57 protein-coding genes and 2 tRNA genes (1 of these 59 running past the window's edge) are annotated in these 54,797 nt (G+C 69.2%); 34 read left to right on the plus strand and 25 right to left on the minus strand.

The features are described from left to right. Together UYS_RS0208800 and UYS_RS0208805 are read right to left on the minus strand one after the other, a co-directional pair. Window positions 1-174, minus strand: partial view of a Bug family tripartite tricarboxylate transporter substrate binding protein gene (locus UYS_RS0208800; protein WP_016855142.1) — the 5' portion only. Its footprint begins 834 nt before the window's first position; 174 of the gene's 1,008 nt are visible here — the first part of the coding sequence; the start codon lies at window positions 172-174; its stop codon lies beyond the left edge, outside the window. 48 nt (window positions 175-222) lie between these two features. After that, entirely contained in the window at window positions 223-969 is a 747-nt protein-coding gene (locus UYS_RS0208805) for a ribonuclease activity regulator RraA (RefSeq protein WP_016855143.1), read from the minus strand. A gap of 165 nt (window positions 970-1,134) precedes the next feature. On the opposite strand from UYS_RS0208805, the gene UYS_RS18475 reads away from it, so the two are divergent. Continuing rightward, a complete protein-coding gene (locus UYS_RS18475; RefSeq protein ID WP_156821583.1) occupies window positions 1,135-1,515 on the plus strand; it encodes a hypothetical protein in 381 nt (126 codons plus the stop codon). A 273-nt stretch (window positions 1,516-1,788) separates the two neighbouring features. On the opposite strand, the gene UYS_RS18480 is transcribed toward UYS_RS18475, so the two are convergent. The 4 genes from UYS_RS18480 to UYS_RS0208835 form a co-directional block, all read right to left on the minus strand. After that, a tRNA-Tyr gene (locus UYS_RS18480) sits at window positions 1,789-1,866 on the minus strand. 467 nt (window positions 1,867-2,333) lie between these two features. After that, window positions 2,334-2,864: an IS66 family transposase gene (locus UYS_RS18820; protein ID WP_237738439.1), complete on the minus strand. Its 531-nt coding sequence runs from the start codon at window positions 2,862-2,864 to the stop codon at window positions 2,334-2,336. Between the two features lie 190 nt (window positions 2,865-3,054). Continuing rightward, entirely contained in the window at window positions 3,055-5,361 is a 2,307-nt protein-coding gene (locus UYS_RS0208820) for a choice-of-anchor F family protein (RefSeq protein WP_192813926.1), read from the minus strand. Between the two features lie 862 nt (window positions 5,362-6,223). Beyond that, window positions 6,224-6,769: a YqaJ viral recombinase family protein gene (locus UYS_RS0208835; RefSeq protein ID WP_016855147.1), complete on the minus strand. Its 546-nt coding sequence runs from the start codon at window positions 6,767-6,769 to the stop codon at window positions 6,224-6,226. Window positions 6,770-6,776: 7 nt separating this feature from the next. On the opposite strand from UYS_RS0208835, the gene UYS_RS17735 reads away from it, so the two are divergent. Beyond that, the gene (locus tag UYS_RS17735) at window positions 6,777-7,103 is read left to right on the plus strand and encodes a tyrosine-type recombinase/integrase (protein WP_016855148.1); all 327 of its coding nucleotides are present in this window, start codon (window positions 6,777-6,779) and stop codon (window positions 7,101-7,103) included. A gap of 52 nt (window positions 7,104-7,155) precedes the next feature. Here UYS_RS17735 and UYS_RS0208845 read toward each other — a convergent pair. Next, window positions 7,156-7,242, minus strand: a tRNA-Leu gene (locus UYS_RS0208845). 140 nt (window positions 7,243-7,382) lie between these two features. Between UYS_RS0208845 and queA the strand changes: the two genes are divergently transcribed. The 5 genes from queA to secF all read left to right on the plus strand — a co-directional run bounded on the left by queA (window position 7,383) and on the right by secF (window position 12,958). Continuing rightward, on the plus strand, window positions 7,383-8,420 hold the full coding sequence (queA, locus tag UYS_RS0208850) for a tRNA preQ1(34) S-adenosylmethionine ribosyltransferase-isomerase QueA (protein WP_016855149.1): 1,038 nt from the start codon (window positions 7,383-7,385) through the stop codon (window positions 8,418-8,420). Window positions 8,421-8,494: 74 nt separating this feature from the next. Continuing rightward, window positions 8,495-9,613 carry a tRNA guanosine(34) transglycosylase Tgt gene (gene tgt / locus UYS_RS0208855; RefSeq protein WP_156821590.1) on the plus strand — a complete coding sequence of 373 codons (1,119 nt, stop codon included), beginning with the start codon at window positions 8,495-8,497 and terminating at the stop codon, window positions 9,611-9,613. 81 nt (window positions 9,614-9,694) lie between these two features. After that, complete coding sequence (yajC, locus tag UYS_RS0208860; protein ID WP_016855151.1) at window positions 9,695-10,033, plus strand: preprotein translocase subunit YajC; 339 nt, start codon at window positions 9,695-9,697, stop codon at window positions 10,031-10,033. A 144-nt stretch (window positions 10,034-10,177) separates the two neighbouring features. Next, window positions 10,178-12,025 (plus strand): protein translocase subunit SecD, encoded by a 1,848-nt coding sequence (secD, locus tag UYS_RS0208865; RefSeq protein ID WP_016855152.1) that lies wholly within the window; start codon window positions 10,178-10,180, stop codon window positions 12,023-12,025. Window positions 12,026-12,034: 9 nt separating this feature from the next. Beyond that, window positions 12,035-12,958, plus strand: coding sequence for a protein translocase subunit SecF (gene secF, locus UYS_RS0208870; protein WP_016855153.1), 924 nt, complete (start codon window positions 12,035-12,037; stop codon window positions 12,956-12,958). A gap of 84 nt (window positions 12,959-13,042) precedes the next feature. On the opposite strand, the gene trpA is transcribed toward secF, so the two are convergent. Together trpA and trpB are read right to left on the minus strand one after the other, a co-directional pair. Next, a complete protein-coding gene (gene trpA / locus UYS_RS0208875; RefSeq protein ID WP_016855154.1) occupies window positions 13,043-13,876 on the minus strand; it encodes a tryptophan synthase subunit alpha in 834 nt (277 codons plus the stop codon). A gap of 11 nt (window positions 13,877-13,887) precedes the next feature. Beyond that, entirely contained in the window at window positions 13,888-15,123 is a 1,236-nt protein-coding gene (gene trpB, locus UYS_RS0208880; RefSeq protein ID WP_016855155.1) for a tryptophan synthase subunit beta, read from the minus strand. A gap of 118 nt (window positions 15,124-15,241) precedes the next feature. On the opposite strand from trpB, the gene UYS_RS0208885 reads away from it, so the two are divergent. Continuing rightward, window positions 15,242-16,141, plus strand: coding sequence for a LysR family transcriptional regulator (locus tag UYS_RS0208885; RefSeq protein ID WP_016855156.1), 900 nt, complete (start codon window positions 15,242-15,244; stop codon window positions 16,139-16,141). Window positions 16,142-16,247: 106 nt separating this feature from the next. Here the strand turns inward: UYS_RS0208885 and UYS_RS0208890 are convergent, their stop codons facing one another. Further along, a complete protein-coding gene (locus UYS_RS0208890; protein WP_237738440.1) occupies window positions 16,248-16,604 on the minus strand; it encodes a hypothetical protein in 357 nt (118 codons plus the stop codon). Window positions 16,605-16,892: 288 nt separating this feature from the next. Then, window positions 16,893-17,687, minus strand: coding sequence for an inositol monophosphatase family protein (locus UYS_RS0208895; RefSeq protein WP_016855158.1), 795 nt, complete (start codon window positions 17,685-17,687; stop codon window positions 16,893-16,895). Between the two features lie 145 nt (window positions 17,688-17,832). Between UYS_RS0208895 and trmJ the strand changes: the two genes are divergently transcribed. The 14 genes from trmJ to der all read left to right on the plus strand — a co-directional run bounded on the left by trmJ (window position 17,833) and on the right by der (window position 31,133). Then, entirely contained in the window at window positions 17,833-18,615 is a 783-nt protein-coding gene (trmJ, locus tag UYS_RS17200) for a tRNA (cytosine(32)/uridine(32)-2'-O)-methyltransferase TrmJ (protein WP_016855159.1), read from the plus strand. Between the two features lie 126 nt (window positions 18,616-18,741). Beyond that, window positions 18,742-19,626, plus strand: a complete 885-nt coding sequence (cysE, locus tag UYS_RS0208905) for a serine O-acetyltransferase (RefSeq protein ID WP_016855160.1) — start codon at window positions 18,742-18,744, stop codon at window positions 19,624-19,626. 106 nt (window positions 19,627-19,732) lie between these two features. Continuing rightward, entirely contained in the window at window positions 19,733-20,203 is a 471-nt protein-coding gene (locus UYS_RS0208910; protein ID WP_016855161.1) for an Rrf2 family transcriptional regulator, read from the plus strand. A gap of 21 nt (window positions 20,204-20,224) precedes the next feature. Beyond that, window positions 20,225-21,373, plus strand: a complete 1,149-nt coding sequence (locus UYS_RS0208915; RefSeq protein WP_016855162.1) for an aminotransferase class V-fold PLP-dependent enzyme — start codon at window positions 20,225-20,227, stop codon at window positions 21,371-21,373. Between the two features lie 61 nt (window positions 21,374-21,434). Then, on the plus strand, window positions 21,435-21,761 hold the full coding sequence (locus tag UYS_RS0208920; RefSeq protein ID WP_016855163.1) for a HesB/IscA family protein: 327 nt from the start codon (window positions 21,435-21,437) through the stop codon (window positions 21,759-21,761). A 166-nt stretch (window positions 21,762-21,927) separates the two neighbouring features. Then, window positions 21,928-22,353, plus strand: a complete 426-nt coding sequence (gene ndk / locus UYS_RS0208925; protein WP_016855164.1) for a nucleoside-diphosphate kinase — start codon at window positions 21,928-21,930, stop codon at window positions 22,351-22,353. Window positions 22,354-22,522: 169 nt separating this feature from the next. After that, window positions 22,523-23,650 (plus strand): dual-specificity RNA methyltransferase RlmN, encoded by a 1,128-nt coding sequence (gene rlmN / locus UYS_RS0208930; protein ID WP_016855165.1) that lies wholly within the window; start codon window positions 22,523-22,525, stop codon window positions 23,648-23,650. Window positions 23,651-23,751: 101 nt separating this feature from the next. Beyond that, the gene (gene pilW / locus UYS_RS0208935; protein ID WP_016855166.1) at window positions 23,752-24,471 is read left to right on the plus strand and encodes a type IV pilus biogenesis/stability protein PilW; all 720 of its coding nucleotides are present in this window, start codon (window positions 23,752-23,754) and stop codon (window positions 24,469-24,471) included. 29 nt (window positions 24,472-24,500) lie between these two features. After that, a complete protein-coding gene (locus UYS_RS0208940) occupies window positions 24,501-25,466 on the plus strand; it encodes a RodZ domain-containing protein (protein ID WP_016855167.1) in 966 nt (321 codons plus the stop codon). Between the two features lie 8 nt (window positions 25,467-25,474). Further along, entirely contained in the window at window positions 25,475-26,590 is a 1,116-nt protein-coding gene (gene ispG / locus UYS_RS0208945) for a flavodoxin-dependent (E)-4-hydroxy-3-methylbut-2-enyl-diphosphate synthase (protein ID WP_016855168.1), read from the plus strand. A gap of 23 nt (window positions 26,591-26,613) precedes the next feature. After that, the gene (gene hisS, locus UYS_RS0208950; protein WP_016855169.1) at window positions 26,614-27,903 is read left to right on the plus strand and encodes a histidine--tRNA ligase; all 1,290 of its coding nucleotides are present in this window, start codon (window positions 26,614-26,616) and stop codon (window positions 27,901-27,903) included. 28 nt (window positions 27,904-27,931) lie between these two features. Further along, window positions 27,932-28,588 (plus strand): YfgM family protein, encoded by a 657-nt coding sequence (locus tag UYS_RS0208955; protein ID WP_016855170.1) that lies wholly within the window; start codon window positions 27,932-27,934, stop codon window positions 28,586-28,588. After that, complete coding sequence (bamB, locus tag UYS_RS0208960) at window positions 28,585-29,733, plus strand: outer membrane protein assembly factor BamB (protein WP_016855171.1); 1,149 nt, start codon at window positions 28,585-28,587, stop codon at window positions 29,731-29,733. The genes UYS_RS0208955 and bamB overlap by 4 nt, the downstream gene beginning before the upstream one ends. Then, window positions 29,730-31,133 (plus strand): ribosome biogenesis GTPase Der, encoded by a 1,404-nt coding sequence (gene der / locus UYS_RS0208965; protein WP_016855172.1) that lies wholly within the window; start codon window positions 29,730-29,732, stop codon window positions 31,131-31,133. The genes bamB and der overlap by 4 nt, the downstream gene beginning before the upstream one ends. Window positions 31,134-31,353: 220 nt before the next feature. Here der and UYS_RS0208970 read toward each other — a convergent pair whose 3' ends face one another. Beyond that, entirely contained in the window at window positions 31,354-32,238 is an 885-nt protein-coding gene (locus UYS_RS0208970; RefSeq protein WP_016855173.1) for an ATP-binding protein, read from the minus strand. Between the two features lie 118 nt (window positions 32,239-32,356). Between UYS_RS0208970 and UYS_RS0208975 the strand changes: the two genes are divergently transcribed. Beyond that, window positions 32,357-33,148 carry a M48 family metallopeptidase gene (locus tag UYS_RS0208975; protein WP_016855174.1) on the plus strand — a complete coding sequence of 264 codons (792 nt, stop codon included), beginning with the start codon at window positions 32,357-32,359 and terminating at the stop codon, window positions 33,146-33,148. 119 nt (window positions 33,149-33,267) lie between these two features. Here UYS_RS0208975 and aroE read toward each other — a convergent pair whose 3' ends face one another. The 5 genes from aroE to UYS_RS17205 form a co-directional block, all read right to left on the minus strand. Beyond that, window positions 33,268-34,080, minus strand: coding sequence for a shikimate dehydrogenase (aroE, locus tag UYS_RS0208980; protein ID WP_016855175.1), 813 nt, complete (start codon window positions 34,078-34,080; stop codon window positions 33,268-33,270). Continuing rightward, window positions 34,077-35,012, minus strand: a complete 936-nt coding sequence (gene hemF, locus UYS_RS0208985; protein ID WP_016855176.1) for an oxygen-dependent coproporphyrinogen oxidase — start codon at window positions 35,010-35,012, stop codon at window positions 34,077-34,079. The genes aroE and hemF overlap by 4 nt, the downstream gene beginning before the upstream one ends. A 171-nt stretch (window positions 35,013-35,183) precedes the next feature. Continuing rightward, window positions 35,184-35,753, minus strand: coding sequence for an L-threonylcarbamoyladenylate synthase type 1 TsaC (gene tsaC, locus UYS_RS0208990; RefSeq protein ID WP_026068440.1), 570 nt, complete (start codon window positions 35,751-35,753; stop codon window positions 35,184-35,186). Window positions 35,754-35,791: 38 nt separating this feature from the next. Continuing rightward, entirely contained in the window at window positions 35,792-36,898 is a 1,107-nt protein-coding gene (gene dprA, locus UYS_RS0208995) for a DNA-processing protein DprA (RefSeq protein ID WP_016855178.1), read from the minus strand. A gap of 9 nt (window positions 36,899-36,907) precedes the next feature. Then, window positions 36,908-37,996 carry a LysM peptidoglycan-binding domain-containing protein gene (locus UYS_RS17205; protein ID WP_016855179.1) on the minus strand — a complete coding sequence of 363 codons (1,089 nt, stop codon included), beginning with the start codon at window positions 37,994-37,996 and terminating at the stop codon, window positions 36,908-36,910. 164 nt (window positions 37,997-38,160) lie between these two features. On the opposite strand from UYS_RS17205, the gene def reads away from it, so the two are divergent. The 7 genes from def to UYS_RS0209035 all read left to right on the plus strand — a co-directional run bounded on the left by def (window position 38,161) and on the right by UYS_RS0209035 (window position 45,784). Further along, window positions 38,161-38,673: a peptide deformylase gene (gene def / locus UYS_RS0209005; RefSeq protein ID WP_016855180.1), complete on the plus strand. Its 513-nt coding sequence runs from the start codon at window positions 38,161-38,163 to the stop codon at window positions 38,671-38,673. A 117-nt stretch (window positions 38,674-38,790) separates the two neighbouring features. Then, window positions 38,791-39,777, plus strand: coding sequence for a methionyl-tRNA formyltransferase (fmt, locus tag UYS_RS0209010; protein ID WP_016855181.1), 987 nt, complete (start codon window positions 38,791-38,793; stop codon window positions 39,775-39,777). After that, window positions 39,774-41,114 carry a 16S rRNA (cytosine(967)-C(5))-methyltransferase RsmB gene (gene rsmB, locus UYS_RS0209015; RefSeq protein WP_016855182.1) on the plus strand — a complete coding sequence of 447 codons (1,341 nt, stop codon included), beginning with the start codon at window positions 39,774-39,776 and terminating at the stop codon, window positions 41,112-41,114. The genes fmt and rsmB overlap by 4 nt, the downstream gene beginning before the upstream one ends. Window positions 41,115-41,187: 73 nt before the next feature. Then, the gene (locus tag UYS_RS0209020) at window positions 41,188-41,391 is read left to right on the plus strand and encodes a dodecin (protein ID WP_026068441.1); all 204 of its coding nucleotides are present in this window, start codon (window positions 41,188-41,190) and stop codon (window positions 41,389-41,391) included. 107 nt (window positions 41,392-41,498) lie between these two features. Next, window positions 41,499-42,872, plus strand: a complete 1,374-nt coding sequence (trkA, locus tag UYS_RS0209025) for a Trk system potassium transporter TrkA (RefSeq protein WP_016855184.1) — start codon at window positions 41,499-41,501, stop codon at window positions 42,870-42,872. A gap of 106 nt (window positions 42,873-42,978) precedes the next feature. After that, the gene (locus UYS_RS0209030; protein ID WP_237738444.1) at window positions 42,979-44,457 is read left to right on the plus strand and encodes a TrkH family potassium uptake protein; all 1,479 of its coding nucleotides are present in this window, start codon (window positions 42,979-42,981) and stop codon (window positions 44,455-44,457) included. A gap of 88 nt (window positions 44,458-44,545) precedes the next feature. After that, complete coding sequence (locus UYS_RS0209035; protein ID WP_016855186.1) at window positions 44,546-45,784, plus strand: TraB/GumN family protein; 1,239 nt, start codon at window positions 44,546-44,548, stop codon at window positions 45,782-45,784. Window positions 45,785-45,917: 133 nt separating this feature from the next. Here the strand turns inward: UYS_RS0209035 and UYS_RS0209040 are convergent, their stop codons facing one another. Next, the gene (locus tag UYS_RS0209040; RefSeq protein WP_016855187.1) at window positions 45,918-46,865 is read right to left on the minus strand and encodes a bile acid:sodium symporter family protein; all 948 of its coding nucleotides are present in this window, start codon (window positions 46,863-46,865) and stop codon (window positions 45,918-45,920) included. Between the two features lie 216 nt (window positions 46,866-47,081). Here UYS_RS0209040 and UYS_RS0209045 point away from each other — a divergent pair, with 216 nt between their 5' ends. Further along, window positions 47,082-47,552, plus strand: a complete 471-nt coding sequence (locus UYS_RS0209045) for a MarR family winged helix-turn-helix transcriptional regulator (RefSeq protein WP_016855188.1) — start codon at window positions 47,082-47,084, stop codon at window positions 47,550-47,552. 3 nt (window positions 47,553-47,555) lie between these two features. On the opposite strand, the gene UYS_RS0209050 is transcribed toward UYS_RS0209045, so the two are convergent. Next, entirely contained in the window at window positions 47,556-48,314 is a 759-nt protein-coding gene (locus UYS_RS0209050; RefSeq protein WP_016855189.1) for a tRNA-uridine aminocarboxypropyltransferase, read from the minus strand. 85 nt (window positions 48,315-48,399) lie between these two features. Then, complete coding sequence (locus UYS_RS0209055) at window positions 48,400-49,125, minus strand: SIR2 family NAD-dependent protein deacylase (protein WP_016855190.1); 726 nt, start codon at window positions 49,123-49,125, stop codon at window positions 48,400-48,402. 130 nt (window positions 49,126-49,255) lie between these two features. Between UYS_RS0209055 and UYS_RS0209060 the strand changes: the two genes are divergently transcribed. From UYS_RS0209060 to UYS_RS0209070, 3 genes are read left to right on the plus strand one after another with little or no spacing between them, the layout of a single operon-like run. Beyond that, window positions 49,256-50,020 carry a pseudouridine synthase gene (locus UYS_RS0209060; RefSeq protein ID WP_016855191.1) on the plus strand — a complete coding sequence of 255 codons (765 nt, stop codon included), beginning with the start codon at window positions 49,256-49,258 and terminating at the stop codon, window positions 50,018-50,020. Then, complete coding sequence (tcdA, locus tag UYS_RS0209065; protein ID WP_016855192.1) at window positions 50,017-50,841, plus strand: tRNA cyclic N6-threonylcarbamoyladenosine(37) synthase TcdA; 825 nt, start codon at window positions 50,017-50,019, stop codon at window positions 50,839-50,841. Before UYS_RS0209060 ends, tcdA begins: the two co-directional genes overlap by 4 nt. Before the next feature lie 17 nt (window positions 50,842-50,858). Beyond that, complete coding sequence (locus UYS_RS0209070) at window positions 50,859-51,086, plus strand: DUF1653 domain-containing protein (RefSeq protein WP_016855193.1); 228 nt, start codon at window positions 50,859-50,861, stop codon at window positions 51,084-51,086. Window positions 51,087-51,168: 82 nt separating this feature from the next. On the opposite strand, the gene bfr is transcribed toward UYS_RS0209070, so the two are convergent. The 5 genes from bfr to lptF form a co-directional block, all read right to left on the minus strand. Then, window positions 51,169-51,645: a bacterioferritin gene (gene bfr, locus UYS_RS0209075; RefSeq protein WP_016855194.1), complete on the minus strand. Its 477-nt coding sequence runs from the start codon at window positions 51,643-51,645 to the stop codon at window positions 51,169-51,171. A 152-nt stretch (window positions 51,646-51,797) separates the two neighbouring features. Further along, a complete protein-coding gene (locus tag UYS_RS0209080; protein WP_016855195.1) occupies window positions 51,798-52,004 on the minus strand; it encodes a (2Fe-2S)-binding protein in 207 nt (68 codons plus the stop codon). A gap of 100 nt (window positions 52,005-52,104) precedes the next feature. Next, complete coding sequence (locus UYS_RS0209085) at window positions 52,105-52,578, minus strand: RDD family protein (protein WP_016855196.1); 474 nt, start codon at window positions 52,576-52,578, stop codon at window positions 52,105-52,107. A gap of 12 nt (window positions 52,579-52,590) precedes the next feature. Then, window positions 52,591-53,655: an LPS export ABC transporter permease LptG gene (gene lptG, locus UYS_RS0209090; RefSeq protein WP_016855197.1), complete on the minus strand. Its 1,065-nt coding sequence runs from the start codon at window positions 53,653-53,655 to the stop codon at window positions 52,591-52,593. After that, entirely contained in the window at window positions 53,652-54,734 is a 1,083-nt protein-coding gene (gene lptF, locus UYS_RS0209095; RefSeq protein WP_016855198.1) for an LPS export ABC transporter permease LptF, read from the minus strand. The genes lptG and lptF overlap by 4 nt, the downstream gene beginning before the upstream one ends. Window positions 54,735-54,797: the final 63 nt, after the last annotated feature.

A 54,797-nucleotide genomic window follows, 5' to 3' on the forward strand; every position in this document is an offset into this window, starting at 1 on the left:
ACCGCCACCGGCCGGCCAGGGCACGATCATGCGGATATCGCGCTGCGGAAAATCGGCCTGGGCAACGGGCACGCTGGCCACGGCGGCCAGCGCCGCGGTGGCCAGGGTCGCGCCCGCCACTCCCTTGGCGAGGCGTTGACAAAGGGATGAGTCGAGAGAGTTGAAAGCGAACATGGCGGCTCCTGATGGTTGTGATTGTCGTTGGATCGAAATCGCCCGCGGTCAGCCGCGGGTTTCCTGCCGGCGCAGGTAAGCCTGGTACTCCTCCTGGGCCTGCTCATTCGGCGGATAGAGACCGATGACGGCGGCGCCGGCGTTGACCTTGTCCAGCACATAGTCCTCGAAGGCTTCCATGCCGACGGCCTCCTCGGCGACTTCATCGGCGAGCTCCAGCGGCACCACGATGACGCCGTCGCCGTCGCCGACCAGCACATCGCCGGGATAGACCGGTACGCCACCGCACCCGACGGGCTGCTGGATATCCACCGCATGGTGCTTGGTCAGGTTGGTCGGCGCGCTGGGCTTGGTGCAGAACACCGGCATGGACATGCTCTCGGCATACTCGGAGTCACGCACCCCGGCATCCGACACGAAGCCCGCGCATTCGCGCACCTGGAGCCGGGTCAGCAGGATGCTCCCGGCGCTGGCGGCGCTGGCGTCCTGGCGACAGTCGGACACCAGCACGCGCCCCGGCGGTACGCTTTCCACCGCCAGGCGCTGGGGGTGCTCCGGGTCGCGGAAGGCCGCAACCACATCCAGGTCTTCCCGGGCCGGGATGTAGCGCAGGGTATAGGCCTGCCCCACCATCTTGACCTGGCTGTCGTTCATGCGGCCCACGCCCTGGATGTAGGTGTTCTTCAGGCCTCGCTTGTGCAGCAGGGTATGGAGTGACGCCGTCGACGCCGTCATCAGGCGTTCACGGGTCAGGTTGGACAGCTCTGCGTGAGGATAATCGTTGATGATGTTCATGATTCCGCCGAGTGGCTCTGTGGATGGCAGGATCACTATAGGAAGGGGAGGCATGCTTTTCAAACAACTTTTTACAAATAAGGCCGAGGCAAGGATGTCGAGCGCGAGATCAAACGAGAGAGAAGAATCGATCATTAGATAAAATATTGTTTCTATTGAGATTTAATGACATTCTTCACTCGACAGCTACCCAGAGCCTCATCATTAGACATAGGTCTAAAAAGGCAATATTTGTATTTATTGATCCCTTTCTTCAGCAGGGTTACCGGTGCGAGCGCCTGCGGGACGGCACGGCTCGACCGCTCGTCCCCTGACCGACGGACACAAAAAAGCGGCCCGACAGGGCCGCTGGAAGCGGGTCTGGTCACGCCGTTTGAGCGTCGATGCGGCTATCTGCTGGCGGCAGGACCGCCCGGGATCTCGGCCGAGCTGACGCAAGTGGCCATGATTCTCCTGCTGAAGCCGCACCGGGGCGCGGTCCACACCATCAAGCGGCACAACATGGTCATGACGCCGAATGAGCGCCCTCGAAAGCGGCTCGACTAGCGAACACCGGCACAGGTGTTTCTGGAGCAAGACTCGGGAGGACTGGATACCGCAGGTGTGCGCTGGTGGCTTGCATCCAGGGCCGCAATCATCACGGAAGTCATGGGGAATGACGATCCGGGTATACCAGTTCGTGTGGTGACGGCTGCGCGTCAGGCAGGTTCCGCAAGGCAGGCAAGAACTCGAGAGTGGATCACCGAAGTGTCGCGCCTCTGGGTCCTATCCAGGCTATAACCCTGTGAAACCGGATGGTTCCTGGGCTCTCAGGCAGGATGGTACCGGTGGTCGGACTCGAACCGACACGCCTGTTACAGCGACGGATTTTGCAACCGTTTTTCACTCAACCACGGCCTCTCTTGCTATGGACCTCCACTGGAAAATCAGCCGCTTGTAGCCTTCCACCCATCACACCTGCCATCGTGGTCAAACCTGATCTGCGACCACATTGCGCAATGCCACTGCAGCGGACGAGCGTCTGCTGCGCGATTCCGAATCACAACTCAGGGCTAGGCAGGACGCATACCCTCAAAATGCCCGCAAGGGCGGGAGCTACGGCTATCGCCGCCACAAGCGTCGAGCAACGAGCTATAAGCCTTCGGCGATCACCACAAACTATCCTTCCCAGGTAGAAGTCAGCCCTGAGCTACGCGGATGTCAGTTGTTGCTTCAGGGAAGGCGGCCTCCTGGAATCGACAAGATCACACGACGTGGAAGGACTCCGGGTTCCGTTCGGGCTCAAGGACGGCCGCCTCTACCCGCCCAGTCAGGTCGAAAACGGCCTATTCTGTGGCTGCAAATGCCCCGGGTGCGATGCTCAACTAATCGCCAATCATCCCAAGAGCGGCACGAAGCGGTCCTACTTCTCCCACTACCGCGCCTCGCTCTGTCCCGGCAGCTACGAAACCGCCATTCACTGGATAGCCAAACAAATCAGTGAGGAAGACGGCTGGGTAACCCTGCCGGCGAAGACGGTCCATGTCAGTGTCGAGCTTCCCTGTGGCGCGCCGATACTGCGCCGGCATCGGTGCCTGGGTCAGCGTCTCGCAGTGAACGCTCGCCGGCTCATGGTGGATCTCGGTGCGTGGCAGATCCTTGGGTAACGAAGCCCGCTTGGGTGTCTTTTTCGCCGCCGGCGCGGCAGGGGTAGTGTTCAGCGCCTCCAGCTCGGCTTCGATGGCGGCGATGTCAGCATCCATCACCTCCTCCAGCAGACTGATCTGCAGGACGTTGAGATGCTCGCTGCGCTTGCCGAAGGCGTGACGCTTGAGCAGCGCCAGTTCGTAGGTGAGCTTCTGATTGACCTCCTCGCTGTGACGCAGGGCCTTCTCCTTTTCCTCGGCCTGCGACATCAGGATCGCCGCCAAGTGGCGGAGCTGATCGGGGGAGAGTTGAGACAGATCGGAAGGCGCGCGCCGTATCGCCACACATCGACGAAAGCGCCGAAGATACTTGCCAGCACCTGATGGAATGACGGCCCGGGAACGAAAGAGGCGGCCCCGTGGGGCCGCCAAGGACGTGCTCCGGAAGGCTACGCTGGCATCAGAAGCGCACGTCGACTCCCAGGGTGGCGCGGTGGTCCTCGTAGTCGTCATTGTCGAAGGTGCCATCGTAGTTCAGCGATACGGTGGTCGGCATGCCGCCGGTCTCGAAGCTGCCATCGAACCCGATGCCGGCGCGAATATAGTCGCTGTCGCGGCCATCGATAGGCGTGACGAAGGGCACGGCGCCACCGGTGAAACTGGTGTCGACGCTGGTCCCGTCATCCTCGAACTCCTTCACCCAGTGCACGTGGGCGGTGGGGCGCAGGAAGCTGTCGTCGCGCACTATGGGCATGGAGACCTCACCGCCGAGCCAGAGAGTGCTGGACTCGAAGTCCATGTCGTCCACGGACATGGAGAGTACCCCGGCACCGCTCTCCTCGTAGCCGTCGACCTCCAGGTCAAGGTACTGGTAGCGGGCGCTGGGACCGGCGACCACCGAGCCGAGCACGAAGTTGTAGCCGCTGCGCAGGGCAAGGCTCATCTGCTCGCCGTCGGTGCTGCTCTCGGCCCGTTCATTGACGGTGTCGCCGATGACAATTTTGCGCTCGTTGTCGTAGTCGAGCCAGGAGTAACCGAGCACCGCATCGCCGTAGAGGCCGGTGGCACCGCCGTAGCTGCCGAAGACCATCAGGCTGGTGCCGTCCACGTCGAGCGAGCCGCGCCCGTCCTCGATCTCGGCGTCGCTCTCGCCGTAGGCCACGGCCGCCCCGGTCCTCAGCAAATCGGTGAAGCTATAGTCCGCGCCGACGGTCAGCGAGTAGCCGTTGTAGTCGGCTCCGGCGCCGTTCTCGGTGCGGTCGAGGTCACCGGTGCTGGCCGAACCGGAGATGAAGACGGTGGAGCGCTCGCTCGCCGCGAAGGTGGCGTCGCCGTTCTCGTCCAGCGCCATGGCCACGTCGGTCGCCGAGTCGGTGGCCGCCATCATGGAATAGTCGGCCTGGCCGCGGATGTTGGCCTGAGTGCCGGTGACCTGGGTCACGCCCAGGGCCGGGTCGCGGACGGCGTCCAGGTGCTGCATGATCCCTTCCATCTTGTCGCGACCGATCAGCATGCCCTGGGTACCGAAGTTGCGCAGGTAACTGGTACCGGCACGTTCCAGCGCCTGCTGCTGTGCGCCAACCGTCTCCAGGCCCTCGATGGCGCCAATGATCGTCTGATACTGCTGATATTCAGCCGATTCCTCTGCCGTTGGCACTTCCCCGACGGCCGTCGCCGGGTCGAAGAACCGGAAGGGAATCTCGGTGGAGTCTAGCGAGCCGGCGACCGCGAACTGATAGTCGGTGGCGGCGGCGGTGACGATGGGTGAGAACATCGGCACGAAGCGCACGGTGAACCCGTCGATATCGCCGATATCGAAGGAGTAGTTCAGGTTGACGTTGGAGAGGTCTTCGATGATATCGACATAGGTATCATCCTGGGCCAGCAACGCATCGATCTCGGCTTGGTCCTGAACGACCCCGCTACCGTCGAGCCAGAGGTCGCCGGCCTTCCAGTAGCGCAGGATAGCCTCCCCGTCGGGATCCTCCGGATCGATCTGGAACAGCGCCTCGGGCACCTGGGTGCGGTCCAGCAGGCCAGAGCCGAAGAAATTGATGTAGCCAAACGTGGAGAAGAGTTCGGTAGCTTCCAGGGTATCGGTCCCATCTGGCACAAAGAAGAAGCCAACTCTATCCGCGTCGGTACCCTCGGGGGTGAAATAGCCGAACTCACCTTCCTGCCCCCCGCTACCGAAGAGGCCGCCGGGGAAGAAGGCGCGCTGCAGCGGGTTCTGGCCTTCCGTGAGACCGTCTGCGCCAGGGTACTCTTGTGCACGTTCAGACAGCGCGACCAGATTATCCATCGTCAGCTGTGCGGCCTCGGAGGAGAGGTCGGCACGGGTAAAGTCCTCGCCGGTGCCGGTGCCCAAAACAATCTTGAAGCCCGTCATCCGGGCACCGGTCTGGTTGGTCACCTTGCCGTAGTTGAAGTACTCCGTGGTGCCGCCGCTGGATCGGACATTATAGACGGTATCGAAGGCGCCCATGCCGGTCAGGTTGTTCTTGACCCGCTTGCCCGACCCGGGCGGGCTGTCACAGACCGCAGGGCTGCTGGCCATAAGGCAATTCTGTACACCTTGTGGCGAGAAGCCGTTACCGGAAGTGAAGTCGTCATTATTCAAGTCGTTGGTGACGGCCTTGACACCTGGTTCGACGACGTCCTCCGCCTCATCGATCAGGATAAAGCCGTCTCCCGTTGCCAGCTGAAGATCAAGTACCTCACCGGCGTGGGCGGTGCCCATCAGGCCGGCACAGGCGATGGCCAGCACCAGCGGTGACCTGGCGAAGCGAATGCGATTGGATTGCATGATGATCGTCCCCTTGAGAAATGCGAAAGCCCTTGCGTACTTTCCAATGTGGAGAGCCAGACTCCCCGCTCTCCTTGATGGCAGGCTCACCATGCCCCTACACAGCTCATCTGCCACCTTCCTGCCTGGTGACGGGTCATGCCTCCCGAACGTGCCCCATCATTGTTTCCTACCACAGCCCAGGTGACGCCTGTATGACGGGCCACGGCTCAGCCGCGCCCTCCGCCATCGCCCTGGCCACGCGGGCTGCGCTGTTACCGAAGGATCTGCTGGCGATGCTCCTGGCGGATGCGCTGGCGACCCTCGAAGGAGTCTGCGTCACGTAACCGCTGCTGGAACCGGTCGCGCTACTGCTGGGCGAGCACCGGGCCACCATAGAACCGCTCCTCATCTGCGACGTTCTGGGCCTGAGCGTGGCCGATGGAGAGACACAGCGCCGCCAACGGCAGGAGTCGTAGATCACGCGTGATGAGGATAATCGATCTCATGCCCACCACCCTTGCTGACGAATCAGCAAGAAACATCATGGAATAAGCACTGTATGGATGAGTTATAGCAAGTCTTACTTGGTGCCTCCAAGGTTTTGAGCTTCAAACGGAGGAATGAGTCGCCTCCTTTGACATGCGTCAAACAGAAAGGCAGAGCGAATCCAGGGACCCGGACCGACCAATGAGGTAACCCTGCAAAGCCTTGCACCCATATGCCCTCGGCCAAGTCTGTTGGGCCCCGGTCTTCCCCCCTCAGCGATTAACTCCGGCGGTGATCTGATAGGTGCCGGGCACTTCGCCGGCCACCAGTTTGCGATGGTGCATGGTGTTGCTCCTCAGGCCGCCATGACCATGGCCATGCGGCGCTCCAGTTCCTCGTGGAAAGCCTCGACGCGCTCGGCGATGGTGCGGATCAGCACCTCGTCCCGATAGGCGCGCTTCACGAACAGCGGCATCCCCGGCCAGTAGCTGACGAAGTTGATCCACTCCCGCTCGCTGACCCACAGCCCACCTTGGCACTGCGCCACGTGTTCCTGGGGCAGCTCGTCGGCTAGTAGTAGCTCGAGCTGGTACTTGGGCAGCTTGGTCTTGATCTCGACCAGGCCATTGCTGGCCACCAGGCAATCTGGCGAATAGCCCACCCCGTGGTTGAGGATGATGCCAATCTGCTCCAGTTGGGGCAGGCCGACGGCCTCGTGGTAGAGCTCCCGGGCCACCGGTTCCAGCTCATGGCCACGCCGGGTATGAGCATTGCCCTGGAAGGTATCGGAGGGCTCACCGGTGATGCGCTCGCCGGGCTGCGTCAGGGCGAGCTGCTCAGCCTCGACGCCTCGAACGTCCACGGTGGTCGCATCCTGCTGCGACCAGACGAAGAGCGGCAAGGCACGAGTGGTCCCGGTACCGGAAGACGCGCGGCCGTGGCTGGAGGAGCTGCCGTTCGCCACGACCTACTCGCGACTGCGACACGCCTGGGAGACCGCCCGGGCAGCCGTCGGCCGCAAGGACCTGCGCTTCCATGACCTGCGCCACAGCTATGCGAGCATGCTGGCCCAGGCTGGCGAGAGCATGACCACGGTGCGGGATCTGCTGGGGCACTCGAGCCTAATTGTGACCAGTCGGTACAGCCACATGTTCGACGCTGGACTCGACGATATTGGCGCGCGGCTGCCGAGCTTGAGCGTGGCCATCTGCGACCAAACTGCGACCAAGCACTGAGGAGGGGTGCTGCGAAGAAGGGGAAAATGCTGCTAAGCATTTGATTCTGAGATGGTACCGGTGGTCGGACTCGAACCGACAAGGGCTTGCACCCGGCGGATTTTGAATCCGCTGCGTCTACCAATTCCGCCACACCGGCAACGGCGCCGCATTATACGTGGGCCGGGCGGGAGGTCAATCGCGACCCCTGACTTCGCGGCGGCGACAGGGTATCCTAGGCGGCTTGCCAAGGCTCGGCCGAGCCGCCCTTCTCATCCCACCATCCGGACGTTTCACTCCATGCAGCGCGCCGATTTCCACTACGAGCTCCCCGAGGCGCTGATCGCCCGCTATCCCTCCGAGCAACGCAGCGACTGCCGGCTGCTGTGCGTCGACGGCGAGAGCGGATCGCTCGCGCACCGCCGCTTCCCCGACCTGCTCGAGACGCTCGATCCGGGCGATCTGCTGGTGTTCAACGACACCCGGGTGATCCCGGCGCGGCTGCACGGCCACAAGGCCAGCGGCGGGCGCGTCGAGATGCTGCTGGAGCGTCCGCTGGACGCCCATCGCGGCCTGGCCCACCTGCGCTCGAGCAAGTCGCCGAAGCCCGGCACCGAGATCGCGTTCGAGGGCGGCATCCGCGCCGTGGTCGAGGGTCGCCGCGAGGCGCTGTTCGAGCTGCGATTCCTCGGCGAGACGCCGCTGGTGGAGCTGCTGGAGCGGCACGGCCACATGCCGCTGCCGCCTTATATCACCCGCGAGGACGAGCTCTCCGACCGCGAGCGCTACCAGACCGTCTACGCCCGTCGCGAAGGCGCGGTGGCGGCCCCCACCGCGGGGCTGCACTTCGATGAGCCGCTGCTCGAGGCCCTGGCCGAGAAGGGCGTGGAAAGCGCCTTCGTCACCCTGCACGTGGGCGCCGGCACCTTCCAGCCGGTGCGCGCCGACGACATCCGCGACCACGAGATGCACAGCGAGTGGATCGAGGTCTCCGAGGCGGCCTACGAGCAGGTGCGCGCCGCCCGCGCCCGGGGCAACCGCGTCATCGCGGTGGGCACCACCAGCGTCCGCTGCCTGGAGTCGGCCTGCCTGCAGAGCGACGACGGCGAGATCGCGCCCTACAGCGGCGAGACCGACATCTTCATCTATCCCGGCTACGACTGGCGGGTGGTCGACGCCCTGATCACCAACTTCCACCTGCCCGAATCGACCCTGCTGATGCTGGTGTCCTCCTTCGCCGGCTATGACACCGTGATGCACGCCTACCGCGAGGCGGTGCGCGAAGAGTACGCCTTCTTCAGCTACGGCGACGCGATGCTGCTGACGCGCGCCCGCTGAACCGAGCCGCTCGGCCGTGCGCCGGCCGACCGCTTCGACGAATTTCGAGAGACCCCATGCGAGACGAATGCTTCATGAACTTCGAGCACCTGGCCAGTGATGGCCGGGCGCGCCGCGGCCGCCTGACCTTCCCCCGCGGAACGGTCGAGACGCCCGCCTTCATGCCGGTCGGCACCTACGGCACCGTCAAGGGCATGACGCCCGAGTCGGTGAAGGAGATCGGCGCCGAGATCATCCTCGGCAACACCTTTCACCTGTGGCTGCGCCCGGGCACCGAGGTCATCGAGGAGCACGGCGACCTGCACGACTTCGCCCAGTGGGACAAGCCGATCCTCACCGACTCCGGCGGCTTCCAGGTCTTCTCGCTCGGCGAGATGCGCAAGATCACCGAGCAGGGCGTGCACTTCCGCTCGCCGGTGGACGGCTCCAAGGTGTTCATGGGCCCCGAGGAATCGATGGCCGTGCAGCGCTCGCTGGGCTCGGACATCGTGATGATCTTCGACGAGTGCACGCCCTACCCGGCCACCGTGGAGGAAGCCAGGAAATCGATGGAGATGTCGCTGCGCTGGGCCCAGCGTTCCCGCGACGCCCACGGCGACTCGCCCTCGGCGCTGTTCGGCATCATCCAGGGCGGCATGTATCCCGAGCTGCGCGAGAAGTCTCTCGAGGGCCTCGAGAAGATCGGCTTCGACGGCTACGCCATCGGCGGCCTGTCGGTGGGCGAGCCCAAGGAAGAGATGATCAAGGTGCTCGACTACCTGCCCGAGTGGATGCCGGCCGACAAGCCGCGCTACCTGATGGGCGTGGGCAAGCCGGAGGACCTGGTGGAAGGCGTGCGCCGCGGCGTCGACATGTTCGACTGCGTGATGCCGACCCGCAACGCCCGCAACGGCCACCTGTTCACCGATGAAGGCACGGTCAAGATCCGCAACGCCAAGCACCGCCACGACACCCGTCCGCTGGACGAGGCGTGCGACTGCTACACCTGCCAGAACTTCTCCCGCGCCTACCTGCATCACCTCGACCGCTGCGGCGAGATGCTCGGCTCGATGCTCAATACCATCCACAATCTGCGCCATTACCAGCGCCTGATGGCTGGTTTGCGCGGTGCTATCGAAGCGGGTACATTGGCGAACTTCGTGGAAGGGTTCTACGCGCAGCGCGGTCTGCCGGTTCCCCCCGCTCCGAATTGATCGACGGCCGGCCCGGGTGGCCGGCCGTCGAGCGCCGCTGGAAGGCGTCTTGTTTCCCCGCGACTCAGGAGATCGTCGTACATGCTGGACTTCCTCATTTCCCCGGCCATGGCCCAGGACGCTGGCGCCGCTCCGGGCGGTGGCATCGCCCAGATCGTGATGCTGGTCGGCTTCGTGCTGATCTTCTACTTCCTGCTGTGGCGCCCCCAGGCCAAGCGGGCCAAGCAGCACAAGCAGCTGATCGCCGGCCTGTCCAAGGGTGACGAGATCGTCATCGGCGGCGGCATCATGGGCCGCATCACCAAGGTCAGCGACGACAGCGAGTTCCTGGCCATGGAAATCGCCGAAGGCACCGAGGTCAGCGTCCAGAAGACCGCCGTGGCGTCCGTTCTGCCCAAGGGCACACTCAAGTCCATCTGATCGGATGCCCCGCGCCCGCACGACCACCCGGCCGTGCGGGCTGCCCTGCGACCACCGAGGCGGGGCCCGGCCGACCGGCTCCGCCCGGTGCTCGTGATGGCGCAGCGTCCGTCCCATCATCAGCAACCTGAGGGCAGGGCCCCCATGCTCAATCGTTATCCCCTGTGGAAGTATCTGCTGATACTCCTCGTGCTCTCCGTCGGCCTGATCTACTCCCTCCCCAACCTCTTCCCCGAGGATCCGGCGGTACAGATCAGCAGTGACGGGGGCGACTTCACTCTCGACGAGCGCCAGCTCGAGCGCCTCGAGGGCTCCCTGACCGACGCCGACATCGACATCCGCTCCGTCGAACGCGACGCCGGCAGCGTCCTAATCCGCCTCGACAACGCCGACGAACAGATCCAGGCTCGCGACATGCTCAGCGAGGCCCTGGGCGACGACTACGTCGTGGCGCTGAACCTGGCCGAGTCCACGCCGAGCTGGCTGGAATCGCTGGCCGCCTCCCCCATGACCCTGGGCCTGGACCTGCGCGGCGGCGTGCACTTCCTACTCGAGGTCGACATGGAAGCGGCGCTGACCCAGCGTCTCGAGGTCAACGCCAGCGCCATGCGCGAGACCCTGCGCGACGAGCGGATCCGCTACCGCAACACCGAGGTCGAGGAACGCTCGATCGCCATGGACTTCATGAACGAGGAAGACCGCGACGAGGCCCGCAGCCTGATCAGCCGCGACTTCCCCGAGTTCGAGTACAGCGACCTCGAGCGCGACCGCGGCGCCGGCCTGGCCATGACGCTGACCGATACCGCCGTGCAGGAAATCCAGGACTACGCGGTCAACCAGAACCTGACCACGCTGCGCAATCGCGTCAACGAGCTGGGCGTGGCCGAGCCGCTGGTGCAGCGCCAGGGGCCGGCGCGCATCGTCGTCGAGCTGCCCGGCGTGCAGGACACCGCCGCCGCCAAGCGCATCGTCGGCGCCACCGCCAACCTGGAGTTCCGCCTCGAGGCGCGCCCGGACACCCCGGAGGCCGAGACCGAGAGCTACGAATTCCGCAACGAAGCGCGTACCGCCAGCCTGATGCGTGACGTCATCATCACCGGCGACAGCGTCTCGAATGCCAACCGCAGCTTCGACGAGAACGGTCGCCCCCAGGTGAACATCAACCTGGACGGCACCGGCGGCACCCTGATGAACCGCGCCACCCGCACCAACATCGGGCGCAACATGGCGGTGCTGTTCATCGAGCACAAGACCCGCGAACGCACGGTGATGGAGGACGGCGAGGAGACCGTCGTTCGCTCGCCCTACACCGAGCGCAGCATCATCAGCCTGGCCACCATCCAGAGCGCGCTGGGCAACAGCTTCCGCATCACCGGGCTCGACTCGCCCACCGAGGCGGCCGACCTGGCGCTGCTGCTGCGCTCGGGCTCCCTGGCCGCACCGATCTACTTCGCCCAGGAACGCACCATCGGGCCGAGCCTCGGCGAGAAGAACATCGAGCGCGGCATCCTCTCGGTGCAGATCGGCCTGCTGCTGGTCGTGGCCTTCATGCTGATCCGCTACAAGGCGTTCGGGGTGATCGCCAACATCGCGCTGGCCTTCAACCTGGTGCTGCTGGTGGCGGCCATGTCGCTGCTCGGCGCCACGCTGACGCTGCCCGGCATCGCCGGTATCGTGCTGACCCTGGGCATGGCGGTGGACGCCAACGTGCTGATCTTCGAGCGCATACGCGAGGAGATGCGCGGCGGACTCTCGGCCCAGCAGGCCATCCACGCCGGCTACGAGCGCGCCTTCACCTCGATCGTGGACGCCAACATCACCACCCTGCTGGTGGCGCTGATCCTGTTCTCGATCGGCACCGGCCCGGTCAAGGGCTTCGCCGTGACGCTGTCGCTGGGCATCCTGACCTCGCTGTTCACCTCGCTGATGGTGACCCGCGCCATGGTCAACCTGTGGTACGGCCGCAAGCCCATGAAGAAGCTCTGGATTTAGGAGAAGGCCATGCAATCGTTCATCAATCGACAGCTCGACTTCATGGGCAAACGCCGGCTGGCCTTCATTGCCTCCGGGCTGATGCTGCTGGCGTCGATCGTCGCCCTGCTGATCAACGGGCTCAACCTGGGCCTGGACTTCACCGGCGGCACCCTGATCGAGGTCCGCTACGCCACCGCGCCGGCGCTGGCCAGCGTGCGTGAGGCCCTGGAGGCCGCCGGCTTCCAGGACGTGGCGGTGCAGACCTTCGGCGCCTCCACCGAGGTGCTGATCCGCCTGCAGCAGGCCTTCGACGCCGGCGTCGGCGACCAGGTGGTCGACCTGCTGAAGCAGGGCGGCGCCAGCGTCGACCTGGTGCGCGCCGAGTTCGTCGGCGCCCAGGTCGGCGACCAGCTCCGCGACCAGAGCGGCATGGGCATGCTGGTGGCGCTGGGCATCGTGATGCTCTACGTCGCCTTCCGCTTCCAGTACAAGTTCGCCCTCGGCGCCCTGCTGGCCCTGATCCACGACGTGGTGATCGTGATCGGCGCCTTCGCCCTGTTCGGCTTCGAGTTCGACCTCACGGTGCTGGCGGCGGTGCTGGCGGTGATCGGCTACTCGCTCAACGACACCATCGTGGTCTACGACCGCATCCGCGAGAACATCCGCAAGTCGCGCATCGACGACATGCCGGCGATCTTCAACGAGGCGATCAACCAGACCCTGTCGCGGACCCTGGCCACCTCCGGCACCACCCTGCTGGTGCTGCTGGCGCTGGTGACCCTGGGCGGCGACATGATCCACAACTTCGCCGTGGCGCTGATCATCGGCATCGGTGTCGGTACCTTCTCGTCGATCTACGTGGCCGCGGCCCTGCTGCTGCCGCTGAAGCTCAGCCGCGAGGATCTGATCCCGACCAAGAAGGAAGACCCGGAGGCCGAGGAGCTGCCCTGACGGCCGGCCGCCTCGCGCCCACCAAAAAGCCACCCCTCGGGGTGGCTTTTTTCGTTGTAGCGGTGGGCCAGGCGGAGACGAGGCTCAGGCCTCGGCCGTCTCCCGGGCGCGGCGCACCGCGCCGGCCAGCGAGCGGGTCAGCTCGAGCACGCCGCGCGAGGCCTCGGCGGGGCTCTCGGCCGCGGCCACGGTGTCGGTCAGCGCCGAGCCGACCACCACGGCATCGGCGAAGCGGGCGATGCGCTCGGCCTGCTCGGGGGTGCGGATGCCGAAGCCGACGCCGATCGGCAGCGCGGAGTGCGCGCGGATGGCCTCGACCTCCTGCGCCAAGCGCTCGGCGGACGGCGCGGCGGCGCCGGTCACGCCGGTGCTGGAGACGTAGTAGAGGAAGCCCGAGGTGTTCTCGAGCACCAGCGGCAGGCGCTTGGCATCGGTGGTCGGGGTCGCCAGGCGGATGAAGTCGAGGCCGTGGGCCTTTGCCGGCAGGCACAGCTCGGCATCGTGCTCCGGCGGCAGGTCGACCACGATCAGTCCGTCCACGCCGGCCTCGGCGGCCTCGGCGAGGAAGGCCTCGACGCCCCGGCAGTAGATGGGGTTGTAGTAGCCCATCAGCACCACCGGCGTGGCGTCGTCGCGCTCACGCAGGGCGCGCACCATGTCCAGGGTCTTGGCCATGGTCTGCCCGCCCTCCAGGGCGCGCAGCGTGGAGGCCTGGATGGAGGGGCCGTCCGCCATCGGGTCGGTGAACGGCATGCCCAGCTCGATCACGTCGGCGCCCGCCTCGGGCAGCTCTAGCAGGGTCTCGAGGCTGGTGGCGTAGTCGGGATCGCCGGCGCTGATGAAGGTGACGAGGCCGGCGCGGTCGGCGGCCTTGAGCGCGTCGAAGCGGCGCGCGATGCGGTCGTGGCGTTGGGTCATCGTCTCTCTCCTCATTCTGCCGGTGCGTCGTCTGCCAGCTCGTCGGCCAGGCGTTCGGTGACGGTGGTCATGTCCTTGTCGCCGCGCCCGCTCAGGTTCAGCACCATCACGTGGTCCTCGGGCAGCGTCGGCGCCAGCTTGATCGCGTGGGCGATGGCGTGGGACGACTCCAGCGCGGGGATGATGCCTTCCAGGCGGCACAGGGTCTTGAAGGCGTCCAGCGCCTGGTCGTCGGTCACGGCGACGTATTCGGCGCGGCCGACCTCGTGCAGCCAGGCGTGCTCGGGGCCGATGCCCGGATAGTCGAGGCCCGCCGAGATCGAGTGCGCGTCGGTGATCTGGCCCTCGGCGGACTGCAGCAGGAAGGTGCGGTTGCCGTGCAGCACGCCGGGGCTGCCGCCCTGCAGGCTGGCCGCGTGCTTGCCGGTCTCCAGCCCTTCGCCGGCGGCTTCCACGCCGATCAGGCGCACGCTCTCGTCTTCGAGGAAGGGGTGGAACAGGCCCATGGCGTTGGAGCCGCCGCCGATGCAGGCCACCAGCGAATCGGGCAGCCGGCCCTCCTTCTCGGCGAGCTGCTCGCGCGCCTCCTGGCCGATCACGGACTGGAAGTCGCGCACCATGGCCGGATACGGGTGCGGGCCGGCCACGGTGCCGATGATGTAGAAGGTGTCCGCGACGTTGGTCACCCAGTCGCGCAGGGCATCGTTCATCGCATCCTTCAGGGTGCCGGTGCCGCTGGTCACCGGGATCACCTTGGCGCCCAGCAGCTTCATGCGCTGCACGTTGGGCTGCTGGCGATCGATGTCGGTGCTGCCCATGTAGATGATGCATTCCATGCCGAAGCGGGCCGCCACGGTGGCGGTGGCCACGCCGTGCATGCCGGCGCCGGTCTCGGCGATGATGCGCCGCTTGCCCATGCGCCGGGCCAGCAGCACCTGGCCGATGCAGTTGTTGATCTTGTGCGCGCCGGTATGCATCAGGTCTTCGCGCTTGAGATAGATCCGCGCGCCACCGAGCGCCTCGGTCAGCCGCTCGGCGAGGTACAGCGGGCTCTCGCGACCGATGTAGTCGCGGCGCAGCGCGTCCAGCTCGGCGTGGAACTCGGGATCCTGCTTGGCCGACGCGTAGGCTTCCTGCAGCTCGAGGATCAGCGGCATCAGGGTTTCGGCGACGAAGCGGCCACCGAAGCGGCCGAAGAAGCCATCGGCATCGGGGGCGATCTCGGCGGTGGGGTGTGGCAGACCCATGGTGACGACTCCTGACGATCAGTGGGGAATGGACACCACGATAAATCGCACCGCCCCCTGTGATAAGCGATCATTGCTCGCTAATCTGTGAGAAAAGCTGACATGTCAGGAGCCCGCCTTGAGTGATCGACTGCCCTCGCTGAATGCCCTGCGCGCCTTCGACGAGACGGCCCGCACGCTGAGCGTCACGCGCGCCGCCGAGGCGCTTCACGTCACCCATGGAGCGGTCAGCCGCCAGCTCAAGCAGCTCGAGGAACAGCTCGGCGTGACGCTGTTCCGGCGCCAGGGCCGCGGCCTGGCGCTGACCCAGGAGGGCGAGCTGCTGCGTGCCTCGACCTCACAGGCCTTCGAGCGCCTCGGCCAGGCCTGCACCCAGCTGCGCCGGCGCGCCTCGGAGGCGCCGCTGGTGCTCGGCTGCCCGGGCAGTTTCCTGGCCCGCTGGTTCATTCCCCGGCTGGATCGGCTGAAGGCCCAGTGCCCGGAGCTGAACCTGCACCTCACCGCCGACGAGGAGGTGGCCGGCCGGCTCGGCACCGACGTCGACGCCGTGCTGCGCTTCGCCGAGCCGCCCTGGCCCGACGGGGTGCGGGTGGTCGAGCTGGCGCCGGAACGCATGGGGCCGGTGCTGGCGCCGGAGCGGCTCGACGCGCCCGCCTCCGATGCCCCCCCACCCGCCGCCGACCTGACCACGCTGCCGATGCTGCACACCCGGTCGAGGCCCCAGGCCTGGTCGCAGTGGTTCGCGGCCAGGGGGCTGGACCCCGCGACGATGCGCCACGACCAGTCCTTCGAGCACCTCCACTACATGCTCGAGGCGGCACTGGTGGGCCTGGGCGTGGCCATCGCGCCGTCCTACCTGGTGGAGGAGGACCTGCGCACCGGCCGGCTGATCGCGCCCTGGGGCTTCATCGAGACCCCGGCCCGGCTCGGGCTGTGGCTGCCGGCGGGCGCCCCGCGGCGGGACATCGATCGGCTGATCGAGTGGCTGAGGCAGGAACTGGCCCGCGCCACCCACTGACGAGGCAGCCTCGCCCGCCAGGCAGCAAAAAGCCCCCGGGGTCGCCGGGGGCTTCTCGGTCCGCGTGCCGCCGGGTGGGCGGCGTCGGGGGTCGCCCGGGGAATGCCTAGGCGACGCCCTGCGCCTCGTCGGCCGCATCGGGGGCGAAGACTTCGCGGGCATGATGATAGAGCACCCCGGCGTAGCCGTTGCGCTGCATCACCTTGAGGATCTTGGCCGGATTCTCGTCGGCCAGGGCGCGACGAAGCTTGCCGCGCTGCTCGTCGTCCAGCGCCTCGTGCCAGTGGTAGGGCTCGCCATTCGCGCTGGCCGCCTCGGCGCGACGGATCAGGTCCATCTCGACCCGGCCGCCGTAGCGGTACAGCAGGTCATAGCCTTCCTGGAGGTGCAGGGCCGGCACGTCACACGGCTTCTCCAGGCTTTCCAGCACGTTGTAGTAGTAATAGCTGAGCGGTTCCATCATCACTCCTCTCGCGAATGAGGGGCATGGCCCGGCCGGGGGAGAGCGGGTGGCCGGGGTGCATGGAGCCGGGGCGAAAATGCCGCCGACCTCCCCAAAGCTACACCCAGTGACGCGCGCAGAACAGTCTCGAGAACGTCATACTTCTGTCGCTGTTGCCCGGAAACGCGAGACGCCCCCGCGGCAAGGCCGCGGGGGCGTCTCGATCGCCCTGAGATTCCAACAACAACACCATCTCGGACGAGGGAATGCAGATTTCTGTCGCGAGCGCAGCAAGAAATCGGCGTTTCCTCAGAAGTGCGGCTTGAGCTGCTTCAACAGAGCCTTGAACATCCGCGGCCCGGCGGCCATCAGCTGACCGTCGGTGGTCACCGAGGGCTGGCCGTCCGGCGTGCCCTGCAGGGCACCGGTCTCCTTGAGCAGCAGCGAGCCGACCAGCAGGTCCTGCTCGTCGATACCCATCACGAAGGCGGCGTCGACGCGGCCGGCGGCCAGCTCGGCGAGGTCCAGCAGGCCGCAGCCGGAGGCGCGCATCAGGTCCACCTGCGGCGCCAGCTGCTGGGTGACGGTCAGGTAGGACGGCAGCTGGCGCTCGCGGACCCAGCTCTCCGGCAGGCTCATGGCGAGGCGGGAGCCGGGAATCGCGGTGGCCTTGGAGACGCGCAGGCGCTTGCCGTTGAGCTGGGCACCGCGGCCGCGGCTGGCCAGGTACTCGTCATCGCTGAAGGGGCAGATCACCACCGCATGCTCCGGGCGGCCCTTGACCAGGCACACCAGCGACAGCGCGAAGCTCGGCGCGGCGACGGCCAGGTTGGAATAGCCGTGGAAGGGTTCGATGCGCCACAGCACGTCGGCGCCCTCGCCTTCGCCGGCGCGGTGCGGCGTGTAGCGGCCGACGACGCCGTGCTGGGGGTAGCCACGGGACAGCTGGCGGGTGATCAGCGCCTCGGCGTTGCGGGCGGTGTCCTCGAGCAGCTTGTCGAGATTGTGTTCTTCGTGGGCGTTCTCGATACGCTCACGGATACGCAGAAACTGTTCGCCGGCGCTGCGTGCGGCACGCAGGGCGTACTGGACCATCGGATGCATGATCGGGCCTTGGGGAGTCGGTGGTGTTAAAGAACGGAGATCGGCGCGCATCCTAGCAGAAGCACGGGTGCCGCGCCACGCAAAGCCACGCCATGCTAGACTCTCGCTCCTCCACCATCGACGCAATACCAGGCAGGCTCTCCCCATGCTCGAGCGCATCCGCATCGTCCTGATCGGCACCAGCCATCCCGGCAACATCGGCGGCACCGCCCGCGCCATGCACAACATGGGCCTGGCGGACCTGGCCCTGGTGGCGCCGCGCTGCGAGCCGCTCACCGCCGATACCGTCTCCCGCGCCTCCGGCGCCGATGCGCTGGTCCACGCCGCCCGCACCGTGGAGACCCTGGAGGAGGCGGTCGCCGACTGCACCCTGGTGGTCGGTGCCAGCGCCCGCTCGCGCACCCTGCCCTGGCCGATGATCACGCCCCGCGCGCTGGGCGAGCGGCTGCCCGAGGAGCTGGCCGCCGCGGACGGCCGCGTGGCGCTGGTCTTCGGTCGCGAGGACAGCGGCCTGACCAACGCCGAGCTGCAGCGCTGCCACGCCCACGTGCACATCCCCACCAACCCGGACTTCAGCTCGCTGAACCTGGCCGCGGCGGTGCAGGTGCTGGCCTACGAGTGCCGGCTGACGTGGATGGCACACGGCGAGGCGCCGGCGGAGAAGGACGACGCCCAGCCGCTGGCCAGCCACGAGGAGCTGGAGCACTACTTCACGCACCTCGAGCGCACCCTGATCGCGATCGGCTTCCATGACCCGGCCCAGCCCCGCCAGCTGATGGCGCGGCTGCGTCGCTTCACGCTGCGCGCGCGCCCGGAACGCATGGAGCTCAACATCCTGCGCGGCATCCTCTCGAACACCGAGAAGCTCGCCCGGCCGGAGCAGCCCGCCACCGGCGAGCGTGCCTCGCGCGGGCCCGAGGGCGACTGACGCGATGCCGGGGCGCGGCGGGCCACGGCTTGAAGCCGGCCCGCCGCACCCCCACTATTAACAGGTTACCGCTCTCGTTCGGCCGCTTGCCCCGCAACGCCTGGCTCTTCAACCAAGGACCGCCGCATGTTTCAACGTCTGCGCGAAGACATCAACAGCGTATTCGACCGTGACCCGGCGGCGCGCAACTTCCTGGAAGTGCTCACCAACTATCCCGGACTGCACGCCCTGCTCGTCCATCGGCTCAGCCACCGGCTGTGGCAGAAGAACCTCAAGTGGCTGGCGCGCACCCTGTCGAGCCTGGCGCGCTGGTTCACCGGCATCGAGATCCACCCCGGGGCGACCATCGGCCGGCGCTTCTTCATCGACCACGGCATGGGCGTGGTGATCGGCGAGACCGCCGAGGTCGGCGACGACGTCACCCTCTACCAGGGCGTGACCCTGGGCGGCACCAGCTGGAACAAGGGCAAGCGCCACCCGACCCTGGAGGACGGCGTGATCGTCGGCGCCGGGGCCAAGATCCTCGGCCCGTTCACCGTCGGCGCCGGGGCCAAGGTCGGCTCCAACGCCGTGATCACCAAGGAGGTGCCGACCGGCGCCACCGTGGTCGGCATCCCCGGCAAGGTGGTCAAGCGCGACGAACCCGACACCGTCACCCCGCTCGAGGTCGATCCCGAGCGCCGCGAGGCCATGCGCCGCAAGTTCGGCTTCGACGCCTACGGCGTCAGCCAGGACATGCCGGACCCGGTGGCCCGCTCGATGCAGGCCATGCTCGATCACATGCACGCGGTGGACGAGCGCCTCGAGCGCATGTGCACCACCCTGCGCCACATCGACGCCGGCTTCCGCGACAGCCACCTGCCCGAGCTGCGCGACGAGGACTTCGCCAATATCCTCGCCGACGTCGACAGCTGCTGCGGCCCGCAGCAGGACGACAAGGACGCGGACGAACGGGACGACGCCGACGGCGAGCGGCGGGAGCGCGCCGCCCGCCACCGCCAGAATGGTTGACCGCCATACTCGGGTTTCCCCATAATATTGACCCGATCCGACGCCGCCGGAATCGGCCCGCCTCGCGGCTGGCCGAGCCCCGCGCCGGCCCCGAGGTAATGCCCCCATGCGCCTGACCACCAAGGGACGCTACGCCGTCACCGCCATGCTCGACCTGGCCATGCACGCCGACGAGGGTCCGACCAGCCTCGCCGACATCTCGCGTCGCCAGGAAATCTCGCTGTCCTATCTCGAGCAGCTGTTCGCCCGCCTGCGGCGCGGCGGCCTGGTGGACAGCGTGCGTGGTCCGGGCGGCGGCTACCTGCTGGCGCTGGCGCCGGACGCCATCTCGGTGGCCCGGGTGATCGATGCGGTCAACGAATCGGTGGACGCCACCCGCTGCGGCGGGCTGTCGGACTGTCAGCAGGGCGACACCTGCCTGACCCACCATCTGTGGAACGAGCTGTCCGACCAGATTCACGGCTACCTCGAAGGCGTGACCCTGGGCCAGCTGGCCGGTCGCGAGGCCTTCCAGCGCATCGCCGAACGCCAGCGGCGCCGCCTCGACGACGACCAGATCCCCACCGTCTCGCCCTGAACCCCTTACCGGTCCGATTCCATGAGCGCATCCGTCTACCTCGATTATGCCGCCACCACCCCCGTCGACCCGCGGGTCGCCGAGGTGATGAGCCGCTATCTGACCCTGGAAGGCACCTTCGCCAACCCGGCCTCGCGCAGCCACATGCCCGGCTGGCAGGCCGAACAGGCGGTGGAGAGCGCACGCCGCCAGGTCGCCGACCTGATCGGCGCCGACCCGCGCGAGATCGTCTGGACCAGCGGCGCCACCGAGGCCGACAACCTGGCGCTGACCGGCGTCATGCGTGCCAATCGCGAGCGCGGCCGTCATCTGGTGACCTCCACCATCGAGCACAAGGCCGTGGTCGACACCGCCCATGCGCTCGAGCGGGAAGGCTTCGAGGTGACCTGGCTTGAGCCAGAGCACGACGGCCGCATCACCCCCGAGGCGCTGCGGGGCGCCATGCGCGAGGACACCGTGCTAGTGTCGCTGATGGCGGTGAACAACGAGCTCGGCACCCTCAACGACATCGCCGCGCTGGCCGAGGTCGCCCACGCCGGCGGCGCGGTCTTCCACACCGATGCCGCCCAGGCCACCGGCCGCATCGCCCTCGACGTGGCGGCCCAGGGCATCGACCTGATGTCGCTGTCCGGGCACAAGGCCTACGGCCCCAAGGGGGTCGGCGCGCTCTACGTGAAGCGCGACCCGGACCTGCGCCTCGAGGCGCTGATCCACGGCGGCGGCCACGAGCGCGGCATGCGCTCGGGCACCCTGCCGACCCATCAGATCGCCGGCATGGGCGAGGCCTTCGCCATCGCCGGCCGCGAGGGCGAGGACGACCAGGCCCGCATCACCGCCCTGCGCGACCGCTTCCTGGCCGGCCTCGAAGACCTCGAGGGCGTGCACCGCAACACCGCGATCGCGCACTCGGTGCCCAACATCCTCAACCTGGCCTTCGAGGGCGTCGACGGCGAGTCGCTGCTGATGGCGCTGCGCGAGATCGCGCTGTCCACCGGCTCGGCCTGCAACTCCGCCAGCGTCGAGCCGTCCTATGTCCTGAAGGGCATCGGCGTGCCGCGCCGCCTGGCGCTGGCCTCACTACGCTTCAGCTTCGGCCGCTTCACCACCGAGGCCGACATCGACCGCACCCTGGAGGCCCTGCGCCACGCCCTGACCGGGCTGCGCCGCTGACGGCAGGCACGGCAACGCCGGTCTGCCGTCGACGAACCTCCGATTCCGCAGGAGAACCACAATGGCGACACTTTCGATCACCACCGCCGCCGCCGACCAGATCCGCCGGGTGCTCGACGAGCGCGGCCACGGCCTGGGCCTGCGGGTCTCGGTCAAGCCCAGCGGCTGCTCCGGCTACAGCTACGTGCTCGACTTCGCCGACGAGGCGGCGGGCGACGACATCATCGTCGAGGAGCACGGCGTGAGGGTCTACGTGGCCCCGGACGCGCTGGAAGTGCTCGACGGCAGCGAGGTGGACTACGTCTCGGAGGGGCTCAACCGCTACTTCCGCTTCAACAATCCCAACGTCAAGGACGAGTGCGGCTGCGGCGAAAGCTTCAGCGTCTGAGCCGGCCGCGCGATTGTCCATCGCCGCTCGGGGACGGTATACTCTGCGCCCAATTCGGCGCCCGGCGCCGAGATGACTCTTTACTCCGGCCTCGCGCCACCCCGGCCCTCCCGGGGTGGCGCGAGGCCGTCAACGCTCGTGACGTCCCAGACTGGAGAACGCACCCATGGCTACTGAACGCACCCTGTCCATCATCAAGCCCGATGCCGTCGCCAAGAACGCCATCGGCGAGATCGAGAGCCGCTTCGAGAAGGCCGGCCTGAAGATCGTTGCCGCCAAGATGCTGCAGCTGACCCAGGAGCAGGCCGAAGGCTTCTACGCCGAGCACAGCGAGCGTCCGTTCTTCGGCGCCCTGGTCGGCTTCATGACCTCCGGCCCGGTCGTCGTGCAGGTGCTGGAGGGCGAGAACGCCATCGCCGCCAACCGCGACCTGATGGGCGCCACCAACCCGAAGGAAGCCGAAGCCGGCACCATCCGCGCCGACTTCGCCGAGTCCATCGACGCCAACGCCGTCCACGGTTCCGACTCTCCGGAATCCGCGGCCCGCGAAATCGCGTACTTCTTCGAAGACAGCGAGATCTGCTCCCGCTAAGGGAAGCCGATTCGTCGCGGCGCGCGCGCCTCGATGACCCACGCCGGCCGTTCCCGGCCGGCCTCATGGCCGCCGCGCCCTGAATCGACTCTTCCCCGGGCAGCCTCACTGCCGCGCGGGGGCCTCTACCGGCCCCCGCACCCAGCCCCACCGACGCCGCTGACCGCCCATGACCGACACCACCGCACCCCAACGCTCCAATCTGCTCGGCATGACGCGCGAGGAGATGGAAGCCTTCTTCCTGTCCATCGGCGAGAAGAAGTTCCGCGCCGCCCAGGTGATGAAGTGGATTCACCACGAGGGCTGCGACGACTTCGCGTCCATGACCAACCTGTCCAAGGCGCTGCGCACGCGTCTCGAGGAAGTCGCCGAGATCCGCGGCCCCGGCGTGGTCTACGAGGGCACCTCCAGCGATGGCACCCGCAAGTGGGTGCTGGAAGTGGAGGACGGCAGCTACGTGGAAACCGTGCTGATCCCCGCCGAGAACGGCAAGCGCCGCACCCTGTGTGTCTCGTCCCAGGTCGGCTGCTCGCTGGACTGCAGCTTCTGCTCCACCGGCAAGCAGGGCTTCCAGCGCAACCTCACCGCCGCCGAGATCATCGGCCAGGTGTGGGTCGCCAGCAACAGCTTCGGCCCGCGCAAGGACACCGCCAATCGTCCGGTCACCAACGTGGTGATGATGGGCATGGGCGAACCGCTACTGAATTACGACAACGTCGTGCCGGCCATGAAGCTGATGCTCGACGACAACGGCTACAGCCTCTCCAAGCGCCGCGTCACGCTCTCCACCTCGGGCGTGGTGCCGATGCTCGACCGCCTCGGCGACGAGCTCGACGTGAGCCTGGCCATCTCGCTGCACGCCGCCAACGACGAGCTGCGCAACGAGCTGGTGCCGCTCAACCGCAAGTACGACATCCGTACTCTGCTCGACGCCTGCCAGCGCTACCTGGGCAAGTGCGACGACACCCGCGTGGTGACCATCGAGTACACCCTGATCAAGGACGTCAACGATCAGCAGCAGCACGCCCGGGAGCTCGCCGAGCTGCTCAAGGAGCTGCCGTGCAAGATCAACCTGATCCCGTTCAATCCGTTCCCGCACTCGGGCTACGAGAAGCCGTCGCGCAACCAGACCATGCGTTTCCAGCAGTGGCTGGCCGACCTGGGCTACACCGCCCCGGTCCGCTCCACCCGCGGCGATGACATCGACGCCGCCTGCGGCCAGCTGGTGGGCCGGGTCAAGGATCGCACCAAGCGCCACGCGCGCTACATCCAGTCGATCCAGATCGACGCCGACTGAGCTCCGGGAGCGCCTTGACTTCAACCGGGCACGACGCTTTGATGGTCGGGCCTTTTTCACCAACGGCCGACAGGCCCGTGCCGCCGCCCAGCGAGGATGCCATGACACGCCGCCCGCCCGGTTTCCGACAGTTATCCGTCACCGTCGTCCTGGCGAGCGCCCTCTGGCTGACCGGCTGTGCCACCCAGCCCGGCGCGACCACGCCCGCGGCCGAGAGCGGCGATCCCGTCGCCGCCTATACCCGGCTCGGCACCGCCTACCTGGAGCGCAACAACCTGCCTCGCGCGCTGTCGGCCCTGGACCGCGCCCTGGAGATCGATGCCGATGCCCCCGAGGCGCTGCAGGCCATGGCCATCGTCTACCAGCGCCAGGGCGAGGACGCGCTCGCCGACGAGACCTTCCGGCGGGCGCTCGACGCCGACCCCGACCTGACACGGGCGCGCAACAACTATGCCGCCTTCCTGTATGATCAGGGGCGCATCCGCGAGGCCTGCCACCAGCTCGAGCAGGCCGCCGCCGATACCCAGTACGCCAATCGCGCCCAGCTGTTCACCAACCTTGGCCAGTGCCAGCGACGACTCGGCGACGTCGAGGCCGCCCGCCGCAGCCTGCAGCGGGCCCAGAGCATCGATCCGCGGCGCGCGGACAGCTATCTGCGCCTCGCCCAGCTCGAAGTCGACCAGGGCCGCTACGCGATCGCCGAGCAGCAGCTCGAGAGCTACCTGCGCCTGGCCGGCCCCTCGCCGGCGACGCGGCAGCTGTCGGCGGACCTGGCGGGCGCGCGTGGCGGGCGGTCGGCGGTATCCGGTGACGCACCCTGACCCCGTTTTCCCATGAAGGATGCTACGCCATGAGCGACACCCCTTATTCGGAGCCCGACGTTGCCGCCTCGCCCGGCGAGCTGCTGCGCCGCCAGCGCGAAGCCATGGCGCTGTCGCGCGATGAGGTCGCCGAGGCCCTGAATCTGCGTCCGGCCGTGATCGACGGCCTGGAACGCGACGACTACGAAGAGGTGCCGATCGCCACCTATCGTCGTGGCTACCTGCGCAGCTACGCCAACCTGCTGGGCATCGACCCCGCGCCGGTGCTGGCCGCCTACCGTGCCCGCAGCGGCGGCGAGGAGCAGGAGAGCAAGGTCACCCCCGTGCACGTGGTCAACAAGCCGCCCTCCAAGCTCGGCGCCTGGCTGTTCCGGCTGGCCACCCTGCTGGTGATCGCCGGCATGGTCGGCCTGACCCTGATGTGGTGGCAGAGCCGCGGCGGCAGCGAGCCGCCCACGCCGGGCGACAACGCCCCGGTGGCGGTGGACAGCCTCGACGGCACCACCATCACCGAGGGCGGCGACGCCCCCGGCGACTGGACCCAGGAGGTCGCCACCACCCGCGCCGAGGAGGCCGATGCCGAAACTGACGCCGGCACCGACGCCGCCGACAGCGCGGGCGAGTCCGCCGCCGACGCAGCAGCCGCCGACGGCGACGAGCCGGCCACCGCCGACGCCGACACCGATGTCGCGGCCGACGACAGCAGCGACGCCGACGACGGCCGCGAGACCGCCGCCGAGCCGTCCACAGACCCGGGGGTGCTGGAGCTGACCTTCAACGAGCAGTCCTGGACCGAGATCTTCGACGCCACCGACGCGCGCGTCTTCGTCGGCCTCCAGCAGCCCGGCACCTCGGCCACCGTCGAGGGCGAACCGCCCTTCCGCCTGACCGTCGGCAACGCCACCGGCGTCGAGCTGAGCTGGCGCGGCGAGCCCGTGGACCTGACCACGCGCACCGGCGCCAACAACGTCGCCCGTTTCACTCTGGGAGAATGAGTCCGACCATGCACGCTACATCGCCCATTACCCGTCGCCAGTCACGCCGCATCCATGTCGGCAAGGTGCCGGTCGGCGGCGGCGCCCCCATCTCCGTCCAGAGCATGACCAACACCGACACGCTCGACGTGGCGGCCACCGTGGCACAGATCCGCCAGCTGGAAACGGCCGGCGCCGACATCGTGCGCGTCTCGGTGCCGACCATGGACGCCGCCGAGGCCTTCGGCCGCATCAAGCGCGAGGTCGACGTCCCGCTGGTCGCGGATATCCACTTCGACTACCGCATCGCCCTGCGCGTCGCCGAGCTCGGCGTCGACTGCCTGCGCATCAACCCCGGCAACATCGGCCGCGAGGACCGCGTCCAGGCCGTGGTCAGCGCCGCCCGCGACAACGGCATCCCGATCCGCATCGGCGTCAACGCCGGTTCGCTGGAGAAGGACCTGCAGAAGAAATACGGCGAGCCGACCCCGGAAGCGTTGGTCGAGTCCGCGATGCGCCACATCGACCACCTCGAGCGCCTCGATTTCCCCGACTTCAAGGTCAGCGTCAAGGCCTCCGACGTGTTCATGGCCGTGGCCGCCTACCGCGATCTCGCCGCTCGCATCGAGCAGCCGCTGCACCTCGGCATCACCGAGGCCGGCGGGCTGCGCTCGGGCACCGTCAAGTCGTCCATCGGCCTCGGCATGCTGCTGATGGACGGCATCGGCGACACCATCCGCGTGTCGCTGGCGGCCGATCCGGTCGAGGAGATCAAGGTCGGCTTCGACATGCTTAAGAGCCTGCGCCTGCGGGCCAAGGGCATCAACTTCGTCGCCTGCCCGAGCTGCTCGCGCCAGAACTTCGACGTCATCGGCACCATGAACGAACTCGAGGAACGCCTCGACGACGTGCTCACGCCGCTCGACGTCTCGGTCATCGGCTGCGTCGTCAACGGCCCGGGCGAGGCCAAGGAAAGCGACATCGGCCTGACCGGCGGCAGCCCCGCCAACCTCGTCTACATCGACGGCAAGCCCGCCAGCAAGCTGCGCAACGACCACCTGGTCGACGACCTCGAGCGGATGATCCGCGACAAGGTCCGCGAGAAAGAGCAAGCCGAGCAGGATGTCATCGCCCGGGACGCCTGAGGCGTACCGACAAGGAGCCAGCATTGAGCAAGAAGATCCAGGCCATTCGTGGCATGAACGACCTGCTGCCGGAGCAGTCCCCGCTGTGGCAGTACTTCGAGGGCCAGGTGCGCACCCTCATGAGCCGCTACGGCTATGACGAGATCCGCACCCCCATCGTCGAGCAGACCGCGCTGTTCAAGCGCTCCATCGGCGAGGTCACCGACATCGTCGAGAAGGAGATGTACACCTTCGAGGACCGCAACGGCGACAGCCTGACGCTGCGTCCCGAGGGCACCGCGAGCTGCGTGCGCGCCGCCATGGAGCATGGCCTGCTGCACAACCAGACCCAGCGGCTGTGGTACCAGGGCCCGATGTTCCGCCACGAGCGCCCGCAGAAGGGCCGCTACCGGCAGTTCCATCAGGTCGGCGTGGAGACCTTCGGCCTCGAGGGCCCGGACATCGACGCCGAGCTGATCCTGCTCTCGGCGCGGCTGTGGAAGCAGCTCGGCCTGTTCGAGCACGTCACCCTGGAGCTCAATTCCCTGGGCTCGCCGGAGGCGCGCGCCGCCTACCGCGACACCCTGGTGGCCTACTTCCAGCAGCACCTGGACGTGCTCGACGAGGACTCCCGCCGCCGGCTCGAGACCAACCCGCTGCGCATCCTCGACTCCAAGAACCCGGACATGGCCCCGATGCTGGCCGACGCGCCGCGGCTGATGGACCACCTGGACGAGGAATCGAAGCGGCACTTCGAGCGCCTGACCGCCATGCTCGACGCCGCTGGCATCGCCTATGTGGTCAACCCGCGGCTGGTCCGCGGCCTGGACTACTACTCGCGCACCGTCTTCGAGTGGACCACCACCGCGCTGGGCAGCCAGGGCACGGTGTGCGCCGGCGGCCGCTACGACGGCCTGGTCGAGCAGCTCGGCGGCAAGGCCGTGCCGGCGGTCGGCTTCGCCATGGGCATCGAGCGCCTGATCCTGCTGCTCGACACCCTGGACCTCGTGCCCGACGAGGCCCGCGGCGACCTGGACGTCTACCTGCTGCCGATGAGCGACGCCACCGAGTCGGCCGCCCTGCTGCTGGGCGAGCGCCTGCGCGAGGCGCGGCCCGAGCTCGGCGTGCAGCTGCACTGCGGCGGCGGCAGCTTCAAGAGCCGCATCAAGAAGGCCGACAAGAGCGGCGCCCGCCTGGCCCTGCTGCTGGGCGAGGACGAGCTGGCCGAGAACGCCGTGACGCTGAAGTTCCTGCGCGAGGACCGCGAACAGCAGCGCCTCGACCAGGACGCCCTCGCCGATACCCTCGCCTCCCTGCTGGCAGGCGACGCCTGACGCTCTGGAACCGACAAGGAGACCGCCCGTGGCGGAGATGAGAACGGAAGAAGAACAGGTCGAAGCGATCAAGCGCTGGTGGAAGGAGAACGGCACCTCGCTGATCGCCGGCGCGGCGATCGCCGCCGCCGGGGTCTTCGGCTGGAACGCCTGGCAGGACTACCAGACCGGCCAGGCCGAGGCGGCCTCGGCCACCTACCAGCAGGTGCTGACCCTGAGCAGCCAGGACAGCCTGGACGACGGCGCCCGCCAGCGCATCGACGAGCTGACGACGAGCCTGGTCGAGGATCACGGCGACAGCCTCTACGCCGACCTGGCGCGCCTGATGGACGCCCGCGTGGCCGTGGGCGCCGGCGAGCTGGACGCCGCCGAAGCCACCCTGGAGGCGCTGGTCGCCGAGGGCGACCGCCCCTACCTGCAGGGCGTGGCGCGGTTGCGCCTGGCGCGCCTGCAGCTGGCCGGCGACGACGCCGAGGCGGCGCTGGCGACCCTCGACGGCGACCTGCCGACCCCGCTGGCCGCCCAGCGCGCCGACATCCGCGGCGACGCCCATCTGGCGCTCGGCGACCGCGACGCCGCCCGCGAGGCCTGGCAGGAAGCCCTGAGCCTCTCCGAGACCGGCGACCAGCCGCTCTACGGTGTGCAACTCAAACTGGACGATCTGGGCGTCGAGGAGACCTCATGAGCAAGACCACACTCGCCATCGCCGCCACCGCCGCGCTCGGCCTGCTGACCGGCTGCGCCGGCCAGGTGGAGCCCGAGTATCCGCCCAAGGAGCTCGGCGACACCGCGGGCACCACCAGCGTCGAGACCCTGTGGGAAGGACAGGTCGGCGACGGCATCGGTCAGGGCGGCTATCCGCTGGCCCCGACCCGGGACGGCGACCTGCTGTTCGCCGCCGACCAGAGTGGCCTGGTCGAGGCCATCGACGCCGACAGCGGCGAGCCGCGCTGGCGCATCGAGCTCGATGCCGCCGCCTCCAGCGGCCTCACCGCCGTGGCCGGCCAGGTCTATCTCGGCACCCGCAACGGCGAGGTGCTGGCCCTCGACCAGTCCGACGGCGAGGTGCTGTGGCGCACCCGCGTCAACAGCGAGGTGCTGGCCGCGCCCCAGGCCAACCGCCAGCTGCTGGTGGTGCAGGCCGTGGACGGCAGCGTGACCGCCCTGGACCGCGAAAGCGGCGCCGAGCGCTGGGTCTACAGCGGCAGCCGCCCCGCCCTCACCCTGCGCAACACCGGCACCCCGCGGGTGATCGACCAGGTGACCTTCGCCGGCCTGGCCAACGGCCGCCTGGTCACCCTCGACAACCGCGGCGGCCAGCCGCTGTGGCAGCGCCGCATCGCCGTGCCCGAGGGCCGCAGCGAGATCGAGCGCCTGGTCGACCTGGCCGGCCAGCCGCTGCTGACCCAGGACGGCCGGCTGTTCGTGACCAGCTACAACGGCCGCCTGGCGGCCCTGCAGGCCACCACCGGCGAGATCCTCTGGGCCCGCGACATCTCCAGCTATCGCAGCCCGGTCATGGTCGGCGACTTCCTGTTCGTGGTCGACGAGGCCAGTCACGTGATCGCGCTCAACGCCGCCAGCGGCGAGACCCTGTGGCGGCTCGACGAGCTCGAGGGCCGCGAGCTGACCGACCCCGCCTTCGCCGACGGCCGCCTGGTGGTCGGCGACTTCGAGGGCTACCTTCACCTGATCGACGCCCGCGAAGGCGGCCTGGTCGGTCGCACCGAGATCGACGACGCCATCAGCGTGGCCCCGCTCACCGACGGCAAGCGCATCTACGCCCTGGCCGACGACGGCAGCCTCGAGGCCCTGGAACTGCAACCATGAATCCCGTGATCGCACTGGTCGGCCGCCCCAATGTGGGCAAGTCGACCCTCTTCAACCGCCTGACGCGCACCCGCGACGCCCTGGTGGCCGACTTCCCGGGCCTGACCCGGGATCGCAAGTACGGCAACGGCGCGCTGGGCGGCAAGGCCTATACGGTGATCGACACCGGCGGCATCAGCGGCGACGAGGAAGGCATCGACGCGGCCATGGCCGAGCAGTCGCTGCAGGCCATCGACGAGGCCGACATCGTGCTGTTCCTGGTCGACGGCCGCAGCGGGTTGAACGTGGCCGATGAAGCCATCGCCAACCACCTGCGCATCAACCAGAAGAAGACCTGGCTGGTGGTCAACAAGACCGACGGCCTGGAAGAGCACTCCGCCATGGCGGACTTCTGGCAGCTCGGCCTCGGCGATCCGCATCCGATCGCCGCCGCCCACGGCCGCAACGTCACCGCGCTGATCGACGAGGTGCTCACGCCCTTCCCCGAGCGCGACGCCGACATCCCGCTCGACACCGGCACCAAGGGCATCCGCATCGGCGTGATCGGCCGCCCCAACGTCGGCAAGTCGACGCTGGTCAATCGCCTGCTCGGCGAGGAGCGGGTGGTGGTCTTCGACGAGGCGGGCACCACCCGCGACGCCATCGAGATTCCCTTCGAGCGGCGCGGCGAGCCCTACGTGCTGGTCGACACCGCCGGCGTGCGGCGGCGCAAGAACGTCAGCCAGACCGCCGAGAAGTTCTCGATCATCAAGACCCTTGAGGCGATCAAGGAGTGCCATGTCGCCATCATGGTGCTCGACGCCCGCTCGGGGCTGGTGGAACAGGACCTGCACCTGCTCGACTACGTGCTGACCAGCGGCCGCGCTCTGGTGCTGGCGGTCAACAAGTGGGACGGCCTGGAGAGCGAGGCCAAGGACAAGATGCGCGCCCAGATCAAGCGCCGCCTGGGCTTCGCCGACTACGCCGACCTGCACTTCATCTCGGCGCTGCACGGCACCGCGGTGGGCGATCTCTACCCGTCCATCGAGCGCGCCTTCGCCTCGGCCAACAGCCACTGGTCGACCAACCGCCTGACCAACATCCTGCACGACGCCGTGGAGCAGCATCCGGCGCCGATGATCCATGGCCGCCGCATCAAGCTGCGCATGGCCCACCAGGGCGGCAGCAACCCGCCGATCATCGTCGTGCACGGCAACCAGACCGAATCGCTGTCCGAGGCCTACAAGCGCTACCTGACCAACACCTTCCGCAAGGTGCTCAAGGTCCGCGGCACGCCGATGCGCTTCGAGTTCCGCTCGGGCAAGAACCCCTACGACCACATGGCCGGCGCCAGCGACCGCGAGAAGGCCAAGAAGCGCGAGCTCGACCGCACCAAGGAATCGCGCCGCGGTCGTCGCTGACGTCGCCCGACGACGACAGGCAGCGTCGCCATCCGTCGACGCTCGACGCGCGGGCGAATCTCGCCGATAGCACGCTCGCCCATAGCGCAGACCGCCGGCCCTCGGGCCGGCGGTCTGCGTCTGTCACCCCGAGGCGGTCGCCGCTGCTCGACCTGGCCCGGCAGATGGCCCGCACCGGCGACCTGCCGCAGGGCAGCGAGCTGGCGATCACGCCGGGCGATCAGCTCTGGTTATCGGAACCCTGATCGTAGAGGCGCTGGCGGCCGATCCACTGGCAGGCGAACTGCCAGGCCACCCGGCCACTGCGTCCGCCGCGCAGGGTGGCGTAGCGCACCGCCTCGGCCCGCGCCTCGTCGCTCCAGTCGTCCGCCTCGCCGAGGCGCCGCGTCCAGTGCTCGCAGGCCTCGAGGTAGGCGTCCTGGGAGAACGGATGGAAGGCCAGCCATAGCCCGAAGCGGTCGGACAGCGAGATCTTCTCCTCGACGGCGTCGCCGTGGTGGAGCTCCTCGCCGACCAGGCGGGTGGCGTCGTTGTCGGCCATCGACTCCGGCAGCAGGTGGCGGCGGTTGGAGGTGGCGTAGAGCAGCACGTTCTCGGGCGGGCCGGTCAGGGTGCCGTCGAGCACGCTCTTCAGCGCCTTGTAGGCATCGTCGTTCTGCTCGAAGGAGAGATCGTCGCAATAGACCACGAAGCGGTGCGGCAGGTGGCGCAGCTGGGCCACCAGCGACGGCAGCGCGCCGAGATCGTGGCGATCCACCTGCACCAGCCGCAGCCCCTCGCCGCCCAGGCCATTGAGCAGCGCCCGTACCAGCGACGACTTGCCGCTGCCCCGGGCGCCCCACAGCAGCGCGTGGTTGGCCGGATGACCGCGCAGGAAGGCGCGGGTATTGTCGACCAGCTGGCGCTTCTGGCGCTCGATGCCGAGCAGGTCGTCGAGGGCCAGGGCGTCGCGCGGCGGCACCGGCACCAGCCGCCCGCCCAGGGCGTGGCGCTCCCACAGCGCGGCCACGTCGCGCGTCCAGTCGACCGCCTCGGCGGCCGGCGGCAGCCAGGGCTCGACGCGAGCCAGCAGCGACAGCAGGCGCTGCGACAATTCATCGTCCATGAGCGTCCTCCATGATGGCGGGTTTTGTGGTTGATCTTGCAGGCGTGGGGGGTATCTTGTGGCGAACCCTTATTCGCCGTCCAGTGGCCCTGCCACGGCCGGCCCCAGGAGGACTCCGATGCGCTGGATTCACTGTCTCGCCGTGGGCACGCTCAGCGTCGCCCTGGCCGCCTGCACCACCTCACCCACCGGGCGCTCGCAGCTGACCCTGATGTCAGACGATCAGCTCGACCAGATGGGCGCCCAGGCCTTCGCCCAGTATCAGCAGGACCGTACCACCGTGGACGGCGCCCCTTACCGGCTCGCGCAATGCATCACCCGGGAGATCGTCGCCACCCTGCCGGCCGAGCTGCAGCAGGAGAACTGGCAGGTGCGGGTGTTCGAGGACGACTCGGCCAACGCCTTCGCGCTGCCCGGCGGCTACGTGGGCGTGAACACCGGGCTGCTCGAGATCACCGAGAATCAGGACCAGCTGGCCGCGGTCATCGGCCACGAGATCGGCCACGTGCTGGCCCACCACGCCAACGAGCGCGCCTCGACCCAGAGCGCCACCAACCTCGGCCTCTCGGTGCTGTCCTCGGCCGCCGGCCTGGAAGGCGCCGGCGGTGAGCAGGTGATGGCGGCGCTGGGCATGGGCGCCCAGTACGGCATCCTGCTGCCCTTCTCGCGCAGCCACGAGAGCGAGGCCGACACCATCGGCCTGAAGCTGATGGCCGATGCCGGCTTCGACCCGCGGGCCAGCGTCGCGCTGTGGCAGAACATGGCCAACGCCGGCGGCGGCCAGCCGCCGGAGTGGATGTCCACCCACCCCAGCCACGGAAACCGCATCTCGGGGCTCGAGTCCGGCATGGACGAGGCGCTGCAGCGCTATCGCCAGGCCGGGCGGGCGCCGAACTGCGGACAGCCCTGAGCTTGTAGACAGCCCTGAGCGGATAGAGAGCCCTGAGTCAGCCCCCTTATCGAGCCACATATAAAAACGCCCCGAGCCGTCGTCCGGCTCGGGGCGTTCTTGATCGCGGCATGGTGGCGCTACAGCGCCCGGCGCAGCGCCTCCAGCAGCGGGGCCACGTCCGGGCGTACCCCGCGCCACAGAGAGAAGGACTCGGCCGCCTGGCCCACCAGCATGCCCAGGCCGTCGATGGTGGCCGCGCCGCGCTCGGCGGCCCAGCGCAGGAAGACCGTCGGCTCGGCGCCGTACATCATGTCATAGGCGGTGGCGCCGGGGGCGAACAGGTCGTTCGGCAGCGGCGGCAGGTCGCCGCCGAGGCTGGCGCTGGTGCCGTTGACCACCACGTCGAAGGGGCCTTCCACCGATTCGAAGCCGCCGCCGCTCACCCGGCCCAGATCCGCGAAGTCTGCGGCCAGGCCGGCGGCCTTGCCGGCGGTGCGATTGGCGATGTGCAGGCTCGCCGGGGCCTCGGCGAGCAGCGGTTCCAGCACGCCGCGCACCGCACCGCCGGCGCCAAGCACCAGGATGCGCGCGCCGGCAAGCGTCACCCCGCGGCGCTTGAGGTCGCCGACCAGACCGGCGCCGTCGGTGGTGTCGCCCCGGGTGCGGCCGTCGGCCTCGAGGATCAGGGTGTTCACCGCGCCGGCGCGCTCGGCCCGGGGGGTGAGCGCGTCGCACAGCCGGTAGGCCGTTTCCTTGAACGGCACGGTGACATTGGCGCCGCGCCCGCCCGCCTCGACGAAGGCCCGCCAGGCGCCGGCGAAGTCGTCCAGCGGCGCCTCGATGGCGGTGTATTCGAGCGCCTCGCCGGTCTGCTCGGCGAAGGCGGCGTGGATGGCCGGTGACTTCGAGTGGCCGATCGGGTGGCCGAAGACGCAGTAGCGGTCCGTCATGCCGGGTTCTCCTTGTCCTGCTCGCCCAGCCAGTCCCTGGGCGCCAGGTAGTTGTCGTAGAGGTCCGCCTCGGGGCTGCCGGCTTCCGGCGTCCAGGCATATTCCCAGCGCGCCAGCGGCGGCATAGACATCAGGATCGATTCGGTGCGCCCGCCGCTCTGCAGGCCGAACAGGGTGCCGCGGTCCCAGACCAGGTTGAACTCCACGTAGCGGCCGCGGCGGTAGAGCTGGAAGTCGCGCTCGCGCTGGCCATAGGCGGTCTCGCGGCGGCGCCGGACGATCGGCAGGTAGGCCTCGAGGAAGCTGTCGCCGACCGCGCGCTGGAAGGCGAAGCAGTCGTCGAAGCCGCCCTCGTTGAGGTCGTCGAAGAACAGCCCGCCGACGCCGCGGGTCTCGTCGCGGTGCTTGAGAGTGAAGTAGTCGTCGCACCAGGCCTTGTAGCGCGGGTAGACGTCGTCGCCGAAGGGCGCGCAGGCGTCCCGGGCCACCCGGTGCCAGTGGCGCACGTCCTCGAGCACCGGGTAGAAGGGCGTCAGGTCGTAGCCGCCGCCGAACCACCACACCGGGTCTTCGCCTTCCTTCTCGGCGATCAGGAAGCGCACGTTGCCGTGGCTGGTGGGCACGTGGGGATTGGTCGGGTGCAGCACCCAGGACACGCCCACCGCGTGGAAGCCGCGACCGGCGAGCTCGGGCCGGGCGGCGGTGGCCGAGGGCGGCAGGGTCGCGCCATGCACGTGGGAGAAGTTGACGCCGCCCTTCTCGAACACGGCGCCGTCTTCGATCACCCGCGAGCGGCCGCCGCCGCCCTCGGCGCGCTCCCAGGCGTCCTCGCGGAAGGTCGCCTGGCCGTCCTCGGCGGCCAGCGCCTCGCACAGCCGGTCCTGAAGGTCGAGCAGATAGGTCTTCACGGGGTCGAGATGGGCGTAGGCCACGGGGCCTCCTTGTATTGAGCGGCGAAAACGGAATAGGAGCCTTCCCGGCGCCAAGCCTGTGCGAGGGCGCTATGAACCCTTCCCTGGGCGCTACTTTGGCCATCCATGGCCAAAAACCCCTCGCGCCGGCTTGTCCCCGGCGCTCATTCACCGGATATCTCCAGCGACCTCTCAGTCGCGCAGCACGCGGCCGGTGACCAGGTCGCGGATGGTGCTGGGGCGGTCGTGGCCGCCCAGGGGGCCGTCGAGCACGGCATCGAGCTCGCCGCCGGGCCCTTCACCAAAGACGGCATGGATCTCGTCGGCGCTCATCGCCGAGGGCTCGCCGGCGCGGTTGGCAGACGTCGAGACGATGGGGCCGCCGAAGGCACGGCACAGGGCGGCGACCAGGGGGTGGTCGCTGATCCTGAGCGCCACCCGGTCGTGCTCGCCGCGCACCAGCGGGTGCGCCCGGCCATTGTCCGGCACCAGCCAGGTGGTCGGCGTGTCGCGGGGCTCGGCGAGGGCCTGCCGGCGGGCGTCGTCGAGCCCCTCCAGCCAGGGCGCCAGCTGGGCGATATCCGCGGCCACCAGGATCACGCCCTTGGCCGGGTCGCGGCGCTTGAGGTCCAAGAGCCGGGTCAGGGCGGTGGCATCGTCGGGGTCGCAGCCGAGGCCCCAGACGGCCTCGGTGGGATAGGCGATCACGCCGCCGGCGCGCAGGGCGGCCACGGCGGCGGCGAGGGAGGTTTCCTGGGTCATGATGGAGGATCCGGCGGTGTCCGACATGGGCCGGGATTCTACCACGCTCCCCCGGGGCCCGGCAGGCGCACCCAGCCGCCGGCGGCGGGGCCGGCGCGCCCCTCCAGCTCGAGGGCCAGCAGCCGGCGCTGGCACTCGGCCACCGACAGTCCGGTGAGGTTCACCAGGGCATCCACCGGCGTCGGGGTATCGCTGAGCCAGGCCAGCAGCGGGTCGTCGGCGCCCGCGGCGGCCGCCGGCTCGGCTCGCACGGGCGGTGGCTCCATCGGCGCGCTCCAGGCCGGCAGCTCGGCGAGGATGTCGTCGACGTCGCGCACCAGCACCGCGCCGTCGCGCAGCAGCCCCAGGCAGCCGCGCGCTTGGGGGTTGTGGATCGAGCCCGGCACGGCGAACACCTCGCGGCTCTGCTCGCCGGCCAGCCGGGCGCTGACCAGCGAGCCGCTGCGCTCGGCGGCCTCCACCACCAGCACGCCGCGGGACAGCCCGGTGACGATGCGATTGCGGCGCGGGAAGAAGGCCGGGTGGGGCCTGGTGCCGGGCGGATGCTCGGACAGCAGCAAGCCGCCCGGCCCGCGCAGCCGCTCGTGCAGGGCGCGGTGGCGGGCCGGATAGATGACGTCCACCCCGCCGCCGAGCACCGCCACGCTGCGCCCGCCGGCCTCCAGCGCCGCCTGCTGGGCGGCACCGTCGATGCCCAGCGCCATGCCGCTGACCACGCCCCAGCCGCGTTCGGCCAGCGCCCGGGCGAAGCCGGCGGCGTTGGCGAGCCCCTCCCGGGTCGGCTTGCGGGTGCCGACCATGGCCAGCCGCGGCGGCGCCAGCGCGCCGAGATCGCCCCAGGCCCACAGCACCGGCGGCGGATCGGCGATCTGGGCCAGTGGCGCCGGCCAGTCGGGATGATCGGGATGCAGCAGCGCCCGGTCGGGGGCCTGGGCGAGCCAGGCCTCGTCGGCGTCGAGCGAGGCCGTCAGCGGGCTCCTGGCGGGATGGTCGAGCCACAGTCGCAGGGCCTTGGCCGCCGGGGCCGGCATCACCGCCAGCCAGCCCTCGGGCCAGGCCGGGGCGCGGGCGGCGAGTTCGGCCAGCCCCGCGGTCCCGAGGCCGGGCAGGCGCGACAGCAGCAGCCACTCTCTGGCCATCGGCATGGTGGTGGCCTAGCGCTGCGCCGTGTCCAGCCCGGCGCCCGGGGTGTGCAGGCGATCGCCCACCGCCAGGGTGCGCGAGGCCTGCATCACCAGGCCGTAGCTCATCTTGTCGTAGGGCCGCACGACCATCACCAGGCCGGCGCCCTCGCCGGGCAGGCGCAGCATCTCGCCGGTCCGCGGGTCGCTGACCAGCTCGCCGCGCTGCTCCACCGCCAGCACGTGGCCGGGCGCCAGGCCGTCGCGGGTGCCGCGGTCCAGCGCGACCATCTGCAGCCGACCGATGAAGCGCACGCCGCCGGGCACCGACAGGATGCGGCCGTCGACCCGACGCTCCGGCGCCCGCGGCTGGAACGCGGTGACCAGGCCGCGGTCTTCCAGCGGCAGGAGGATGTCGCCGTTGCGGATCTCCTGGCTGGCCTTGGTGGCCTCGAGCACCGCGATGTCGTCCTCCTGGCGCCTCTGGCGGGCCTCGCCCACGCTCTCGAGCTCGAGGCCCAGCGCCTCGCCCGTGGCCTCGTCGAGGTAGCGCTCGCCGGGGCGATAGATGCCGACGCGGCCGCCGGCCGGCACCTCGCCGCGGGCATAGAAGCGATCGCCGGCGCCGCTGATCAGCCGCCGGTCGTCGCCGCCCACCACGTAGGCCAGCTCGGCGAGGGTCTCGGGATCGTCGATGACCCGGTGCTCGCGGGTGAACAGGCGCACCGCCTCCAGCGGAATCGGTTCGATGGCCTCGCGCCGCGGCACGGTGCGCATCTCGGGCGACAGGCGCACCACGCCCTGGCCGCGCTCCAGCCCCAGGCAGGGCCGTCCGCCGCAGTCATGCAGGGTGACGATGTCGCCGGGATAGATCAGATGCGGGTTCTCGATCTGGGGATTGGCCTGCCACACCTCGGGCCACTGCCAGGGGTGCTGCAGGAAGCGGCCGGAGATGCCCCACAGGGTATCGCCCCGCACCACGGTATAGCGATCCGGGGCGTCGTCCCGCAGCCCGTCGTCCCAGGTCAGCCCCTGCGCCTGGACGGCACCGACCGTCGTCACGCCCAGCGCCAGTGCCCCCAGCCAGCGCTTCACGAGCCCGCTGCGTCCGATCTGCTTCATTCCCTTGCTCCCTGGCCGATGATCGCGGCGGCACCGGGAACCTCGCCATCGTGGTATAGTCTGATGCTATTGATGCGATGCGCGAAGCGCGGTTTCCCGGCACGCCGCAGGCTTCTAGAATAGTCGTGATTTCCGAATGACAGCACAACGGTGACACCAACGCCATGGCCAAACTCCCCATTCTCGAATTCCCCGACGAGCGGCTCCGCACCAAGGCGGCCCCGGTCGAGACGGTCGACGACGAGGTGCGCCAGCTGGTCGACGACATGCTCGAGACCATGTATGCCGCCCCCGGCATCGGCCTGGCGGCGACGCAGGTGGATGCGCATCGTCGGGTCATCGTGATCGACGTCAGCGAGGATCAGAGCACGCCGCTGGTGCTGATCAACCCCGAGTACACCCCGATCGGCGAGGAGCGCGAGCCGATGCAGGAGGGCTGCCTGTCGGTGCCCGAGTACTACGCCGAAGTGCCACGGGCGCTGAAGGTCCGGCTCAAGGCGCTGGATCGCGACGGCCAGCCCTACGAGCTGGAGGCCGACGGCCTGCTGGCCCACTGCATCCAGCACGAATACGACCACCTCGAGGGCGTGCTGTTCGTCGACTACCTCTCGCCGCTCAAGCGCGACCGGGTGATGAAGAAGATGCAGAAGCGCCACCGGCTGACCCAGCCGGCCTGAGCCGCCTCGACGCCCTTCGCGACGTGAAGGCCGGTGCCCGGATGGGCGCCGGCCTTCGTCGTTTGGGCCCGGCTCCGTTATCATGGGCGGCATTCATTCCGGCAAGGCCCCGAACCCATGTCCCGACCCCTGCGCGTCATCTTCGCCGGCACGCCCGACTTCGCCGCCGAGAGCCTGGCGGCGTTGCTGGCGAGCTCCCATCGCGTCGTCGCCGTCTATACCCAGCCCGACCGCCCCGCCGGCCGCGGCCGCAAGCTCACCCCGAGCCCGGTCAAGGCACTGGCCCAGGAGCACGGGCTGCCGGTCTACCAGCCGGCCTCGCTGAAGACGCCCGAGGCCCAGTCCGAGCTGGCCGCCCTCGAGGCCGACATCATGGTAGTGGTGGCCTACGGCCTGATCCTGCCCAAGGCGGTGCTCGACACCCCGCGCCTCGGCTGCATCAACGTCCACGCCTCGCTGCTGCCGCGCTGGCGCGGCGCCGCGCCCATCCAGCGCGCCATCGAGGCCGGCGACGCCGAGAGCGGCGTGACCATCATGCAGATGGACGAAGGGCTCGACACCGGCGCCATGCTGCGCATCGCCCGCACCCCGATCACCGCCGCCACCACCGGCGGCACGCTGCACGACGCCCTGGCCGCCCAGGGCGGGCGAGCCATGGTCGAGACGCTGGACGCCCTGGCCGGCGACGGCCTCGCGGCCACGCCCCAGCCCGAGGACGACGTCACCTACGCCGCCAAGCTGTCCAAGGCCGAGGCCGAGCTGGACTTCCGCGAGGACGCCGAGGCCCTGGCCGCACGCATCCGTGCCTTCAATCCCTGGCCGGTGGCCTGGTGCGCGCTGGGCGACGACCGCCTGCGCCTGCTGATGGCCGAGGCCCACCCCACCCCCGGCAGCGAGAGCGCCGAACCCGGCACCCTGCTGCCCCATGACGACGACGCCCTGCGCATCGCCTGCGGCGAGCGCGGCGACCGGGTCCTTCGCGTGACCCGGGCCCAGCTGCCCGGCGGCAAGCCCCTCGACGTGCGCGAGCTGCTCAAGGCTCGCGCGGAGCGCTTCGCGCCCGGCAGCCGCCTGGGCCGGCCGAACCAGGAGACATCCGCATGAACCAGCCGCGCCATTCCTCCCGCTCTCCCGACAACGGCCAGGCGGTGCGCGCCGCGGCCGCCCGCGCCCTGGTGCCGGTGATCACCGGCCGCGGCTCGCTCAGCAGCCTCGACGACCATCAGGTGGTGTCGCGTGACCGCGGCCTGTTCAAGGAGCTGTGCTTCGGCAGCTGCCGCGCCCTGTGCCGCCTCGAGGCGCTCGCCGGCAAGCTGCTGGACAAGCCGTTCAAGACCCGCGATGCCGACGTCCAGGCGCTGCTGCTGGTGGGCATCTACCAGCTGCTCTACATGCGTATCCCGCCCCACGCCGCGGTGGGCGAGACCGCCGGCGCCGCGCGGCTGATCAACAAGCCCTGGGCCACCCGGGTGCTCAACGGCTGCCTGCGCCGCCTGCAGCGCGAGGCCGGCCCCCTGCAGGCCGAGGTCGACCGCGACCCGGCGGTGGCGCTGCTGCATCCGAAGTGGTGGCTGAAGGCCTTCCGCCAGGCCTGGCCGGACGACTGGCGGGCGATCTGCGAGGCCAACAACCTGCCGGGACCGATGACGCTGCGTGTCAACCGCCGCCACGGCGACCGCGAGAGCTACCTCGAGCACCTCGATGCGCCGGACATCGGCGCCCGCCTGTGCCTGCACTCGCCCGAGGGCCTGACCCTCGACGAGCCCTGCGACGTCGGCCAGCTGCCCGGCTTCAAGGAAGGCCTGGTCAGCGTGCAGGACGAGGCGGCCCAGCTGGCCGCCGAGCTGCTCGGCCCGACGCTCGCCCCGCGCCCCGGTGCCCGGGTGCTGGACGCCTGCTGCGCGCCGGGCGGCAAGACCGCCCACCTGCTCGAGCTGTTCGACGTCGACCTGCAGGCCATCGACAGCGACGACACCCGCCTCGCGCGGGTCGAGGACACCCTGTCGCGGCTCGGCCTGGAGGCCGACCTGGCCCACGGCGACGCCACCCGGCGCGACTGGTGGGACGGCACGCCCTTCGACGCCGTGCTGCTCGACGCCCCCTGCTCCGGCAGCGGCGTGATCCGCCGCCATCCGGACATCAAGCGCCTGCGCCGCCACTCGGACATCGCCAAGCTGGCCGAGCTCCAGGCCCGGCTGCTCGACAACCTCTGGCCGCTGCTGGCGCCGGGCGGCACCCTGCTCTACGCCACCTGCTCGGTGCTGCCCGAGGAGAACGCCGACCAGGTCGCCGCCTTCCTCGCCCGCACGCCGGACGCCGAGGCGACCACCCCGGAAGGCGTGGCCTGGGGCCGCCCCGCCGGCGCCGGCCGCCAGCTGCTGCCGAGCGCCGACAGCCATGACGGCTTCTTCTATGCCAGACTGAGGAAGCGGGCCGACTGAGCGGCCCGAGGATGCCGGCCGGACCGCCCGCGCCGGCATGCGTGCCATTTCCCCGCTGCCAGAGGACGACACCATGAACCACACCTACAAGCACATCGAGCTGACCGGCAGCTCCGAGACCAGCATCGAGGATGCCGTGCAGGGCGCGCTGACCAAGGCCTCGGAGAGCCTGCACGGCATGCGCTGGTTCGAGGTCATCGACACCCGCGGCCACATCGAGCACGGCCGGGTGGCCCACTGGCAGGTCACGATCAAGGTCGGCTTCACCCTGGACTGAGCGCCATTCGACCCTGTTCATCCCCTCACGGCTGGTTTAGGCTTGCCGCCCACCCAGAGACGGCGCTCGCGCGGCGCCGTCCGTCTTGCTGCGGACTGTGACACGCGATGAAGATCATTATCCTCGGCGCCGGCCAGGTCGGCGGAACCCTGGCCGAACACCTGGCGCACGAAGAGAACGAGATCACGGTGGTGGACACCGATGCCAAGAAGCTCCGCGAGCTTCATACCCGGCTCGACATCCGCACCGTGACCGGCGCCGGCTCCTACCCGATGGTGCTGCGCCAGGCGGGCTGCGAGGACGCCGACATGCTGATCGCGGTGACCAACTCCGACGAGGTGAACATGATCGCCTGTCAGGTCGCCTACACGCTGTTCCGCACGCCGACCAAGATCGCCCGCGTCCGCGCCACCGCCTACCTGACCCGCAAGGGGCTGTTCGCCCACGAGGCGGTGCCCATCGACGTGCTGATCAGCCCCGAGCAGGTGGTCACCGACCATATCCGCCGGCTGATCGAGCACCCCGGCGCGCTGCAGGTGCTGGAATTCGCCGGCGGCCAGGTCCAGCTGGTGGCGGTGAAGGCCTTCTACGGCGGCCCGCTGGTCGGCCAGGAGCTCGGCTTCCTGCGCCGCCACATGCCCAGCGTGGACACCCGGGTGGCGGCCATCTATCGCCGCAACCGGCCGATCATCCCCCGCGGCGACACCGTCATCGAGGCCGACGACGAGGTGTTCTTCATCGCCGACCGCCGCGACATCCGCGCGGTGATGAGCGAGCTCCGGCGCCTCGAGCGCGACTTCCGCCGGGTGATCATCGCCGGTGGCGGCAACATCGGCGAGCGCCTCGCCGAACACCTCGAGCACAGCCATCAGGTCAAGATCGTCGAGCACAGCATCGAGCGCTGCACCCAGCTCTCCGAGCGTCTCGACCGCACCGTGGTGCTGCACGGCAGCGCCACCAGCAAGCGCCTGCTGGAGGAAGAGAACATCGAGGACTGCGACATCTTCTGCGCGCTGACCAACGACGACGAGGTCAACATCATGTCGTCGATGCTGGCCAAGCGCATGGGCGCCAAGAAGGTCCTCACCCTGATCAACAACGCCGCCTACGTCGACCTGGTCCAGGGCGGCGAGATCGACATCGCCATCTCGCCGCAGCAGGCCACCATCGGCAGCCTGCTGACCCACGTGCGCCGCGGCGACATCGTCAACGTGCATTCGCTGCGCCGCGGCGCCGCCGAGGCCATCGAGGCCATCGCCCACGGCGACCAGCAGTCGTCCAAGGTGGTCGGCCGCGCCATCGGCGAGATCGACCTGCCGCGGGGCACCACCATCGGTGCCGTGGTGCGCGGCAAGGAAGTGCTGATCGCCCACGACGACGTGGTCATCCAGTCCGGCGACCACCTGATCCTGTTCGTCATCGACAAGCGCCGCATCCGCGACGTGGAGCGGCTCTTCCAGGTCGGCCTGACCTTCTTCTGAGCCGCCGCCAGCCAGCACGCGAGGGAATCCGCATGACACACCAGCCATCGTTCGATGACGCCGTTCGCCGCCCGATCGCCCGCGCCGCGGAGGCGCACTCGTGAGCCTGCTGGCGAGGCGGACGGCCATCCAGCGGGTGCGCCACTGGGCGCCGGTGTTCAAGGTACTGGCCCTGCTGTGGCTGGTGCTGGCGGCCTTCATGCTGGTGCCCTGGCTGGTGCTGCTGGTGGAGGGCGACGTGGACGCCATGGCGTTCGGCCTGTCGATCCTGATCATGATCGGCTCTTCGGCGGCGATACTGCTCTCGACCCTGCGGGTGGAGGTCAGCTTCAAGCCCTGGCAGATGTTCGTGCTGACCTCGCTGAGCTGGGTCTCGATCAGCGGCTTCGCCAGCCTGCCGCTGGTGCTGGGCGCCACCCAGCTGTCGTTCTCCAACGCGGTGTTCGAGTCGGTCTCGGGGATCACCACCACCGGCTCCACCATCCTCAGCAACATCGACGACCTCTCCGACGGCCTCAAGCTGTGGCGCGGCCTGATGCAGTGGCTGGGCGGGGTCGGCATCATCGTGATGGGCATCGCCATCCTGCCGTTCCTCAAGGTCGGCGGCATGCGGCTGTTCCACACCGAGTCATCGGACTGGTCCGACAAGGTGATGCCCCGCACCGGCGGCATCGCCAAGGCCACGCTGGTGATCTACTGCGGCATGACCCTGACCGCGGTCGCGAGCTACTGGCTGGGCGGCATGGCGCCGCTGGACGCCATCGTCCACGCCATGACCTCGGTGGCCACCGGCGGCTTCGCCAACTCGGACGCCTCCTTCGGCGCCTACGCCGATCGGCCGCACCTGATGTGGATGGGCAGCCTGTTCATGCTCGGCGGCGCGCTGCCCTTCGTGATCTACATCCGGGTGCTGCGCGGCGCCCGCATGGCGCTGTGGCACGACCAGCAGGTGCGCGGCCTGCTGGGCCTGCTGGCGATGGTCATCCTGATGCTCACCGCCTGGCGCATCTGGCAGGGCCGTGACGCCTTCGAGGCCCTCACCCAGGTGACCTTCAACGTCGTCTCGGTGGTCACCACCACCGGCTATGCCGCCGACGACTACGCGGCCTGGGGCAGCCTGTCCGCCGTGGCCTTCTTCTATCTCAGCTTCATCGGCGGCTGCAGCGGTTCCACCAGCGGCGGCATGAAGGTGTTCCGCTTCCAGGTCGCGTCCATCCTGCTGCGCAACCAGCTGCGCTTCCTGGTGCACGCCAACGGCGTCTTCTCCGCCCGCTACAACGGTCACCCGCTGACCGACGACGTGACCCGCGGCGTCATCGCCTTCTCGTTCTTCTTCTTCCTGACCATCGCCGGGCTGGCGCTGGGGCTGTCGCTGCTGGGCCTGGACCTGGTCACCGCCCTGTCCGGCGCGGTCACCGCGGTCGCCAACGTCGGCCCCGGGCTCGGCGAGATCATCGGCCCGGCCGGCAACTTCGGCCCTCTGCCCGACGCCGCCAAGTGGCTGTTGTGCATCGGCATGCTGATGGGCCGCCTGGAGATCCTCACGGTGCTGGTGCTGTTCACGCCGATGTTCTGGCGCAAGTAGCAAAGCCGGTGCAAGCGCCCGTGGCGGGTTTGGCCCGCCGGCGGGCTTCGTGGATAATCGAGCCTTCACCCTTCAGACTCGAGCGTCCATGACCGACTCCCAGGACACCGCGACCGTCGATCGCGAGCAGGCCGCCGGCGGCGGTCCGCGCCGCACTCTCCAGGTGGGCGAGACCCGCTATACCCTGCTGGGCACCGCCCACGTCTCCGCCGAGAGCGCCACCGAGGTGCGCGCGCTGATCGACTCCGGCGAGTTCGACGCCGTGGCCATCGAGCTGTGCGACTCGCGTCATCAGAACCTGGCCAATCCCGATGCCCTGGGCGAGCAGGACCTGTTCCAGATCTTCCGCCAGGGCAAGGCCGGCATGGTCGCCGCCAGCCTGGCGCTGGGCGCCTTTCAGCAGCGCGTCGCCGAGCAGTCCGGCATCGAGCCCGGCGCCGAGATGCGGGCCGCCCTGGAGGCCAGCCGCGAGCGCCGGCTGCCGCTGCTGCTGATCGACCGCGACGTCGGCGTGACCCTCAAGCGCATCTACCACAACGTGCCCTGGTGGCAGCGCTTCTCGCTGTTCTCGGGGCTGCTCGGCGGCGTGCTGTCGCGACAGGACGTCTCCGCGGCCGACATCGAGCGGCTCAAGGAAGGCGACGTGCTGGAGTCCACCTTCAGCGAGTTCGCCAGCGAGTCCGAGACCCTCTACACGCCGCTGATCAGCGAGCGCGACCGCTACATGACGCTGCGCCTGGCCGAGCAGTGCCCGCCGGGGCGCTATCGCCACGTGCTGGTGGTGATCGGCGCCGGCCACCTCAAGGGCATGGCCGAGCACCTCGAGCAGCCGCTGCCCGAGGCGCCGACGCCGGAGCGCGAGACGCTCGAGGCCACGCCGCCGCCCTCCAAGGCGTGGAAGGCGCTGCCCTGGATCATCACCGCCCTGGTGCTGACCGGCTTCGCCATCGGCTTCTCGCGCAACACCGAGCTCGGCTGGCAGCTGGTGGCCGAGTGGTTTTTGATCAACGGCGTGCTCTCGGGCGCCGCCACCCTGGTGGCGCTGGCCCACCCGCTGACGGTGATCGCCACCGTGTTCGCCGCCCCGCTGACCTCGCTCAACCCCACCATCGGTGCCGGCTTCGTGGCCGCCGGGGTCGAGCTGGCCATGCGCAAGCCCAAGGTGCGCGACTTCGCCACCCTGCGCCACGACGTCACCGAGGTGAAGGGCTGGTGGCGCAACCGGGTCTCGCGCACCCTGCTGGTGTTCCTAACCGCGACCCTGGGTTCCGCCGCCGGGACCTGGATCGCCGGCTTCCGCATCGCCGGCGCCCTCTTCGGCGGCTGACGCCGCTGCCACGCCGGCAACGACGAGGGCCCCGGACATCGCTGTCCGGGGCCCTTTTGCTGCCCTGTCGCTGTGGCCGACGAGGTGCAGCCGGCGAGGTGCGGCCGGCGAGGCGCGGCCGGCGAGGCGCGACTCAGCGCGACGCCAGTGCCGACGCCGCCTCCTCCTCGGCCGGGCGACGCTTCCAGGCGCCCGCCAGCAGCGAGCCGGAGACGTTGTGCCACACCGAGAACAGCGCACCCGGCAGCGCCGCGGTGGCGCTGAAGAACTGGTTGGCCAGGGCCACGGCGAGCCCGGAGTTCTGCAGCCCCACCTCGAAGGCGATGGTGCGCGCGGTGCGCTCGTCGAAGCGCAGCGCCCGGGCCAGGCCGTAGCCGCCGGCCAGGCCGATGGCGTTATGAGCGATCACCGCCAGCGCCACCACCGGCCCCAGGGTCGCCAGGCGCCCGGCGTTGAGCGCCACCACGATGGCGATGATCACCACGATGGCCAGCATCGCCAGGCTCGCCAGCGCCGGCTCGACCCGGGCGATGCGCTCGCCCAGCCAGTGATTGACGATCACCCCGATCAGGATCGGTGCCACCACAAGCTGGGCGATGCTGGTCAGCATGCCCGCCACCGGCACGTCGACGCTCTCGCCGACCAGCAGCAGGGTCAGCAGCGGCGTGGCCACCACCGAGAGCAGGGTCGAGACCATGGTCATCGACACCGACAGCGCCACCCGGCCGCCGGCCAGCCAGGTCATGACGTTGGAGGAGGTGCCGCCGGCGGTAGCGCCGACCAGCACCATGCCGATGGTCAGGGCATCGGAGAGCCCCAGCAGCCGCGAGATCGCCAGCGCCGCCAGCGGCATGATCAGGAACTGCAGCACCACGCCCACGGCGATCGGCGCCGGCGACTTCACCACCCGGGCGAAGTCGGCCTTGGACAGCGTCAGGCCCATGGCGAACATGATGACCACCAGCAGCGTCTTGATGCTGCCGGCCAGGCCGGTGAAGAGCTGCGGCTGGAAGGCGGCCACCACGGCCAGCAGCACCGCCCAGACGGGAAAGAGACGATTGAAGCGCTCGAAGAAGTGCATGACGTGTCCTTGCATGGGGAGTTAGTTATTGGCGATCCATGGTGATGGGATCGCGCGGCCCCGTCGGCGTCTCGGGCGCCGTCGACCGCGGCCCTATGGTCGTCGGTCGCCGGGCCGTGGGCAATGGCCACCTTCGGATGACGGCAAAAGCGTGGCCGCGGGTGGGGAAAGCGTGATACGTTCGGGATCAATAATTAGCAACGAAACATTGACGCCATGACTGCACCCAACGCCCGAGAGCGCTTCGGCATCCGGCTCTCCACCGTCTCGCGCCGCTGGCGGCGCGCCCTCGATCATCACATGGCCATGGCCGGCCACGGCGACACCAGCTGGGCGCCGCTGGTCCATCTCGGGGCCGGCGGCGACGGCCTCAGCCAGAAGGCGCTGGCCAAGCGCGTCGGCATGGAGGGCTCCAGCCTGGTGCGCCACCTGGACCGCCTCGAGGCCAAGGGCCAGGTCCAGCGCGTGAGCGACGAGCAGGACCGCCGCACCAAGCGGGTATTCCTGACCCCGGCGGGGCGCGAGGCCGTGGCCACCCTGCAGCAGGAGCTGCTCGACGTCGAGCGGGAACTGCTCAGCGACCTCAGCGACGACCAGCTCGAGGCGCTGCTGGCGGCCATCGACCTGATCGACCAGCGCCTGCAGCGGGAGCCCGGCGCCCTGGAAGAGCCTCCCGCCTCCACCTGATCCCTACGCCTCGCCTTCCCGGGCCGCCCGCAGCCGCCGCATGGCCGGCGTCGGCGTCTCGATCTTGCCGTGGCGCCGGCTGGCGGCGTAGCTGTCGTTGAACACGTCGAAGTAGTCGTCGAGCCGCTCGGCGGCCTCCCCGTCACCGGCCTGGCGTAGCAGCTCCGCGGCCACCTCGGCGGTGCACAGGTGCGCCTCGGAGGCCGGCTTGCGCAGCCGGTAGCGGGTCAGCCGCTCGGTGGCGAGCGGCAGCACCGGCAGCTCGGCCAGGTAGGGGCTCTTGCGGAAGATGCGCCGCGCCTGGCGCCAGGTGCCGTCGAGGATCACGAACACCGGAATCCGCCCCTCCTCCTGCCGCGCCGCCACGCGCTCCATGCCGACCACCCGGTGGGCGTAATCCGCCTGATCGTCGGGGAAGATCACGAAGGGCGCGTAGCGCTCGTCCTCGAGCATCGCCAGCAGCCGTTCGTCCGGCTCGGTGCGATACCAGGTGAAGACCTCGGTGGTCGGCAGGACGTCGCGGATCAACCGCCCGGTGTTGGTGGGCTTGTAGTGCTCCAGCGGATGGGTGATCAGCCACACCCGGGTGCGGCTGTCCGCCGTCACCTTGTAGGGGCACAGGCAGTTCAGCGCCGGCAGATTGCAGGTCTCGCAGCGGCGCACGAAGCTGCCGCGGGCCTTGAACTCGCGCCGCGGCGGCCGCGAATGTCCGGTGGCGGGGTCCACGTCGGCGTGGTCGGGGCGTTGGGGGTCGTCCTGCATGAGTCGTCGGGCCGGAGGTGAGGTAAGGAAGCAGCAATAGGGCCGGCATTCTATCACGCCCTGGCCCGCCCCTCTGAGGCGAGCCTCAGGCCTCCGGCATCGCGAGCCGCCCCGACTCGCGCCAGTGGCGCACCAGCGCCGGCACGCCCTCGCCGGCGGGCCGGGCGATCTTCGTCACCCCGCGCGGCGCCAGGACCTCGGCCTCGGGGTCGACCAGCGCGCAGGGCGCGCCGAACGGCGCCTCGTCGAGCAGCATCGCGGCCGGCATCACCGCCAGCGAGGTGCCCACCACCAGCAGCAGGTCGGCCTCGGCGACGATGTCGCAGGCCACGGGATAGGCCGGCACGGCCTCGCCGAACCACACCACGTCGGGACGCAGCTGGCCGCCCTTGTCGCACACATCGCCCAGGCGGATGCCGCCCCGGGGCAGCGGATAGCGCAGCGCCGGGTCGACGCTGGAGCGCGCCATCAGGATCTCGCCGTGCAGGTGCAGCACGTGGCGCGAGCCGGCCCGCTCGTGAAGGTCGTCGATGTTCTGGGTGACGACGCTGACCCGAAAACCGTCCGCCTCGAGCTCGGCCAGGGCGAGGTGGGCGGCATTGGGGCGCGCCCGCCGCACCCGCTCGCGGCGCGCGTCGTAGAAGCGCAGCACCCGCGCCGGGTCCCGGGCCCAGCCCTCCGGCGTGGCCACCGCCTCGACCGGCTCGTCGGCCCACAGGCCGTCGGCGGCGCGGAAGGTCTGGATGCCGCTCTCGGCGCTGATGCCGGCGCCGGTCAGCACCACCAGATGGGGGCGGGAGTCGTCGCTCATGGTCGTCTCGCGAGTCGGGGAACTCGCCTCAGCTTGCCATATTTCGCCGCGCCGGAGCAGAGCACGACGGATGACATCCGCCCGCCGCGCGGCGACAATGGGCGCCCTCGCCGCATCCCCGAGCCGCCCGATGACCGAACCGCTGCCCATCCTCCATCACGACGAGCACCTGGTCGCCGTGCACAAGCCGGCCGGGCTGCTGGTGCATCGCAGCGCCCTGGCCCGGGGCGAGCGCCATTTCCTGCTGCAGACCCTGCGCGACCAGCTGGGCCAGCGGGTCTATCCGGTGCACCGCCTGGACCGCCCCACCTCGGGGCTGATGGTGTTCGCGCTGTCGCCCGAGGTCGCCCGCCGCCTGAGCGAGGACTTCGAGCAGCATCGCGTGGCCAAGCGCTACCTGGCCGTGGTGCGCGGCACTGGCCCGGAGGCCGAGCGCCTGGAGTACGCCCTGCGCGAGGAGGACGGCCGCCGCCCCAAGGCCGAGATGCCGGCCATGGAGGCCGTCACCGAGGTGCGGCGCCTGGACAGCGTCGAGCTGCCGGTGCGGGTCGATCGCTACCCCACCAGCCGCTACTCGCTGATGGAGGCGCGCCCGCTGACCGGGCGGCGCCATCAGATCCGTCGCCACCTGTCCCAGCGCGGCTACCCGATCATCGGCGACGCCAAGCACGGCAAGGGCGTGCACAACCGCTTCTTCGCCGACCGACTCGACTGCCCGCGGCTGCTGCTGGCCGCCGTGGGCCTGAGCCTCGACCACCCGGTGGACGGCCGGCGCCTGGACCTGGGCTGCGCCCTGGATGCGCCCATGACCGCGCTGTTCCGGCGCTTCGGCTGGGCGGGCCACCTGCCCACCAACCGCCGCGCCCCTTCCGCCGAGCCATGTGAACTGCCATGAACGATTTCCCGAGCCCCGCCTCCCTCGAGACCGACGACCACGAGCTTCGCTTCGGCGGCATCCGCCGCCTCTACGGCGCCCGCGCCCTGGAGCGCTTCCGCCACGCCCACGTGGCGGTGATCGGCGTCGGCGGCGTCGGCAGCTGGGCCGTGGAGGCCCTGGCCCGCTCCGGCATCGGCAAGCTGACGCTGATCGACCTCGACGACGTCTGCGTGTCCAACGTCAACCGGCAGCTGCACGCCCTGGACGGCACCGTCGGCCGGCCCAAGGTCGAGGTGCTGGCCGAGCGCTGCCGGGCCATCCAGCCCGGCATCGAGGTGGTGGCGGACACCGCCTTCGTGACCCCGACCAACCTGGCCGAGCGGCTGCCCGAGGACCTGGACCACGTGATCGACGCCATCGACAGCGTGGTGGCCAAGGCGGCGCTGATCGCCTGGTGCAAGCGCCGCAAGCTGCCGATCACCGTGACCGGCGCGGCGGGCGGCCAGACCGACCCGACCCGCATCCGGGTGGCCGACCTGACGCGCACCGAGCACGACCCGCTACTGGCCAAGGTACGCTCGCGGCTGCGGCGCGACCACGGCTTCTCGCGCAACCCGAAGCGACGCTTCTCGGTGGAGTGCGTCTACTCCGACGAGCAGCTCGTCTATCCCGGCGCCGACGGCGAGGTCTGCCACGCCAAGCCCGCCGCCGGCGAGGCCACCCGCCTCGACTGCGCCTCGGGCTTCGGCGCGGCGACCTTCGTCACCGGCAGTTTCGGCTTCGTGGCCGCCTCGCGCACCCTGGCGCGGCTGGCCCGCGACGCCGCCTCATCCCGCTGAATTCCCTGGAGAGACTCATGGACGTTTCGCATCCCGTGCCCGGCATCTACCGCCACTACAAGGGTCCGCTCTACGAGGTGATCGGCGTGGCCCGTCACAGCGAGACCGAGGAGACGCTGGTGACCTACCGCGCGCTCTACGGCGAGTACGGCCTGTGGGTGCGCCCGCTGGGCATGTTCATGGAGACGGTCGAGGTGGACGGGGAAGTGACGCCGCGCTTCGCGCTGGAGAAGGCCTTCTCCTGAGCCCGGCCAGGCTCACGCCGAACGCAAGAAGGCGCCCCGTGGGGCGCCTTCTTTGCGTTCGCTCGATGAACGGAGCGAGAGATTATTCCGCGTCGTGCATCTGCTTCTGCAGGTAGTTCTCGATGCCGACCTTGTCGATCAGCGAGAGCTCGGTCTCGAGCTTGTCGATGTGCTCTTCCTCGTCGGCGAGGATGTCGCGCAGCAGATCGCGGGTGACGTAGTCCTGCACCGACTCGCAGTAGGCGATCGCCTCGATGTAGTCCTTGCGGCCCTGGTGCTCGAGCTTGAGGTCGCACTCGAGCATTTCCCTGGTGTCCTCGCCGATCAGCAGCTTGCCGTAGTCCTGCAGATTGGGCACGCCCTCGAGGAACAGGATCCGCTCGATCAGCTTGTCGGCGTGCTTCATCTCCTCGATGGATTCTTCGTACTCGAACTTGCCGAGCGCCGCCAGTCCCCAGTCCTGGTACATCTTGGCGTGCAGGTAGTACTGGTTGATCGCCACCAGCTCATTGCCGAGCGCGGTATTGAGGTATTCGAGAACCTTCTTGTCGCCTTTCATGACACCACCTCATTGCTGTCGTCGGGGTCGTCCTTCAGCTTGGCACGCGCGTCATCGCACCGCCACAGGTGACGGACAGTCTAGGTGATATCGGGAAAAACTCAAATAAATCAGAACGTTGAAAACGCCAAGAGAAACGATAGCGATTGCCATCAAACGGCGTAGGCGAGCCCTTCGGTGGCCATGCTCATCGCTTCCTTGATCGTCTCGCGGGTGATGGCCTTGCCCATGCAGGCGCACTTGCCGCACTGGGTGCCGCAACCCGTCTCGCGCTGGACCTCGCGCCAGCTGCGCGCGCCCTCTTCCACACTGCGGCGGATCGCCTTGTCACTCACACCCTTGCACAGACATACGTACATACATCACCTCGCGTCGATCATGACTCGAATGTAAATGATTCGCATGGGCTATCGCAAGCATAGAGGATGACGATTCTCACCCGAGTCGTCTCAGGTGACGTCAGCGCCGCCCCGGGAGCACCACCAGCCGGGTGCCGGACGCCAGGTCCGACCAGCTGCGCCGTTCGCCGTCGAACAGCACCCAGAGGTGGCCGAGCCCCAGCGGCAGCCAGCCGAGCGCGCCGACCAGGCAGCGCACCAGGCTCTGGCGGCGGCCGATGGCGTGGCCGTCGAGGGTCTGCACCCGCAGCCGCCAGGCCTGCATGCCCAGCGTCATGCCGCCGCGGGTCCAGAAGTAGGTGAAGAAGGCCAGCGCGGCGATCGCCAGCAGGACGCGCAGCGACCACACCTGGCCGGCGCCGAGCCCGATCCGTTCCGGGGGAATGCCCCACAGCAGGCGGCTGACCGCCACGTGGGCGGCACCGATCACGATCCACAGCGCCAACACCAGCAGCGCATCGTAGAGCATGGCGCCGAGCCGCCGGCCGAGGCCGGCGGGCCAGACATCGTCGAGGCGATCGAAGCGGCGCGACATGGGGCCTCCGGATCAGCCGGTGCGGCGCAGCAGGTAGAGGCCCAGGCCGGCGCAGAGCAGCGTCGGCACCAGCACGGCCCAGGCCGGGGAGAAGCCGAACAGCGTGGAGGCCGGGCCCAGCAGGTCCTGCAGGTACTTGAACACCAGCCCGGTGACCACGCCGTAGAACACCCGGGTGCCGGCGGCCACGGTGCGCAGCGGGCCGAACACGAACGACGCCGCCACCAGCACCAGCGAGGCCATGGTCAGCGGCATCAGCATCTTCTGCCAGAAGTAGATCAGCGGCTGGGTGGCGTCCTGCCCCTGCGACTGCAGATCACGGGCGTAGGCCCACAGCTCGCTGGGCGCCTGGGTCTCCACGTCGCGCAGCAGGCGGTCGAGGGACTGGGGCGTCAGGTCGGTCTCCCAGGCCCGGGTCGCCTGGTGGGAGGTCTCGGTGCGGCCGTCGACGAAGCGGGTCTCGTCGACGTCCTGGAGCTCCCAGCCGTCGCCCTGCCACACCGCCCGGCGGGCGCTGAGCGCCTCGCGCAGCCGCTGGCCCTCGAAGCGGTAGCGGGTCAGGTCCAGCACCACCTCGTCGGCGCGGATCGCCCCGAAGCGGTAGAAGTCGTCGCCCTCGCGCTGCCAGCCGCCGCTCTCGGTCAGCACCGCGCCCTCGCCCTGCATCTGCTCGAGGCGCCAGGCGCTGGCGAACTGCTCGGTCCTGGGGCTGACGAACTCGGCGACGAACAGCACCACCGCGATCACCAGGATGATCGGCTTCATCACCCCCCACAGGATACGCACCAGCGAACGCCCGGACGCGCGCATCACGGTGAGCTCGTTGCTCGAGGCCATGCCGCCGAGCCCGATCAGTGCACCGATCAGCACCCCCACCGGGGCGTACTGATAGAAGCGCCAGGGCAGCCGGAAGACCAGGTAGAAGAGCACCTGCAGGGCGCCGTAGTCGCCCTCCACGTCGCCCAGGTCGTTGATGTAGGTGATCACCAAGTCGAGGCCCAGCAGCACCACCTGCACCACCAGGATCGCGCCGAGGATCTGGCGGGCGATGTAACGATCGAGACGGTCGGCGATCATCCGCTCACTCCCTTGCGTTGCGCCTGCAGCGTCATCACCAGGCCGATGGCCAGGAAGGCGCCGTGGATCGGCCACATGCCGAGCCAGGCCGGCCAGCCGCCGCGACCGATGGCATCCAGCGACGCCAGCAGCAGGCTCAGGTAGGCCACGTAGAGGAAGATCGCCGGCAGCAGCTTGGCGAAGCGCCCCTGGCGCGGATTGACCCGCGACAGCGGCATCGCCATCAGGGTCAGGATGAAGACCATCAGCGGCAGCCCCAGGCGCCACTGCAGCTGGGCCGCGGCGGGCAGCGAGTCGGCGGCGAACAGCGCCGGGGTGGAGGCGAACTCGGGCTCGTCGAGGTCGAGGCTTTGCTCGTCCCGAGACAGCCGCACCGCGTAGGTGCCGAACTCCAGCCGCTCGGCCTGGGCCCGGCCGGGATCGACGCTGTAGCGCTCGCCGTCGGTCAGCACCAGATAGCGGCTGCCGGTGTCCTCGTCGACGGCCTGGTAGCCGCCGGTGGCGCGGGTCACCACGGTGCCGGGGGTTCCGTCGGAGCGGCGCTGGCGCTCGCTGATGAAGACCTCGTCCATGCGGCTCTCGTCATCGGTCAGCGCCTCGGTATAGGCGGTGCGGCCGTCGCCGAAGTCCTGGAAACGCCCCGGATTCAGCACCGAGAAGTCCAGCTGGCTGCGCTGCTTCTCGAGCATCACCTCGTTGTGCAGCGCGCCGGCCGGGCTCAGCCACAGGCTGCACAGCCCCACCATCACCGCCACCACGGTGGCCGGTATCAGGCTCACCTGCAGCAGCTTGTTGGGACTGGTGCCGCAGGCCACCAGCACGGTGATCTCGCTGTTCAGGTAGAGCTGACCATAGGCCAGCAGGATGCCGAGAAAGAAGGCCAGCGGCAGGATCAGTTCGAGGAAGCCCGGCAGGTGGAACAGCATCAGGGTGCCGAGGATGTTCAGCGGGATCTCGCCGTCCGCCGCGTTGGCGAAGTAGCGGATGAAGCGGCTGCCCATGATCACCAGCAGCAGCACCCCGGCCACGGCGGCCATGGTCTGCAGGATCTCGCGGGTCAGATAGCGGAATATGATCAAGGTTGTCTCCCGGTCCGGGGCCGTCCGGCCCGGCCCTCTTCCATGCAATGAGACGCGGGCCCG

The organism is Halomonas smyrnensis AAD6 (assembly GCF_000265245.1).
Lineage (GTDB): Bacteria > Pseudomonadota > Gammaproteobacteria > Pseudomonadales > Halomonadaceae > Halomonas > Halomonas smyrnensis.

What these genes read in the sequence shown, in the direction of transcription:
- UYS_RS0209055 (WP_016855190.1), bottom strand. Translation starts at nt 49,125, where the DNA reads ATGAGCGACGACTCCCGCCCCCATCTGGTGGTGCTGACCGGCGCCGGC.
- tgt (WP_156821590.1), top strand. Translation starts at nt 8,495, where the DNA reads ATGAACTTCGAGCACCTGGCCAGTGATGGCCGGGCGCGCCGCGGCCGC.
- lptG (WP_016855197.1), bottom strand. Translation starts at nt 53,655, where the DNA reads ATGATCGCCGACCGTCTCGATCGTTACATCGCCCGCCAGATCCTCGGC.
- trmJ (WP_016855159.1), top strand. Translation starts at nt 17,833, where the DNA reads ATGCTCGAGCGCATCCGCATCGTCCTGATCGGCACCAGCCATCCCGGC.
- UYS_RS0209060 (WP_016855191.1), top strand. Translation starts at nt 49,256, where the DNA reads ATGACCGAACCGCTGCCCATCCTCCATCACGACGAGCACCTGGTCGCC.
- bfr (WP_016855194.1), bottom strand. Translation starts at nt 51,645, where the DNA reads ATGAAAGGCGACAAGAAGGTTCTCGAATACCTCAATACCGCGCTCGGC.
- UYS_RS0209040 (WP_016855187.1), bottom strand. Translation starts at nt 46,865, where the DNA reads ATGCACTTCTTCGAGCGCTTCAATCGTCTCTTTCCCGTCTGGGCGGTG.
- tcdA (WP_016855192.1), top strand. Translation starts at nt 50,017, where the DNA reads ATGAACGATTTCCCGAGCCCCGCCTCCCTCGAGACCGACGACCACGAG.
- aroE (WP_016855175.1), bottom strand. Translation starts at nt 34,080, where the DNA reads ATGACGGACCGCTACTGCGTCTTCGGCCACCCGATCGGCCACTCGAAG.
- rsmB (WP_016855182.1), top strand. Translation starts at nt 39,774, where the DNA reads ATGAACCAGCCGCGCCATTCCTCCCGCTCTCCCGACAACGGCCAGGCG.
- secD (WP_016855152.1), top strand. Translation starts at nt 10,178, where the DNA reads ATGCTCAATCGTTATCCCCTGTGGAAGTATCTGCTGATACTCCTCGTG.
- UYS_RS0209085 (WP_016855196.1), bottom strand. Translation starts at nt 52,578, where the DNA reads ATGTCGCGCCGCTTCGATCGCCTCGACGATGTCTGGCCCGCCGGCCTC.
- yajC (WP_016855151.1), top strand. Translation starts at nt 9,695, where the DNA reads ATGCTGGACTTCCTCATTTCCCCGGCCATGGCCCAGGACGCTGGCGCC.
- UYS_RS0208805 (WP_016855143.1), bottom strand. Translation starts at nt 969, where the DNA reads ATGAACATCATCAACGATTATCCTCACGCAGAGCTGTCCAACCTGACC.
- UYS_RS18475 (WP_156821583.1), top strand. Translation starts at nt 1,135, where the DNA reads ATGACATTCTTCACTCGACAGCTACCCAGAGCCTCATCATTAGACATA.
- UYS_RS18820 (WP_237738439.1), bottom strand. Translation starts at nt 2,864, where the DNA reads ATGTCGCAGGCCGAGGAAAAGGAGAAGGCCCTGCGTCACAGCGAGGAG.
- UYS_RS0209045 (WP_016855188.1), top strand. Translation starts at nt 47,082, where the DNA reads ATGACTGCACCCAACGCCCGAGAGCGCTTCGGCATCCGGCTCTCCACC.
- UYS_RS0208975 (WP_016855174.1), top strand. Translation starts at nt 32,357, where the DNA reads ATGCGCTGGATTCACTGTCTCGCCGTGGGCACGCTCAGCGTCGCCCTG.
- UYS_RS0209050 (WP_016855189.1), bottom strand. Translation starts at nt 48,314, where the DNA reads ATGCAGGACGACCCCCAACGCCCCGACCACGCCGACGTGGACCCCGCC.
- UYS_RS0209035 (WP_016855186.1), top strand. Translation starts at nt 44,546, where the DNA reads ATGACCGACTCCCAGGACACCGCGACCGTCGATCGCGAGCAGGCCGCC.
- UYS_RS0208915 (WP_016855162.1), top strand. Translation starts at nt 20,225, where the DNA reads ATGAGCGCATCCGTCTACCTCGATTATGCCGCCACCACCCCCGTCGAC.
- trpA (WP_016855154.1), bottom strand. Translation starts at nt 13,876, where the DNA reads ATGACCCAACGCCACGACCGCATCGCGCGCCGCTTCGACGCGCTCAAG.
- ispG (WP_016855168.1), top strand. Translation starts at nt 25,475, where the DNA reads ATGCACGCTACATCGCCCATTACCCGTCGCCAGTCACGCCGCATCCAT.
- queA (WP_016855149.1), top strand. Translation starts at nt 7,383, where the DNA reads ATGCAGCGCGCCGATTTCCACTACGAGCTCCCCGAGGCGCTGATCGCC.
- UYS_RS0208895 (WP_016855158.1), bottom strand. Translation starts at nt 17,687, where the DNA reads ATGCATCCGATGGTCCAGTACGCCCTGCGTGCCGCACGCAGCGCCGGC.
- cysE (WP_016855160.1), top strand. Translation starts at nt 18,742, where the DNA reads ATGTTTCAACGTCTGCGCGAAGACATCAACAGCGTATTCGACCGTGAC.
- UYS_RS0208890 (WP_237738440.1), bottom strand. Translation starts at nt 16,604, where the DNA reads ATGATGGAACCGCTCAGCTATTACTACTACAACGTGCTGGAAAGCCTG.
- UYS_RS0209080 (WP_016855195.1), bottom strand. Translation starts at nt 52,004, where the DNA reads ATGTACGTATGTCTGTGCAAGGGTGTGAGTGACAAGGCGATCCGCCGC.
- der (WP_016855172.1), top strand. Translation starts at nt 29,730, where the DNA reads ATGAATCCCGTGATCGCACTGGTCGGCCGCCCCAATGTGGGCAAGTCG.
- UYS_RS0208940 (WP_016855167.1), top strand. Translation starts at nt 24,501, where the DNA reads ATGAGCGACACCCCTTATTCGGAGCCCGACGTTGCCGCCTCGCCCGGC.
- trkA (WP_016855184.1), top strand. Translation starts at nt 41,499, where the DNA reads ATGAAGATCATTATCCTCGGCGCCGGCCAGGTCGGCGGAACCCTGGCC.
- trpB (WP_016855155.1), bottom strand. Translation starts at nt 15,123, where the DNA reads ATGGGTCTGCCACACCCCACCGCCGAGATCGCCCCCGATGCCGATGGC.
- UYS_RS0208970 (WP_016855173.1), bottom strand. Translation starts at nt 32,238, where the DNA reads ATGGACGATGAATTGTCGCAGCGCCTGCTGTCGCTGCTGGCTCGCGTC.
- rlmN (WP_016855165.1), top strand. Translation starts at nt 22,523, where the DNA reads ATGACCGACACCACCGCACCCCAACGCTCCAATCTGCTCGGCATGACG.
- UYS_RS0209070 (WP_016855193.1), top strand. Translation starts at nt 50,859, where the DNA reads ATGGACGTTTCGCATCCCGTGCCCGGCATCTACCGCCACTACAAGGGT.
- ndk (WP_016855164.1), top strand. Translation starts at nt 21,928, where the DNA reads ATGGCTACTGAACGCACCCTGTCCATCATCAAGCCCGATGCCGTCGCC.
- pilW (WP_016855166.1), top strand. Translation starts at nt 23,752, where the DNA reads ATGACACGCCGCCCGCCCGGTTTCCGACAGTTATCCGTCACCGTCGTC.
- fmt (WP_016855181.1), top strand. Translation starts at nt 38,791, where the DNA reads ATGTCCCGACCCCTGCGCGTCATCTTCGCCGGCACGCCCGACTTCGCC.
- UYS_RS0209020 (WP_026068441.1), top strand. Translation starts at nt 41,188, where the DNA reads ATGAACCACACCTACAAGCACATCGAGCTGACCGGCAGCTCCGAGACC.
- dprA (WP_016855178.1), bottom strand. Translation starts at nt 36,898, where the DNA reads ATGCCGATGGCCAGAGAGTGGCTGCTGCTGTCGCGCCTGCCCGGCCTC.
- UYS_RS17205 (WP_016855179.1), bottom strand. Translation starts at nt 37,996, where the DNA reads ATGAAGCAGATCGGACGCAGCGGGCTCGTGAAGCGCTGGCTGGGGGCA.
- secF (WP_016855153.1), top strand. Translation starts at nt 12,035, where the DNA reads ATGCAATCGTTCATCAATCGACAGCTCGACTTCATGGGCAAACGCCGG.
- def (WP_016855180.1), top strand. Translation starts at nt 38,161, where the DNA reads ATGGCCAAACTCCCCATTCTCGAATTCCCCGACGAGCGGCTCCGCACC.
- bamB (WP_016855171.1), top strand. Translation starts at nt 28,585, where the DNA reads ATGAGCAAGACCACACTCGCCATCGCCGCCACCGCCGCGCTCGGCCTG.
- tsaC (WP_026068440.1), bottom strand. Translation starts at nt 35,753, where the DNA reads ATGACCCAGGAAACCTCCCTCGCCGCCGCCGTGGCCGCCCTGCGCGCC.
- UYS_RS0208920 (WP_016855163.1), top strand. Translation starts at nt 21,435, where the DNA reads ATGGCGACACTTTCGATCACCACCGCCGCCGCCGACCAGATCCGCCGG.
- UYS_RS0208910 (WP_016855161.1), top strand. Translation starts at nt 19,733, where the DNA reads ATGCGCCTGACCACCAAGGGACGCTACGCCGTCACCGCCATGCTCGAC.